The 57,150-nt window shown below is 61.1% G+C and carries 53 protein-coding genes; 21 read left to right on the top strand and 32 right to left on the bottom strand.

Features of this window, described 5'->3' with window-relative positions; all coding sequences use genetic code 11:
- Positions 1-106: 106 nt before the first annotated feature.
- Together H1S03_RS08425 and H1S03_RS08430 are read right to left on the bottom strand one after the other, a co-directional pair.
- Positions 107-496, bottom strand: a complete 390-nt coding sequence (locus H1S03_RS08425) for an HIT domain-containing protein (RefSeq protein WP_185804041.1) — start codon at positions 494-496, stop codon at positions 107-109.
- A gap of 30 nt (positions 497-526) precedes the next feature.
- The gene (locus tag H1S03_RS08430; RefSeq protein WP_185804042.1) at positions 527-2,098 is read right to left on the bottom strand and encodes a DUF5928 domain-containing protein; all 1,572 of its coding nucleotides are present in this window, start codon (positions 2,096-2,098) and stop codon (positions 527-529) included.
- Positions 2,099-2,215: 117 nt separating this feature from the next.
- Here H1S03_RS08430 and H1S03_RS08435 point away from each other — a divergent pair, with 117 nt between their 5' ends.
- From H1S03_RS08435 to H1S03_RS08450, 4 genes are all read left to right on the top strand, one after another.
- Positions 2,216-3,016 carry a sulfotransferase family protein gene (locus tag H1S03_RS08435; RefSeq protein WP_166188570.1) on the top strand — a complete coding sequence of 267 codons (801 nt, stop codon included), beginning with the start codon at positions 2,216-2,218 and terminating at the stop codon, positions 3,014-3,016.
- A gap of 7 nt (positions 3,017-3,023) precedes the next feature.
- Positions 3,024-3,992: a pyridoxal-phosphate dependent enzyme gene (locus H1S03_RS08440; protein ID WP_185804043.1), complete on the top strand. Its 969-nt coding sequence runs from the start codon at positions 3,024-3,026 to the stop codon at positions 3,990-3,992.
- Between the two features lie 353 nt (positions 3,993-4,345).
- Complete coding sequence (locus H1S03_RS08445; protein ID WP_185804044.1) at positions 4,346-5,536, top strand: efflux RND transporter periplasmic adaptor subunit; 1,191 nt, start codon at positions 4,346-4,348, stop codon at positions 5,534-5,536.
- On the top strand, positions 5,533-8,679 hold the full coding sequence (locus tag H1S03_RS08450; RefSeq protein WP_185804045.1) for an efflux RND transporter permease subunit: 3,147 nt from the start codon (positions 5,533-5,535) through the stop codon (positions 8,677-8,679). Before H1S03_RS08445 ends, H1S03_RS08450 begins: the two co-directional genes overlap by 4 nt.
- Positions 8,680-8,727: 48 nt before the next feature.
- Here the strand turns inward: H1S03_RS08450 and H1S03_RS08455 are convergent, their stop codons facing one another.
- Positions 8,728-9,717 (bottom strand): adenosine kinase, encoded by a 990-nt coding sequence (locus H1S03_RS08455; RefSeq protein WP_185804046.1) that lies wholly within the window; start codon positions 9,715-9,717, stop codon positions 8,728-8,730.
- Positions 9,701-10,369, bottom strand: a complete 669-nt coding sequence (nth, locus tag H1S03_RS08460) for an endonuclease III (RefSeq protein ID WP_249777859.1) — start codon at positions 10,367-10,369, stop codon at positions 9,701-9,703. Before nth ends, H1S03_RS08455 begins: the two co-directional genes overlap by 17 nt.
- 214 nt (positions 10,370-10,583) lie before the next feature.
- On the opposite strand from nth, the gene H1S03_RS08465 reads away from it, so the two are divergent.
- Positions 10,584-11,435, top strand: coding sequence for a methylated-DNA--[protein]-cysteine S-methyltransferase (locus tag H1S03_RS08465; protein ID WP_185804047.1), 852 nt, complete (start codon positions 10,584-10,586; stop codon positions 11,433-11,435).
- A gap of 60 nt (positions 11,436-11,495) precedes the next feature.
- The gene (gene yciA / locus H1S03_RS08470; RefSeq protein WP_185804048.1) at positions 11,496-11,888 is read left to right on the top strand and encodes an acyl-CoA thioester hydrolase YciA; all 393 of its coding nucleotides are present in this window, start codon (positions 11,496-11,498) and stop codon (positions 11,886-11,888) included.
- 3 nt (positions 11,889-11,891) lie between these two features.
- Here yciA and H1S03_RS08475 read toward each other — a convergent pair whose 3' ends face one another.
- A complete protein-coding gene (locus tag H1S03_RS08475) occupies positions 11,892-12,557 on the bottom strand; it encodes an alpha-ketoglutarate-dependent dioxygenase AlkB family protein (protein ID WP_185804049.1) in 666 nt (221 codons plus the stop codon).
- 260 nt (positions 12,558-12,817) lie between these two features.
- Here H1S03_RS08475 and dnaK point away from each other — a divergent pair, with 260 nt between their 5' ends.
- The 3 genes from dnaK (at position 12,818) to dnaJ (ending at position 17,107) form a co-directional block, all read left to right on the top strand.
- On the top strand, positions 12,818-14,740 hold the full coding sequence (dnaK, locus tag H1S03_RS08480; RefSeq protein ID WP_185804050.1) for a molecular chaperone DnaK: 1,923 nt from the start codon (positions 12,818-12,820) through the stop codon (positions 14,738-14,740).
- 71 nt (positions 14,741-14,811) lie between these two features.
- The gene (locus H1S03_RS08485; protein WP_185804051.1) at positions 14,812-15,951 is read left to right on the top strand and encodes a glycosyltransferase family 4 protein; all 1,140 of its coding nucleotides are present in this window, start codon (positions 14,812-14,814) and stop codon (positions 15,949-15,951) included.
- A gap of 1 nt (position 15,952) precedes the next feature.
- Positions 15,953-17,107: a molecular chaperone DnaJ gene (dnaJ, locus tag H1S03_RS08490; protein WP_185804052.1), complete on the top strand. Its 1,155-nt coding sequence runs from the start codon at positions 15,953-15,955 to the stop codon at positions 17,105-17,107.
- Between the two features lie 109 nt (positions 17,108-17,216).
- On the opposite strand, the gene H1S03_RS08495 is transcribed toward dnaJ, so the two are convergent.
- Positions 17,217-19,475 carry an NADP-dependent malic enzyme gene (locus tag H1S03_RS08495; RefSeq protein ID WP_185804053.1) on the bottom strand — a complete coding sequence of 753 codons (2,259 nt, stop codon included), beginning with the start codon at positions 19,473-19,475 and terminating at the stop codon, positions 17,217-17,219.
- Positions 19,476-19,593: 118 nt separating this feature from the next.
- On the opposite strand from H1S03_RS08495, the gene mutS reads away from it, so the two are divergent.
- Positions 19,594-22,236 carry a DNA mismatch repair protein MutS gene (gene mutS, locus H1S03_RS08500; RefSeq protein WP_185804054.1) on the top strand — a complete coding sequence of 881 codons (2,643 nt, stop codon included), beginning with the start codon at positions 19,594-19,596 and terminating at the stop codon, positions 22,234-22,236.
- On the opposite strand, the gene H1S03_RS08505 is transcribed toward mutS, so the two are convergent.
- Genes H1S03_RS08505 through hrcA form a run of 3 tightly spaced genes read right to left on the bottom strand, consistent with a single transcriptional unit; the run spans position 22,233 to position 24,506 of the window.
- The gene (locus H1S03_RS08505; RefSeq protein WP_185804055.1) at positions 22,233-22,841 is read right to left on the bottom strand and encodes a pyridoxamine 5'-phosphate oxidase family protein; all 609 of its coding nucleotides are present in this window, start codon (positions 22,839-22,841) and stop codon (positions 22,233-22,235) included. The genes mutS and H1S03_RS08505 overlap by 4 nt on opposite strands.
- 13 nt (positions 22,842-22,854) lie before the next feature.
- Positions 22,855-23,412: a nucleotide exchange factor GrpE gene (gene grpE, locus H1S03_RS08510; protein ID WP_185804056.1), complete on the bottom strand. Its 558-nt coding sequence runs from the start codon at positions 23,410-23,412 to the stop codon at positions 22,855-22,857.
- A gap of 23 nt (positions 23,413-23,435) precedes the next feature.
- Positions 23,436-24,506 carry a heat-inducible transcriptional repressor HrcA gene (gene hrcA / locus H1S03_RS08515; protein ID WP_166193793.1) on the bottom strand — a complete coding sequence of 357 codons (1,071 nt, stop codon included), beginning with the start codon at positions 24,504-24,506 and terminating at the stop codon, positions 23,436-23,438.
- A 138-nt stretch (positions 24,507-24,644) separates the two neighbouring features.
- Between hrcA and rph the strand changes: the two genes are divergently transcribed.
- From rph to hemW, 3 genes are read left to right on the top strand one after another with little or no spacing between them, the layout of a single operon-like run.
- The gene (gene rph, locus H1S03_RS08520) at positions 24,645-25,358 is read left to right on the top strand and encodes a ribonuclease PH (protein ID WP_185804057.1); all 714 of its coding nucleotides are present in this window, start codon (positions 24,645-24,647) and stop codon (positions 25,356-25,358) included.
- Positions 25,355-25,969, top strand: a complete 615-nt coding sequence (locus tag H1S03_RS08525) for a non-canonical purine NTP pyrophosphatase (RefSeq protein ID WP_185804058.1) — start codon at positions 25,355-25,357, stop codon at positions 25,967-25,969. Before rph ends, H1S03_RS08525 begins: the two co-directional genes overlap by 4 nt.
- Positions 25,962-27,134, top strand: a complete 1,173-nt coding sequence (gene hemW / locus H1S03_RS08530) for a radical SAM family heme chaperone HemW (protein ID WP_249777860.1) — start codon at positions 25,962-25,964, stop codon at positions 27,132-27,134. Before H1S03_RS08525 ends, hemW begins: the two co-directional genes overlap by 8 nt.
- On the opposite strand, the gene H1S03_RS08535 is transcribed toward hemW, so the two are convergent.
- The 7 genes from H1S03_RS08535 to hemJ all read right to left on the bottom strand — a co-directional run bounded on the left by H1S03_RS08535 (position 27,135) and on the right by hemJ (position 34,528).
- Positions 27,135-28,007, bottom strand: a complete 873-nt coding sequence (locus H1S03_RS08535) for a ParB/RepB/Spo0J family partition protein (protein WP_185804059.1) — start codon at positions 28,005-28,007, stop codon at positions 27,135-27,137.
- Positions 27,994-28,791 (bottom strand): ParA family protein, encoded by a 798-nt coding sequence (locus tag H1S03_RS08540; RefSeq protein ID WP_185804060.1) that lies wholly within the window; start codon positions 28,789-28,791, stop codon positions 27,994-27,996. Before H1S03_RS08540 ends, H1S03_RS08535 begins: the two co-directional genes overlap by 14 nt.
- Positions 28,792-28,803: 12 nt before the next feature.
- Positions 28,804-29,361, bottom strand: coding sequence for a 16S rRNA (guanine(527)-N(7))-methyltransferase RsmG (gene rsmG / locus H1S03_RS08545; RefSeq protein ID WP_185804211.1), 558 nt, complete (start codon positions 29,359-29,361; stop codon positions 28,804-28,806).
- 47 nt (positions 29,362-29,408) lie between these two features.
- Positions 29,409-31,274 (bottom strand): tRNA uridine-5-carboxymethylaminomethyl(34) synthesis enzyme MnmG, encoded by a 1,866-nt coding sequence (gene mnmG, locus H1S03_RS08550; RefSeq protein ID WP_185804061.1) that lies wholly within the window; start codon positions 31,272-31,274, stop codon positions 29,409-29,411.
- An 11-nt stretch (positions 31,275-31,285) separates the two neighbouring features.
- The gene (mnmE, locus tag H1S03_RS08555; RefSeq protein ID WP_185804212.1) at positions 31,286-32,578 is read right to left on the bottom strand and encodes a tRNA uridine-5-carboxymethylaminomethyl(34) synthesis GTPase MnmE; all 1,293 of its coding nucleotides are present in this window, start codon (positions 32,576-32,578) and stop codon (positions 31,286-31,288) included.
- Positions 32,579-32,624: 46 nt separating this feature from the next.
- Entirely contained in the window at positions 32,625-33,896 is a 1,272-nt protein-coding gene (gene rho, locus H1S03_RS08560; RefSeq protein WP_166188528.1) for a transcription termination factor Rho, read from the bottom strand.
- Positions 33,897-34,027: 131 nt separating this feature from the next.
- Positions 34,028-34,528 (bottom strand): protoporphyrinogen oxidase HemJ, encoded by a 501-nt coding sequence (gene hemJ, locus H1S03_RS08565; RefSeq protein WP_347339217.1) that lies wholly within the window; start codon positions 34,526-34,528, stop codon positions 34,028-34,030.
- Between the two features lie 434 nt (positions 34,529-34,962).
- Here hemJ and H1S03_RS08570 point away from each other — a divergent pair, with 434 nt between their 5' ends.
- Genes H1S03_RS08570 through dnaQ form a run of 5 tightly spaced genes read left to right on the top strand, consistent with a single transcriptional unit; the run spans position 34,963 to position 38,494 of the window.
- The gene (locus H1S03_RS08570) at positions 34,963-35,784 is read left to right on the top strand and encodes a pyruvate, water dikinase regulatory protein (RefSeq protein WP_185804063.1); all 822 of its coding nucleotides are present in this window, start codon (positions 34,963-34,965) and stop codon (positions 35,782-35,784) included.
- On the top strand, positions 35,781-36,377 hold the full coding sequence (locus H1S03_RS08575; protein WP_185804064.1) for a Maf family protein: 597 nt from the start codon (positions 35,781-35,783) through the stop codon (positions 36,375-36,377). Before H1S03_RS08570 ends, H1S03_RS08575 begins: the two co-directional genes overlap by 4 nt.
- Positions 36,374-37,210: a shikimate dehydrogenase gene (locus H1S03_RS08580; protein WP_185804065.1), complete on the top strand. Its 837-nt coding sequence runs from the start codon at positions 36,374-36,376 to the stop codon at positions 37,208-37,210. The genes H1S03_RS08575 and H1S03_RS08580 overlap by 4 nt, the downstream gene beginning before the upstream one ends.
- On the top strand, positions 37,207-37,803 hold the full coding sequence (coaE, locus tag H1S03_RS08585; RefSeq protein WP_185804066.1) for a dephospho-CoA kinase: 597 nt from the start codon (positions 37,207-37,209) through the stop codon (positions 37,801-37,803). The genes H1S03_RS08580 and coaE overlap by 4 nt, the downstream gene beginning before the upstream one ends.
- On the top strand, positions 37,796-38,494 hold the full coding sequence (dnaQ, locus tag H1S03_RS08590; RefSeq protein WP_185804067.1) for a DNA polymerase III subunit epsilon: 699 nt from the start codon (positions 37,796-37,798) through the stop codon (positions 38,492-38,494). The genes coaE and dnaQ overlap by 8 nt, the downstream gene beginning before the upstream one ends.
- Before the next feature lie 55 nt (positions 38,495-38,549).
- Here dnaQ and secB read toward each other — a convergent pair whose 3' ends face one another.
- Complete coding sequence (gene secB, locus H1S03_RS08595; protein WP_166188516.1) at positions 38,550-39,062, bottom strand: protein-export chaperone SecB; 513 nt, start codon at positions 39,060-39,062, stop codon at positions 38,550-38,552.
- Positions 39,063-39,140: 78 nt separating this feature from the next.
- Complete coding sequence (locus H1S03_RS08600; protein ID WP_166188514.1) at positions 39,141-39,626, bottom strand: FxsA family protein; 486 nt, start codon at positions 39,624-39,626, stop codon at positions 39,141-39,143.
- 130 nt (positions 39,627-39,756) lie between these two features.
- On the opposite strand from H1S03_RS08600, the gene H1S03_RS08605 reads away from it, so the two are divergent.
- The 3 genes from H1S03_RS08605 to H1S03_RS08615 are packed head-to-tail and all read left to right on the top strand — an operon-like array spanning position 39,757 to position 42,074.
- Positions 39,757-40,422 (top strand): Tim44/TimA family putative adaptor protein, encoded by a 666-nt coding sequence (locus H1S03_RS08605; protein ID WP_185804068.1) that lies wholly within the window; start codon positions 39,757-39,759, stop codon positions 40,420-40,422.
- 4 nt (positions 40,423-40,426) lie between these two features.
- A complete protein-coding gene (gene mltA / locus H1S03_RS08610; protein WP_166188510.1) occupies positions 40,427-41,467 on the top strand; it encodes a murein transglycosylase A in 1,041 nt (346 codons plus the stop codon).
- Positions 41,468-41,522: 55 nt separating this feature from the next.
- The gene (locus H1S03_RS08615; protein WP_347339218.1) at positions 41,523-42,074 is read left to right on the top strand and encodes a Smr/MutS family protein; all 552 of its coding nucleotides are present in this window, start codon (positions 41,523-41,525) and stop codon (positions 42,072-42,074) included.
- A 45-nt stretch (positions 42,075-42,119) separates the two neighbouring features.
- On the opposite strand, the gene H1S03_RS08620 is transcribed toward H1S03_RS08615, so the two are convergent.
- The 14 genes from H1S03_RS08620 to lspA all read right to left on the bottom strand — a co-directional run bounded on the left by H1S03_RS08620 (position 42,120) and on the right by lspA (position 57,044).
- Positions 42,120-43,064 (bottom strand): formylglycine-generating enzyme family protein, encoded by a 945-nt coding sequence (locus H1S03_RS08620; protein ID WP_185804070.1) that lies wholly within the window; start codon positions 43,062-43,064, stop codon positions 42,120-42,122.
- 154 nt (positions 43,065-43,218) lie between these two features.
- Positions 43,219-44,763, bottom strand: a complete 1,545-nt coding sequence (locus H1S03_RS08625; RefSeq protein WP_185804071.1) for a sulfatase family protein — start codon at positions 44,761-44,763, stop codon at positions 43,219-43,221.
- A gap of 63 nt (positions 44,764-44,826) precedes the next feature.
- Positions 44,827-45,783: an aliphatic sulfonate ABC transporter substrate-binding protein gene (locus H1S03_RS08630; RefSeq protein ID WP_185804072.1), complete on the bottom strand. Its 957-nt coding sequence runs from the start codon at positions 45,781-45,783 to the stop codon at positions 44,827-44,829.
- A 43-nt stretch (positions 45,784-45,826) separates the two neighbouring features.
- The gene (locus H1S03_RS08635) at positions 45,827-46,603 is read right to left on the bottom strand and encodes an ABC transporter ATP-binding protein (protein ID WP_185804073.1); all 777 of its coding nucleotides are present in this window, start codon (positions 46,601-46,603) and stop codon (positions 45,827-45,829) included.
- 2 nt (positions 46,604-46,605) lie between these two features.
- On the bottom strand, positions 46,606-47,400 hold the full coding sequence (locus tag H1S03_RS08640) for an ABC transporter permease (RefSeq protein ID WP_185804074.1): 795 nt from the start codon (positions 47,398-47,400) through the stop codon (positions 46,606-46,608).
- 16 nt (positions 47,401-47,416) lie between these two features.
- Positions 47,417-48,559 (bottom strand): ROK family protein, encoded by a 1,143-nt coding sequence (locus tag H1S03_RS08645; RefSeq protein ID WP_185804075.1) that lies wholly within the window; start codon positions 48,557-48,559, stop codon positions 47,417-47,419.
- 315 nt (positions 48,560-48,874) lie between these two features.
- A complete protein-coding gene (locus H1S03_RS08650) occupies positions 48,875-50,407 on the bottom strand; it encodes a catalase (protein WP_185804076.1) in 1,533 nt (510 codons plus the stop codon).
- A 91-nt stretch (positions 50,408-50,498) separates the two neighbouring features.
- Positions 50,499-51,113, bottom strand: a complete 615-nt coding sequence (locus H1S03_RS08655; protein ID WP_185804077.1) for a TetR/AcrR family transcriptional regulator — start codon at positions 51,111-51,113, stop codon at positions 50,499-50,501.
- A 3-nt stretch (positions 51,114-51,116) separates the two neighbouring features.
- Positions 51,117-52,172, bottom strand: a complete 1,056-nt coding sequence (locus tag H1S03_RS08660; RefSeq protein ID WP_185804078.1) for a flavin monoamine oxidase family protein — start codon at positions 52,170-52,172, stop codon at positions 51,117-51,119.
- Positions 52,173-52,278: 106 nt separating this feature from the next.
- Entirely contained in the window at positions 52,279-52,947 is a 669-nt protein-coding gene (locus H1S03_RS08665; protein WP_185804079.1) for a cupin domain-containing protein, read from the bottom strand.
- A gap of 273 nt (positions 52,948-53,220) precedes the next feature.
- On the bottom strand, positions 53,221-54,561 hold the full coding sequence (locus H1S03_RS08670; protein ID WP_185804080.1) for a M16 family metallopeptidase: 1,341 nt from the start codon (positions 54,559-54,561) through the stop codon (positions 53,221-53,223).
- The gene (locus H1S03_RS08675; RefSeq protein ID WP_430700896.1) at positions 54,558-55,898 is read right to left on the bottom strand and encodes a M16 family metallopeptidase; all 1,341 of its coding nucleotides are present in this window, start codon (positions 55,896-55,898) and stop codon (positions 54,558-54,560) included. Before H1S03_RS08675 ends, H1S03_RS08670 begins: the two co-directional genes overlap by 4 nt.
- Before the next feature lie 76 nt (positions 55,899-55,974).
- Positions 55,975-56,535 (bottom strand): DUF3035 domain-containing protein, encoded by a 561-nt coding sequence (locus H1S03_RS08680; protein ID WP_185804082.1) that lies wholly within the window; start codon positions 56,533-56,535, stop codon positions 55,975-55,977.
- Positions 56,536-56,567: 32 nt separating this feature from the next.
- Complete coding sequence (gene lspA / locus H1S03_RS08685) at positions 56,568-57,044, bottom strand: signal peptidase II (protein ID WP_249777862.1); 477 nt, start codon at positions 57,042-57,044, stop codon at positions 56,568-56,570.
- Positions 57,045-57,150 lie beyond the last annotated feature (106 nt).

Here is a 57,150-nt window from a genome sequence, read left to right on the forward strand (position 1 = left end):
ATGTCGCCGCATCACAACCTCCTCTGTCGGAGATACTGAATCACGCGACGAACGAATGGGGAAGCCTGATTATGGGGCCCTAGGCCGATGCCCGCCTTGCAGGCCGCTATTCCTTTGCGCTCGGGACGTTGATCATCCGGCCCAGGAACGCCCCGGCGAAGATGTGGACATGCAGGTGCGGCACCTCCTGATGGCCATCCGGTCCAGCATTGGACAGCATCCGGTATCCCGATCCCGCATCCGGCGTCACGCCCATCTGCTGCGCAACCTTGCCCAGCGTGCGGATATAGTCGGTGATTTCCGCTTCGCTCGCCTCCGCCGCGAAGTGGTCGAAGGTCACATAGGCGCCTTTGGGTATGACCAGCACATGTTGGGGGGCCTGCGGGGCGATATCCTCGAACGCGAGGCAATGCTCCGTTTCCATCACCGTCTTGTTGGGAATTTCACCGCGCAATATCTTCGCGAAGATGTTCTGGTCGTCATAGGTATAGGCCATGGTGGCTCTCCTCGTTCATGGGGTTCAGGTTCAGTCGAAGGTCAATTCGGAGATCGCGAAATCGCGCCCGTCTCCGAAGGGGATGTCCAGAAAGCGGGCTATCTGTTCCCCCGCCAGATCGGCGCTGTCCTCGGGGTTGAGCGCATATAGATGCGTCAGCCCCAGATCGCGTAGGGCGTTGCTGTCATCCTTGAATTGGCGGTCCAGGGTGCGGATCAAGGGGATCGAATCCGCCATCTGGGCCTCCTCGGGCAGCAGCCCGGCACGTTTCGCATGTCCCAAAAGGTACTCATCGTCGATATGGGTGCGCAACTCCATCACTCGCAGGCTGCACTGATCATCGCGGATATCGCGCAGCGCCTCGAAATTCGAAGGGTCGAGGCAGATCATCAAGCGATCCGTGCCATGATATTCCAGCAGCATTCGCAACACCGCCCGGCGGTGGCGACCCCGCTTGGGTTTCGAGGTCTCGATCCCGCCAAGTTGCGGCAGGACGCCGGAATCCTCGTCGAAGACATAGCCGTGAGCAGGCGGGCCGCCTGCACGGCGGGCCGCGTTCATGAACCGCTTTCCGACATGGTATTTCTTGCACACGACCACCAGCATTTCGCTGTCCCGGCCGATCTTGCCGCCGCGTTCCCAGAACCGCTCACCATATCGCCGCCCGACCCGGCCACGTTGCGTGACATAGGCATAGAGCGCCCCGGCGGTATCCGCGGTGACCATGCGGTCGAACTTCTGCGAATAAAGCGCGCGCAGATGATCGCGCAGGTTCAGCGCGTTTTCGGACACCTTCCGCGCGAACAGATGCGGCTGTGTTCGGATCAGGTCATAGTGATCGTCGTGAAACACCAGCGGCAATCCGTAATCGGAGAATGCGAGGAATGTCAGCGTCCGGTTGACCACCTGATCGCGGGGCGTCACGTGCATGACCAGCGTCTGAAAGAACGTCTCATCCGGGATCCAGGTGGTCGAGAAGAATTTCGGGATGTCCCGGCGTTGCGCGATCAGGTCCAGCACACGGTCCAGGGTCTTGCGCCGTAAGACACACCATTGCGAGCCGATATGGATCGTCAGCCCCTTCGGCGTACCACGCTGCAAGCCCAAAGCGCGTTGCAGCTTGAGAGAGCCGTAAAACAGCGCCTTTCGGGTGCGTTCGTTGAAATAGTGGCGGTAGTGCAGGCGGTCTTTCTTGATCCCGGTCTTGATCCAATCGCTTTCGAAAAAGTCGTGATGCTCGACGAAATCCTTGTCATTTTCCTCCAGAAACCGGGCGATATAGGCGCGGGATTTCGCTGGCATGCAATCGCCCGAGATGAAGTAGAAATGCGTGGCATCCGGCCAGCTCTTGCGCGCGATCCGCAAGGCGTTGAGCGTGGCGACCACCAGGCTCCATTCCCCCCAGCCGCATTTGACCCGGTCCGCGAAAACCACGTTGGGATCGCCTGCCAGCTCCTTTCGAATCGTGCTCCAGACCTCGGGGGGGGCGCTCTTGTCCACGTGAATGGCGATGCGATCTCCGAATTCGGTGAGCATACGCGCCTGCGCGATGACCCCATCGGGGTTTTTGTGGCAAAGCAGAATATAAGCAATCTGAACCATATGCCTTCAATGCGACGACACATGGCGCGGGGCAAGCTCTTTGACACCGCTTCAGCTTTCTTGACTTGAACTTCCGCCGCCTCCAATGAAGGGTGAGGACTTACCTGTGAGGCGAAAATGCCCTTCCCCGGAACATGGATGACCGAAAGCCAGTCGATGATCTACCGCGTGGTGCCGAAATGCGCCTGCTCGACCGTGGGTCAGATCATGTATTACGCCGATCACGGCGAATATTTCGACGGGGATATTCACGACGCAAAATCAGGCATCCACAAATGGGCGCTTGAGGACAGCCAACCCCTGCTGGAGGCCGCCGTTACCGGGCGGGAGCTGTACACCTTCACCGCCGTGCGCAATCCGTACAGCCGCATCCTGTCCAGCTTCTTCGACAAGATCGCAGGCATCCAGCGCAATGGCAAACGCTATCGCGGCAATCTGGTTCCGATGCTGACCAAGCGCTACGGGGTGGAGGTCGAAGGCGATTTCGATCAGATCAAGAGTTTCCGGCGGTTCCTGCTGTTCGTGCGCGACACCATCCGGTTTCGCAAACCGATGGACCCGGACATTCACTGGTCCGCCTGCTCGGGCCATGTCTCGACGCTGATCCGCAATGGCGGGCGCTACAATTACATCTTTCCCACGGAACGGTTCAACGACGGCATGAAGCATGTCCTGTCGCAGGTCGAAACCCGGCATTCCATCGACGTGGACACCATGCCCCGCTTTAACGAGAGCGCCGGGCACGGCCCCAAGCAGGCCCACCCGATTGAGGATTATTTCGACGACCTGTCGAATTTCATCATGCTTGAGATCTATCGGCGCGATTTCAACCTGTTCAAATACGCCAAGGAACCCAACCGGAACCCCCCGGTGAAGGAGATCGACATTGATGAGGTTTACGCGCGCCTCACGAAGTGAGCACCGGATGCCCGATCTCAACGAGATCGACGCGGCGGCCAAACGGCTGCGCGGGCGGATTGTGGCGACGCCGATCCTGCCGCTGACCACCGATCGCCTGTCCGATGTCCTGCCCGAGGGGGCGCAGGTCTTCATGAAGATGGAGTTGTTCCAGCAGGCCGGCAGCTTCAAATCGCGCGGCGTGCTGCTGGGCATCGACGCCATGACGGATGCGCAACGCGCGGCAGGGGTCATCGCCTCATCCGGGGGCAATCACGCGCTGGCCGTGGCATGGGCCGCGAATGCCGCCGGTATCGACGCCCTGATCATCATGCCGGAGGCCGCAGATCCGCAGACCGTCGCACGGGTGGCCGATCTGGGCGCCACGATCGAGCGAACCAGCGGCTCCGCCACCAATCTGGCCTATCTGGATGAAAAGACCTCTCAGACGGGCCGCACCAAGCTGCATCCGTTCGAGGCACCGCACATGCTGCTGGGGGCCGCGACCTGCGGTTACGAGATCGTCTGCGCCCTGCCCGATCTGGATGCGATCATCGTTCCCGTCGGCGGCGGTGGCCTGATCGCCGGGGTGTCGCGCGCGGTCAAGCTGTTCTCCCCCGCTTGTCAGGTCATCGGGGTGGAGCCTGTCGGTGCCGCGGGCATGACCCGTTCGGTGGAGGCGGGATCGCCGCAGACCCTGGACAGCGTGCAGACCGTCGCCGTCAGCCTGGCCGCATCGCGGGCGGAGCCGCTGACCTTTTCTGCCGTTCAGGCGCATGTGGACCGGATGCTTACCCTGCCAGATTCCGCGCTGATCGCGGCGATGCGCCGGTTCAATACCGACTTGTCGCTAATGGTGGAGCCCGCCTGCGCCGCCTCCTTCGCTGCGCTGACGGGGCCATTGCGCGCGGAACTGGCCGGAAAGAGGGTCGCCATCATCGCCTGCGGATCGAATATCGGGCGCGCGGGCCATGCAAGGATTCTGGACGCAAGCTGACCCTCGTTACGTCACGAAAGGTTCAACCGCGCTCACTTACATCCGGCAAGGTTAAATCCATATTGAACGTCTATGGATATCCAGACAGACCCGCGCGGAGCGTTCTCCGATCAATTCGGCTGCACCGCTCACGTCAGGGAACTGGCCGGGCATCTGCCGCGCGGCGCGGCGCGTGGCCTTAGCAACATTCTGAATTCACGATTTTTTTCCTATGACCGGGGCAACTGCCACAGGCGATCCGACCGGGGACGTACCGTTCATCTGAACCGTTTCGTTGACTTTCACGTTAACCACAACCAAGTCATACGGAACTTTACAGAACTACAGTCACTTAACGGCGGGGCCTCGGCATAATGAGCGATACGAACAAGACGACCGACGCATCCGATGCGGCGGACACGCTCGATTTTGAAACCTCGGGCGGGTCGGGTGTTTCAGGCTGGGTCGCGACTGTCCTGACGCTGGCGCTGATCGCCTGGATGGGCAGCGGCTACATCTTTCCGGCTGAGGAAGCCGCCGCGCCAGAAGCACGTGACGCGGGTCGCCGCGCCGCCACGGTCGCCGTGCGCGCCTCCGTCGCGGAGGAAGTCACGCAGTTTTTCGTGGCCGAAGGGCAGGCTCTGCCCGATCGGGAGACGATGATCCGTGCCGAAACCTCGGGCGAGATCGAGAGCCTGAGCGTGCAGAAGGGCCAGATCGTCGATGCCCGGGTCGAGATTGCCCGGATCGCCGCCGCCGAACGCTCAGCCCAGTTGACCCAGGCCAACGCCGAGATCGAGCGCGCCACGCGTGAGGTGGAAAACGCGCAGTCCCTGCTGGAACGCGGGGTCGCCACGCAGGACCGTGTGACCGATGCCCGCGCGGCCCTGGCCACGGCGCAGGCGCAACTTGCCACGGTCGAGCAGGGGCTGGACAATACCGTGATCCGCGCGCCCTTTCCCGGATTGCTGGACGATCTGACCATCGACCCAGGTGAATATGTGCAGGCCGGAACCGAGGTCGGCCGCATCATCGACACCGATCCCCTGACAATCGAGGTGCAGGTGCCCCAGCAGGCGGTGTCCGGCATCCGTGCAGACCAGTCAGCGATGGTCAGCTTCATTACCGGGGAAACCCGTGAGGGGACAGTGACCTACGTGTCGGGCAGCGCCGATGCACAGACACGCACGTTCCGGGCGGAGGTTCAGGTCGCGAACCCGGACGGGGCCATCCCCTCCGGTGTTTCGGCCCAGATCCGCGTGCCTGTGGGTGAGGCTACGGCTCATTTCATCAGCCCCGCGGTCCTCGCGCTGGGGACCGACGGAATTCTGGGTGTGAAAACCCTCGAAGAGGACAATACGGTCGGCTTCACCCCTGTGGAAATCGTGCGGGCCCAGACCGACGGGATCTGGGTGTCGGGGCTGGATGACCAGGCCACGATCATCACCATCGGTCAGGGCTTCGTCTCCGCCGGGGAGCAGGTCGATCCACGTGACGAGGCGGCGATCGCGCAGGTCAATCTGGCGGCCCCCGTATCCCCCGACGATACGGAAGACGCCCGATGAACAGCCTGATCTCCGCCGCCTTCGGGCGGGCCCGCGTGGTGGCCCTGCTGCTGATATCCATTCTGACAATCGGCGCCGTGGGCTATGTCGCGATTCCCAAGGAATCCTCCCCCGAGGTTGCGATCCCCATCATCTATGTCGTCACCACGCTGGAGGGGATCAGCCCCGAGGACAGTGAGCGTCTGCTGGTCGAACCGCTGGAAACCGAGTTGTCCTCCATCGAGGGTCTGAAGGAGATGACCGGCTCCGCGGTCGAGGGTTATGCCTCCGTCACGCTGGAATTCGACCCCGGATTCGAGTTCGAAGAAGCCCTGAGCAAGGTGCGAGAGGCGGTGGACCGCGCCAAGACGGACCTGCCCGAGGACGCCACCGAACCCAGCGTGAACGAGGTCAACACCTCGCTGTTTCCGATCCTGACCACCATCCTGTCCGGCCCCGTCCCCGAACGGACCCTGATCCGCATCGCCGAGGATTTGCAGGACGACATGGAGGCCCTGGAGGGCGTGCTGGAAGTCGATATCGGCGGCACGCGTCAGGAGCTGCTTGAGGTCCTCATCGACCCTACCGTCTTTGAAACCTACAACCTGACATTCGAGGAACTGATCGGACAGATCAGTCGCAACAACCGCCTGATCGCCGCCGGGGCCATCGACACTGGCGCGGGGCGTCTGGTGCTCAAGGTGCCCGGCCTGATCGAGGATCTGGACGACGTTCTGAACATGCCGGTCAAGGTGCGAGGCACCACCGTCGTCACCTTCGCGGACATCGCCACCGTGCGCCGCACCTACCGCGACCCCGACAGCTTTGCCCGCATCGACGGCCAGCCCGCGCTGGCGCTGGAGATCAAGAAACGCGTCGGCGCCAACATTATCGAAACCGTCGCACAGGTGAAGGACGTCATCGAGCAGTCCAGCCGCGACTGGCCCGATACCGTCCGCATCGAATACATGCAGGACGAAAGCGCGCAGGTCGAGGACATGCTGGGCGATCTGGAAAACAACGTCATCGCCGCCGTGGTGCTGGTGATGATCGTGATCGTTTTCGCCCTGGGCATCCGCACCTCGATCCTTGTCGGCCTGTCGATCCCCGGCGCGTTCCTGGCCGGTGTCGCGGTGCTGTGGATGATGGGCTACACGATGAATATCGTCGTGCTGTTTTCCCTGATCCTGGTGGTGGGGATGCTTGTTGACGGTGCCATCGTCACAACCGAACTGGCCGACAGGCGGCTGTTGGCCGGCGATACCCCGCGCCAGGCCTATTCCCATGCGGCAAAGCGCATGGCATGGCCGATCATCGCCTCGACCGCGACCACGCTCAGCGTGTTTTTCCCGCTGCTGTTCTGGGACGGCATCGTGGGTGAGTTCATGAAATTCCTGCCGATTACGGTGATAGTTACGCTTGGCGCTTCGCTGCTGATGGCGCTGATCTTCATTCCGGTGCTGGGCGGCCTGATCGGCAAGGCGCAACCGCAATCCCCCCGGCAACGTGCGCAACTCGCCGCTGCCGAAACCGGCGATCCGCGCGATATGAAGGGTCTGGCCGGCGGCTATGTCGCCGCGCTGGAATGGGCGATCCTGCGCCCGGGCCGCACGCTGATCTTCGCACTTATCGCATTGGTTGCGTCCTTCGTCGCCTATGGCCAGTTCGGCACCGGCGTGTCGTTCTTCCCCTCGGTCGAGCCTGATTTCGCGCAGGTTCAGATCCGCTCCCGCGATAACTTCTCGATCTACGAGCGGGATGAGCTGGTGCGCCAGGTCGAGGATCGCCTGCTCGACTTTGACGAGATTCAGAGCGTCTATGCCCGCTCCACCCTGGGCGGCGGGCAGACGGATGAGGACGTGATCGGCACGATCCAGCTTGAATTCACCGAATGGGACACCCGCCGCACCGCCGAACAGATCGGTGAGGATATCCGCGATGCTGTCGCGGACATTGCTGGCATAGACGTGCAATATGCCGTGCAGCAGGCCGGTCCCGGCGCGGGCAAGCCCATCGCGCTGGACGTGATATCGCGCAACGCCGCGGATCAGCAGGCCGCCGTGGTCATGATCCGCGAGGCCATGGATCGGGTCGGCGGATTTACCGATGTTACCGACGATCGACCGCTTCCCGGCGTGGAATGGCAACTGGATGTGAACCGGGCCGAGGCGGCGCGCTTCGGCGCCGACATCACTCTTCTGGGTCAGGCTGTCCAACTGCTGACCAATGGGATCGAAGTCGCTGAATACCGCCCCGACGACGCTGAGGGCGAGGTCGACATCCGGGTCCGTTTTCCCGCCAACGAACGCACGTTGGAGGAGTTGGAGAGCCTGCGCATTCCCACCGCTGCGGGCCTGATCCCCATCGGCAACTTCGTCGATTTCGTGCCTGCGCCACGTTCCGGCACGATCCACCGCAGCGATCAGCGGCGCGTCATCACGATCGAGGCCGACGTGGCCCCCGGCCTGTTGCCCAACGATCAGGTGATCGAACTGCAAGCGGCCATAGACCAACTGGATCTGCCCCCGTCCGTCGAGGCGACTTTCGGAGGTGAGGCACAGGATCAGGCCGATGCCGCCGCGTTCCTGATAACGGCATTTTTCGCCGCCCTTGCCGCGATGGTGGTCATCCTCGTTACCCAGTTCAACAGCCTGTATCAGGCGCTGGTGGTGATGAGCGCGATCGTCTTCTCGGTCGCGGGGGTCTTGCTGGGGCTGATCATCACCGGGCGCCCGTTCGGCGTTGTCATGGGCGGGATCGGTGTGATCGCGCTGGCCGGTATCGTGGTGAACAACAATATCGTGCTGATCGACACCTACAACGATCTGCGAAAGGAGGGGCAATCCGCGCGCGAAGCGCTGCTGCGCACCGGGGCACAACGTCTGCGTCCCGTGGTTCTGACCTCACTGACCACCGCGCTCGGCCTGATGCCGATGGTGATCGGGGTGAATATCGACTTCTTCAACCGCTCCATCGTGTTCGGCGCCCCCTCGACCCAATGGTGGACGGAGCTGAGCTCCGCCATCGCGGGCGGGTTGGTGTTCGCAACCGTGCTCACGCTGATCGTGACGCCTGCCATGCTGATGCTGGGCGTTCGCTTGGGCGAATGGCGGGCACGGCGGCGCATGCGGCGTCAGCCCGGCCACGCCGTGCCCGCCGAGTGATCCTGCCCCCGCCAGCGCGTCCGGCGGGGGCTTCGTCTAATCCGAAGGTCAGAGGCCAGCCTGTTCGAACAGCGGGCGAAGATCCTGTTCGGGGCGCGCGCCCATATGGCTGATCACCTCCGCCGCCGCGATGCATCCCATCCGGCCCGCGTCGAGCAGGCTGCGCCCGGTGATCAGACCGTTCAGGAAACCCGCCGCGAACTGATCGCCCGCGCCCGTTGCATCGACCGGGACGACGCGGTGCACCGGAACCTGGACCCGTTCGTCACCGCGGATGATGATCACATCGTCACCCGAGCGTGTGCACACGACCAGCGGGCAGGCGGCGGTGGCGGCCTTCAGCGTCTCCTCCAGATCCTTCGTCTCATATAACGTGTTGAATTCAGCCTCATTGCCGATGACGTAGTCCAGATCGTCGGTGAGCAGAGCCTGAAAGTCGGCGCGGTGCCGATCGACGCAGAACGGATCGCTGAGCGCGATGCCCGCCATGCCGCCCGCCGCGTGAACCGCGCGTGCAGCCTTGGTAAATGCGGCCTTTCCCTGATCCTTGTCGAACAGATACCCCTCCAGGTACAGAATCTGCGCCTCCTTCACCACGTCTTCGTCAACGTCGTCGGGGCCAACCTCGGACGAGATGCCCAGATAGGTATTCATCGAGCGTTCGCCGTCCGGGCTGACGAAGATCATCGAGCGCGATGTCGGCAGATCGCCCGATGCCACCGGGGCATTGGGAAAATCCGTGCCGCCATTCGTCATCGCCTCGGCATAGAACCGGCCCAGCGCATCGTCGCGCACGCGCCCGATAAAGGCCGTGGACCGCCCCATATTGCCCAGACCCGCCAATGTGTTCGCCACCGAACCGCCCGCCGCCTGCACCCGATCATCCATCGAGGCGTAAAGGGTTTCGCCCCGTGACCGTTCCACCAGCTGCATGATGCCCTTGGTGATGCCCATGTGTTCCAGAAAGCTGTCGTCGGACTGGGCGATCACATCGACAACGGCGTTGCCGATGCCCACGACTTCATAGCGTTTGGTCATAAATCTTGTCCTCGAAGGTACATATGTCGTTGATAAGGCAGTGCGCGCAATCAGGCTTGCGCGCCTTGCAGGTATAGCGCCCGTGCAGGATCAGCCAGTGATGGGCGTGTTGCTGGAATTGCGCCGGGACCCGGTCCTCGATCGCGCGTTCCACCGCGACCACGTCCTTGCCCATGGCCAGACCCGTGCGATTGCCGACGCGAAAGATATGGGTATCGACCGCCTGCGCGGGATGCTTGAACCACATGTTCAGCACCACGTTCGCCGTCTTGCGCCCGACACCGGGCAGCGATTCCAGTGCCGCGCGGCTGGACGGAACCTCACCGCCGAAATCCTCGACGAGGATACGGCTCAACTTGATGACGTTCTTCGCCTTGTTGCGGTAGAGGCCGATGGTGCGGATATGTTCCGTCACGCCCTCCTCCCCCAGATCGAGCATCTTTTGCGGTGTGTCCGCGATGCGGAACAGTTCCTGCGTCGCGCGGTTCACGCCCTTGTCGGTTGCCTGCGCGCTCAACGCGACGGCAACGACGAGGGTGAAGGCGTTGACGTGATCCAGTTCTCCCTTCGGCTCCGCGCAATCGTTGCGGAACCGGGTAAAGACCTCGACAATCTGGGAATATGTAAGTGGCGTGGACATGGCGACCGTCATGCCATGCCCGGCCCTTGCGATCAAAGGCAGAATCCCGCCCTGCGCCATGAATATCCGTCAACCCGAGGCGAAAACCGCCCGGCGGGCTGGGATGCCCCTGCCGAAAGACGAAACGTCACGCGGAGCCACCTGCCCCGCCGCAAGATTCGGGTCGCTGGCGTGCGGTGCTTCGTGCGAGGATCGTCCAGGAACCAGCGGTACGAGGGGGAAACCCATGTCACGAGAGAGCGGCAGCGCGCAATACGCCCTGATGGCCCGGGCCCTGAAACACATCGAGGATAATCGCCTCGACCAGCCGACATTGGGCGATGTGGCGGCGTCCGTGGGGTTGAGCGCCCCGCATTTCCAGCGGGAGTTCAGCCGCTGGGTCGGCATCAGCCCCAAACGCTATCAGCAGTATCTGACGCTGGATCACGCGCGGCATTTACTTAAGGACCGTTTTACCGTGCTCGACACAACGTTTGAGACGGGGCTGTCGGGGCCGGGCCGGTTGCACGACCTGTTCGTGCGGTGGGAGGCGATGACCCCGGGGGACTATGCCCGGGGCGGAGCCGGGCTGACCATTGATTACGGCTGGTTCGACAGCCCCTTTGGCGAGGTTCTGGCAATGGGAACCGATCGGGGTCTGTGCGGCATGGCCTTCGCGGCGGAAACCGGACGGGAGGCGGCGTTCGAGGATATGTGCGCCCGCTGGCCCGCCGCCACATTCGTCGAGGCACCCACCACCGTGGCCGGATGGGCCCGCGCCGCATTCGGGCAGGGTGGCGAAGCCCGGCTGCACCTGATCGGCGCGCCGTTCCAGATCAAGGTCTGGGAGGCGCTGCTGTCGATCCCCTCGGGCCACGTGACCAGCTATTCGCAAATTGCCCAGGCCATCGGCAACCCCGCAGCCGTGCGCGCCGTCGGCACGGCGGTGGGGCGCAATCCGATCAGTTGGCTGATCCCGTGCCACCGGGCCATGCGCAAATCCGGCGGTCTGGGCGGCTATCACTGGGGATTGCCGGTCAAACGCGCGATGCTGGCCTGGGAATCCGCGCGGGCGGATGCGCGCGATGACGCTGCATAGGGGTTACCTGAGGCCCGTATAGGGCTTGCCCCATCGCAGCGATATGCGCATTCTGCCGTCATGACGGAACAAAATCTCTGCCCCAGCGGCACGCTATCGCTTCAGACCCTCGCCATGCCGGCGGACACCAACGCAAACGGAGATATCTTCGGCGGGTGGATGATGGGACAGATGGACCTCGGCTCCTCGGTTCTGGCACGGACCCGCGCGCGCGGTCGTGTCACGACCGTCGCAGTGGAGGGGATGACCTTTCACAAGCCTGTACATGTCGGTGATCTGGTCAGCATCTACGCCGAGATGCTGCGCGAGGGCACGACCTCCATGCGCATCGGGGTGGAGGTCTGGGTGACCAGACAACCTAGCGGTGAAGTGCTCAAGGTGACGGAGGCCGTCTTTACCTTCGTGGCGGTCGATATTTCGGGCAAGAAGCGGCCCCTGCCCGCACAGGAATGACGTTCAGCCGTGATCGACCACGCGCAGCGTCAGGTTGATCCGCCCTCCGTCGCGCAACAGGGTCGAGGTGCCGGGCAGGATCCGGTCCACCCCATGATATGCCAGCCGCGCGGCACCGCCCATGACGACGATATCGCCGCTTTCCAGCCGCACGCTGCTGGTCGGATCGCCGCGCTTCACCCCGCCCATGCGAAAGGTCGCGGTATCCCCAAGTGAGATCGACAGCACGGGCCAGTCGAAATCCCCTTCGTCCCGGTCCTGATGCATCCCCATCCGGGCGGAGGTGTCGTAATAATTCACGAGGCAGCAATCGGGCGTGCGGGCAATGCCTGTCATGTGATGCCAGATATCCAGAATTTGTTCGGGGATCGGCGGCCACTCTTGTTCACTGGCCCGGTCACTGGCCTGCTCTTCGGCCTGTTCCCTGCCCCGCACACCGGGATATGTCGGGCTATAACGGTAACCTGCCCGATCGGTGATCCAGCCCAGCCGCCCCGCTGCGCTCATCCGAACGCTCATCGCCTTGCCGGAGGGGGTTACGGGCCGGATCAGGGGGGCGGCGCGAATGATATCACGCACGGCGTCGCGCAAATCCTCCTGCTGCGGGCGCGACAGCGCATTCTTGTAGATGTCGAACCCCTGCACCGTCAGCTTTGCGGGCCTGTCCATGTGCGGCCTCCGGTATCTGCCGATCCGCCACATGTTCGGATCGTTTGTTTCGCGCGGCTCAAACTACCCCGATACACGCCGCTGCGCCTGTCCCGCACTCATGTATACACAATGCGAACCAGATGGTTGCGGCGGCAAGAAGCGGCTCCTATATCACCGTTCAGTAACGGTCGGTTCCACAAGCGGGATCGGCAGGGATGGGGAGCGGGGGCCTCCGAGCAGGACCCGGACCCCAAAATCGCCAAGAAAAGGGACTCAACATGTCTAAAGTTATCGGTATTGACCTCGGAACAACCAACTCCTGCGTCGCCATCATGGATGGCAGCCAGGCGAAAGTGATTGAAAACTCGGAAGGCGCGCGCACGACGCCCTCCATGGTCGGCTTCACGGAGGATGAGCGCCTCGTGGGCCAGCCTGCGAAGCGGCAGGCCGTGACCAACCCCTCCAACACCCTGTTCGCTGTCAAGCGTCTGATCGGCCGCCAGTTCGGTGACCCGCTGGTCGAGAAGGACAAGAGCATGGTTCCCTTCAACATCGTCGAGGGGCCGAACGGCGACGCGTGGGTCGAGGCACGGGGTGAGAAATATTCCCCCAGCCAGGTCTCCGCGTTCATCCTGCAAAAGATGAAGGAAACGGCGGAGCAATATCTGGGTGAGAAGGTCGAAAAGGCCGTCATCACCGTTCCCGCCTATTTCAACGACGCCCAGCGTCAGGCCACCAAGGACGCGGGCAAGATCGCGGGCCTCGAAGTGCTGCGCATCATCAACGAGCCGACCGCGGCGGCGCTGGCCTATGGCCTCGACAAGGAAGGCTCCAAGACCATCGCGGTCTATGACCTTGGCGGCGGTACGTTCGACATCTCGATCCTGGAGATCGACGAAGGCCTGTTCGAAGTGAAATCCACCAATGGCGACACGTTCCTGGGTGGTGAAGATTTCGACATGCGCATCGTCGAATACCTCGCCGATCAGTTCAAGAAAGAGAACGGCATCGACCTGCGCGGCGACAAGCTGGCGCTGCAGCGTCTGAAGGAAGCGGCGGAGAAGGCGAAGATCGAGCTGTCCTCCACCTCGCAGACCGAAATCAACCAGCCGTTCATCTCGATGAACCCGGACACCAAGCAGCCGGTTCACCTCGTCATGAAGCTGACCCGCGCCAAGCTGGAAAGCCTGGTCTCCGACCTGATCGCCCGTTCGATCAAGCCGCTGAAGGCCGCGTTGAAGGATGCGGGCCTGACCACCTCCGATATCGACGAGGTCGTGATGGTCGGCGGCATGACCCGTATGCCCAAGGTGTACGAGGAAGTGACCAAGTTCTTCGGCAAGGAGCCGCACAAGGGTGTGAACCCCGATGAGGTTGTCGCGATGGGCGCCGCCATTCAGGCCGGTGTTCTGCAAGGCGACGTCAAGGACGTGGTCCTGCTCGACGTGACCCCGCTGAGCCTGGGCATCGAAACGCTGGGTGGCGTGTTCACCCGCCTGATCGACCGCAACACCACGATCCCGACGAAGAAGTCGCAGATCTTCTCCACCGCCGAGGACAACCAGAACGCCGTGACGATCCGGGTGTTCCAGGGTGAGCGTGAGATGGCCGCGGACAACAAGATCCTGGGCCAGTTCAACTTGGAGGACATCCCCCCGGCGCCGCGCGGTCTGCCGCAGATCGAAGTGACCTTCGACATCGACGCCAACGGCATCGTGTCCGTCTCCGCCAAGGACAAGGGGACGAACAAGGAGCACAAGATCACCATTCAGGCGAGCGGCGGTCTGTCCGATGAGGACATCGAGGCGATGGTCCGCGAGGCCGAGGAGAACGCGGAAGCCGACAAGGAACGCCGCGAACTGGTCGAGGCCCGCAACCAGGCGGAAAGCCTGATGGACTCCACCGAGAAATCGCTGGAGGAGCACAAGGACAAGGTCAGCTCCACCACGGTCGAGGCCATCGAGCTGGCCATCGCGCAGCTCAAGGACGCGCTGGAAGGCGACAATACCGGCAAGATCAAGTCGTCCATGCAGAACCTGACCGAATCCGCCATGAAGCTGGGTGAAGCCATCTACAAGGCGCAGGAGGAAGAAGGCGAGGACGACAGCGAACCGCGTGCCGCCGACGATGCAATGGGTGAGGACGATGTCGTTGACGCGGACTACACCGATGTCGATGACGACGACAAGAAGGCGTCCTGATCGCACTCCGCGGTGAATAGAGATGCGGCCCGATACGTCGGGCCGTATTTCTTGCAGGCAGGATCAGCATCATGATTGTAATTTCAGCGCAGACCTTTCCCCCAAAATCCGGTGGAATCGAAGCCCTCATGTCGGGGCTTGCATCTGAATGCGTTGCAGCTGGATACGAGGTGCTGGTTCTGGCCGACGGGCGCCGCGGTGATGATGTTCTGCAACCTTACAAGATCGAGAGGTTTCGCGGCCCGCGTCCGCTCAGACAAAGGCTCAAGGCGCTTCGTCTGCGTTACCTGGCACAATCTGGCAAGGTCGAGGCAATCTACACCTGTTCATGGAAAAGTGTCGAAGCGATTGGTCGCAAATTGCGCTGCCCGGTTGTGACTTTCGGTCATGGGAATGAATTCAAGGCGTCGAAATCGGATCGTATACATACGGCATTGCAGTGGGCATCTGCTTTGATATGCGTTTCCGATGAAACACGTAGAAGAGCTGACGGGATGATCCCGGAAGGCACAACCGTTCAGGTCATAAACCCTCCCGTGCAGGAACCTGCGCCGTCCAGTAAGGATGACCGGGATTGGGCCGAGAAGCAGTTCGGATCCTCATCCGCACGTATTCTTTCCCTGTCGCGCCTTATACCGCTGAAAGGTCATGATCAAACGATCCGGGCCATTGCAGAACTTGTCCCGGAATTTCCCGGTATCAAACTGGTAATCGCGGGGGATGGAGAGGACCACGCCAGGCTCAGCACGCTCGCCCAGGATTTGGGCGTTCGCGATCATGTCGTTTTCACTGGCCGCGTAGAGGGCGGGCGCAAAACGGCATTGTTCGAATCCGCAAATCTCTTTGCACAACCGGGCCGGCAGATCGGGCAGGAACGTGAAGGTTTCGGGATTACTTATCTCGAAGCCGCATTGCACGGCCTGGCCAGCATCACTGGTAATCAGGGTGGCGCCCCCGAGGCAGTCATTTCCGATAAAACCGGATACATCGTAGACGGCAACAGTCTTGACGAGATCGTCGAGGCCTTTCGTAAAATACTTTCCGACAACAGCAACGCACAGAAATTTTCCAACGCGGCACGCGAACATGGCAAGGCCGCGCTTTGGAAGAACAAGATCGGTGAAATTCTCGCCGTTGCAGGACTTCAAGCTCGCCGTGATGTCAGCTTGCAGGTAGGACGGAACGATCCTTTCAAGGGGAAAGACACCTGATATGTCAAAACGTGACTATTATGAGGTTCTGGGCGTGTCCAAGGGCGCGACCGAGGCTGAAATCAAGAAAGCGTTCAAGAAGAAGGTGATGGAACATCACCCCGACCGCAATCCTGACAACCCCAAATCCGAGGGGCTGTTCAAGGAGGCGAACGAAGCGCATGACGTTCTGAAGGATCCTGAGAAGCGGGCGGCCTATGACCGCTACGGCCACGCTGCCTTCGAGGGTGGCATGGGGGGCGGCGGCGGGCGGCGCGCGCAGGGCGGGGCGGACTTTTCCTCCGCGTTCTCGGACGTGTTCGACGATCTGTTCGGCGATTTCATGGGCGGTCAGCGCGGCGGTGGCCGGGGCGGGCAACGTGCCACGCGCGGCTCCGATCTGCGCTACAACATGCGCATCACGCTGGAGGAAGCCTTCGCCGGCAAGCAGGCAAGCATCACCGTTCCCGGCTCCTCCACCTGTGATGTGTGTGAGGGCACCGGCGCGGAGGGCGGCGCGGAACCCGCGACCTGCCCCACCTGTTCAGGCATGGGAAAGGTCCGCGCGCAGCAGGGTTTCTTTACGATCGAGCGGGCATGTCCGACCTGTGAAGGTCGCGGCCAGATCATCAAGAACCCTTGTCGCAATTGTGGCGGCACCGGCCGGGTCGAGAAGGAACGCACGCTGACCGTCAATATTCCCAAGGGGGTAGAGACCGGCACGCGGATCCGTCTGGCTGGTGAGGGCGAGGCAGGCCTGCGCGGTGGACCGTCGGGCGATCTTTATATCTTCATCGAAGTGGCCAGCCACCCGATTTTCGAACGCGATGGCGTCAACCTGTTCTGCCGGATTCCCGTGCCGATGGCGACTGCGGCCCTGGGCGGCGATATCGAGGCCCCCAATCTGGATGGCGGCCGCAGCCGCGTGAAGGTCCCCGCCGGTGTGCAATCGGGCAAGCAGTTGCGGCTGCGCAGCAAGGGTATGCCGCATCTGCGCGGTCAGGGCGTCGGCGATCTCTATATCGAGTTGGCAGTGGAAACGCCGGTCAATCTGACGGCCCGGCAAAAGGAATTGCTGTCCGAGTTCAAGGCGGAAAGCGTCAAGAACAGCCCGGACAGCGAGGACTTCCTGTCCAAGGTCAAGGGATTCTGGGACGGGATGCGCGGCACCGGCTGATCCGCCGCACCCTTTGCGAAATCTGAAAACGCCCGTGCATCCCGCGCGGGCGTTTTCGATTCAGGGATCGTTTGATTCAGGGGGCAGCTACAGCCCACCGCCCGGACGATCAGCCGACACGACAGGCCGCCATCAGCGCCATGTGCAGGATGTCCCTGACCGTGGCGGTGGTCGAGGTCAGTTTTACCTGACGGTCGATCCCGCTGAGGATCGGCCCGATCACCGTCGCACCCGCCAGTTCCTGCATCATCTTGACGGAGATCGACGCGGAATGGCGCGCTGGAACCACGATGATGTTCGCTGGGCCGGACAGGCGGCAAAATGGGTATTGCCGCATCACGTCGGCGTTCAGCGCGACATCGACGGTCATTTCGCCATCATATTCGAAATCGACATTTCGCGCGTCCAGCGCCTCGACCGCGTGGTGCATCTTCTCCGCCCGCTCGGACACAGGGTAGCCGAAATTGGAGAACGAGCAGAACGCCACACGTGGTTCCAGACCCAGCGACCGGGCGACCTTCGCGGCCTGCTCCGCGATATTGGCGAGGTCCTCACGTTCCGGCCATTCGTGCACCAGCGTGTCCGCGATCAGGATCAGCCGCCCGTTATGCAGGATCGCGGAGATTCCGACCGCGCCATCCGCCGCCGTCGCATCGAACACCAGGCCGATCTGCGACAGGACCTGCGCGCTTTTCCGCGTGGCCCCCGTCACCATGCCGTCCGCCATGTCATGCGCCAGCATCAGCGCCGCAAAGACATGCCTGTCCCGACTGGCGAGGCGGTAGCAATCGCGCTGGTCCAACCCCTTGCGTTGCAGCCGCGCGTACAGGTAGTCGGCCATCTGTTGCAGGTTGTCGACGGTGCCCGCGTTCACCACCTCGATCTCATCAATCGCATCGGGCTGACCGGACGCCTCCAGCATGGCGGCGATTTCATCGCGCCGTCCGACCACCAGCGCCTGGCCGAGGCCAGAGCGTCGATAGGTCAACGCCGCGCGCACCACACGTTCGTCATCCCCCTCGGCGAAGATCATGCGCGCCTGCGCCCTGCGTGCCCGGTTGAACAGGCCGTCGAGCACCGATGCCGTCGGATCCAGCCGGGATTTCAGCGCCAGTTCATAGCTGTCCATGTCGATGATCGGACGGCGCGCGACACCCGTATCCATTCCCGCCTTGGCCACGGCCGGGGGGACCACGTGGATCAGGCGCGGGTCGAAGGGTGTGGGGATGATGTAATCGCGCCCGAATTGCAGCTTGCGCCCATAGGCCATCGCCACCTCGTCCGGCACGTCCTGCCGGGCCAGATCGGCCAAGGCCTCGGCACAGGCGATCTTCATCTCATCGTTGATGGCACGGGCGTGAATATCGAGCGCACCGCGAAACAGGTAGGGAAAGCCCAGCACGTTGTTGACCTGATTGGGGTAATCCGACCGCCCGGTGGCGACGATGGCGTCCTCACGCACGGCATGCGCTTCCTCCGGCGTGATTTCCGGGTCGGGGTTGGCCATGGCGAAGATCACCGGGTTCCGCGCCATGCTGGCGATCATCTTCGCCGTTACGGCACCTTTGACCGATACGCCCAGAAAAACGTCGGCCCCGTGCATCGCGTCCTCCAACGTGCGGTCATCGGTATGGGCGGCGTGGGCGCTCTTCCATTGGTTCATCCCCTCGGTCCGACCCTGATAGATGACGCCTTTCGTGTCGCAGGCGATGCAATTGTCGTGGCGCGCACCCATCGCCTTGATCAATTCGATACAGGCGATCCCGGCGGCACCGGCGCCATTGAGCACGATCTTGCAATCCTCGATCTTCTTGCCGGAAATCCGCAGCGCGTTCATCAAACCGGCGGCACAGATCACGGCGGTGCCGTGCTGGTCATCGTGAAAGACGGGAATGTCCATCTCCTCCTTCAACCGCTGCTCGATGATGAAACATTCGGGGGCCTTGATATCCTCAAGGTTGATGCCGCCGAAGGACGGGCCCATCAGCTTGACCGCGTTGATGAAGGCCTCTGGATCCTCGGTATCCAGTTCGAGGTCGATGGAGTTCACGTCAGCGAAGCGTTTGAACAGCACCGCCTTGCCCTCCATCACCGGCTTGGACGCCAGCGCGCCCAGATTGCCCAGCCCCAGAACCGCCGTACCGTTCGAGATCACGGCGACCATGTTGCCCTTGGTGGTATAGTCATAGGCCAGCGCGGGGTCCCTCGCGATCGCCTCGCACGGGACGGCGACGCCGGGCGAATAGGCAAGGCTGAGATCGCGCTGCGTTGTCATCGCGGTAGAGGCGCGAACCTCCAGCTTACCCGGCGTGGGCGCCAGGTGATATGCCAGCGCGTCCTCATCCGTTATCCGTGTCTTCCTGGTCATCCACCTGTCCCTTGAATTTTGCTTTTCGACACGTTTAGCGGGCCATGCCGGGCGCACAAAGGCTTTTCGCCACTCCGACGGCACGTTAGGACAGTTCGACCAAGCGAAGGGGGCCGGAATGTCGAATACCGCGACGCCGATGATGGCGCAGTTTCTGGAGATCAAGGCCCAGTACCCCGATGCGCTGCTGTTCTACCGGATGGGCGATTTCTACGAGATGTTCTTTGACGATGCGGTCGCGGCCGCGGCGGCGCTCGACATCGCGCTGACCAAACGTGGCAAGCACGAAGGAAAGGACATCGCGATGTGCGGCGTGCCGCAGCACGCGGCGGAGGGGTATCTGCTGACCCTGATCCGCAAGGGGTTCCGCGTCGCCGTCTGCGATCAGATGGAAAGCCCGGCGGAGGCGAAGAAGCGCGGCTACAAGGCTGTGGTCAAGCGTGAGGTTGTCCGACTGGTCACCCCCGGCACCCTGACCGAGGATACCCTGCTGGACGCGCGGCGGCACAATTATCTGGCCGCTTATGCCCAGGTACGCGATGCCGGGGCCTATGCCTGGCTGGACCTGAGCACCGGCGAACTGCACGTCGCGCGCTGCCCGCTGGTAACGTTGGGCCCGATGCTGGCCCGCACCGGCCCGCGTGAGGTTCTGGTCGTGGAGGGCGAGGTTCCCCCCGCCCTGGATGAGGACCCGGCCGTCGTCACGCCGCTGGGTCGTGCCAGCTTCGACAGTGAGGCCGCGCGAACCCGGTTGGAAACCCTCTATGGCACCGGCTCGCTGGACGGGTTCGGGCAGTTCGACCGGGCGGAGCTTGCGGCGCTCGGCGCGCTGATCGACTATGTGGACATCACGCAAAAGGGCCGCCTGCCCCTGATCCGCCCCCCGGTGCAGGAGCATCAGGGCGCTGCGATGCAGATCGACGCCGCGACCCGCCGCAATCTGGAACTGACCCACGCGCTCAGCGGTGGGCGTGAGGGCAGCCTTCTGACCGCCATCGACCGTACGGTAACAGGCGCGGGGGCACGCTTGCTGGAAACGCGACTGTGCGCCCCCTCAACCGATCTGGAAACCATACGTGGCAGGCTGGACGCGGTGCAGGCCTTCGTCGAGGATCGCACGCTGAGCGCCGATCTGCGTGAGGCCTTGCGGCAGGCTCCCGACATGGATCGCGCGCTGACGCGGCTGGCGCTGGACCGTGGCGGGCCGCGCGACCTCGCCGCCATCCGAAACGGGTTGCGCGCAGGCGAACGAGTTGCCCACGCCCTGAGCGGCGAACTGCCCGATCAGGTGGCGCAGGCCGCGCGGGCGCTGGCCACCCTGCCCGATTGCGCCAACTTGCTGAACGCGGCGCTGGTGGCCGAACCGCCTTTGCTGAAACGCGACGGCGGTTTCGTGGCCGAGGGCGTGGATGTCGATCTGGACGAGGTGCGCACCCTGCGCGACGAGGGGCGCGGTGTCATCGCCTCGATGCAGGCGAAATATGCGGAGATCGCAAGCGTCACCGCGTTGAAGATCAAGCATAACAACGTGCTGGGCTATTTCATCGAAACGACCGCCACCCATGCGGAAAAGATGCTGTCCGCACCGCTGTCAGACACCTTCATCCACCGCCAGACCACGGCGAATGCAGTGCGGTTCACCACTGTCGAATTGTCCGAACTGGAAACGCGCATCCTCAATGCGGGCGCGCGCACGTTGGAGTTGGAGCTGGAACAGTTCACCCGCATGCGTGAGGCCGTGCTGGCGGACGGGGCCGCGATCAATGCCGCCGCGCGGGCGCTGGCGGAACTGGACGTGGCGACAGGGCTGGCGGAACTGGCCGTGGACAGCGACTGGACCCGCCCCGTGCTGGACATGTCGCGCAGCTTCGCCATCGTCGGCGGGCGTCATCCCGTGGTGGAGCGTGCCCTGCGCCGACAGGGCGGGCCGGAGTTCATTCCCAACGATTGCGATCTGAGCGCGGAGGGCGAGGATGCCGCCCGCATCGTCCTGCTGACGGGTCCGAACATGGCGGGTAAATCGACCTGGCTGCGACAAAACGCGATCATCGCGCTGCTGGCGCAGATCGGCGCGTTCGTGCCTGCCGCCTCGGCCCATATCGGCTTGGTCGATCAGCTGTTTTCGCGGGTCGGCGCGGCGGACGATCTGGCGCGGGGACGATCCACCTTCATGGTGGAGATGGTGGAAACGGCGGCAATCCTGAACCGGGCCGGTCCGCGTGCGCTGGTCATTCTGGATGAGATCGGGCGCGGAACGGCGACCTATGACGGCCTCAGCATTGCGTGGGCGGTGATGGAGCATTTGCACGACGTCAACGGCGCACGTGCCCTGTTTGCCACGCATTACCATGAGATGACCGCCCTGTCAGACAAGCTGGACGGCGTATCCAACGCCACCGTCGCCGTGCGTGAGTGGGAGGGGAACGTCGTTTTCCTGCATGAGGTACGTGAGGGCGCAGCGGATCGGTCCTATGGGGTTCAGGTCGCACGGCTGGCCGGATTGCCCGCCCCCGTGGTGGAGCGGGCGCGCAGCGTTCTGGACATCCTCGAAAAGGGCGAACGCGAACAGGGCGGCAAGACGAAAACCCTGATCGACGACTTGCCCCTGTTCTCCGTACCCGCCCCCGCGCCCCAACCTGCCAAGACGGAATCCAAGGTCGAAAGCAGGCTGGCGGACATTCTGCCCGACGGATTGAGCCCGCGCGAGGCATTGGATCTGATCTATGAACTGAAGGGTCTGATGCCGAACGAGACGCCCTAGTACAGTGCCTTGGCATAGCGGGCGAGCATCTGCTCCTCGCTCTCGGGCTGATCGTCAGTGCCGGTCTGGTCGGCAATCATCTGCCCCATCGTGGGCACCGGACGCTGCTCGCCCCATGTCTGGGGCTGCCACAGGCCGGATCGCAGCATCGACTTGGCGCAATGCAGATAGGCGCGTGTCACCTTCACCCGCAGCACGCTCAGCGCGGGTCTGCCATGCGCGGCGCAGCGGTCGCACAGGTCGGCATCGTCATGGATGTCCGCGATGCCACGCACCCGCAGCGTTTCGCGCACCCCCGGTATCATGAAGATCAGACCGATGGCCGGATCGCCCAGCAGATTGGTCAGGTTGTCCAAACGATTGTTGCCGGGCCGGTCGGGGATCAGCAGATGGGTGTCATCCTCGACGATCACGAAACCGGGGGCATCGCCGCGCGGTGTCACGTCCAGTCCGTCAGGCCCGGAAGTGGACATCACGAGGAACGGAGAGGCCGCGATGAAGGTACGGCAATGCGTATCGAGCCCGTGCAGCTCCTTGGCCACGCTGCGGGCGCTTTTCTCACCGTAAAGGGCGCGAAGGGCCGCCTCCTGAGTGATGCGACCCATCGCGGCCCCCTTATCATCCGCCCGAGGACACGCCGACCTGCGCGGGGCGCAGCAGACGGTCACCGATCATGAAGCCCTCGGCCATCACCTGCAGCACACATCCCGCGGCCACGCCGGGCATCGGGGCCTCGAACATCGCCTGATGCAGCTTGGGGTCGAACTTGTCGCCCATCTCGGGGTCGATGCGGGTGATCTTATGCTTTTCAAAGGCGTTGAGAAGCTCACGCTGCGTCAGTTCGATCCCCTCGATCACCGAGGAGGCGGCCTCACGCTGCTCCTCCGTAATGGCCTCAACCGCACGTTTCAGATTGTCGTGCACCGGCAGCAATTCACGGGCCAAGCGTGTTCCGCCATAGATCTCCGCGTCCTTGCGATCCCGCTCCAGCCGCTTGCGCAGATTTTCCATGTCCGCATAGGTCCGCAAAAGCTTGTCGCGCAGCTCTTCGTTTTCCGTGCGCAGGCTGTCGATCTCCGCATCGGGATCGGCATAGGCTTGCGAGTTTTCATCCGGTTCGCCCTCGGCCTCCGGCATGTCTTCGAACTCTTCGTTCACGTCATTTTCGTTCGACATATTCGACTTCCGTCCTCAGCGCTTCATCGACCGTCCTTCAACAGACGGCCGACCAGTTGCGCGGTGTAATCCACGATCGGAACGATGCGCCCGTAGTTCAGCCGCGTAGGGCCGATGACACCGATCGCGCCGATGATCTTCCGATCAGCGTTCATATAGGGAGATACGACCAGAGAGGAACCCGAAAGTGAAAAGAGCTTGTTCTCGGACCCGATGAAAACCCGCACACCGTCGCCCTCCTCGGTCAAACTGAGCAATTGGGCGAGATCGCGCTTGCGCTCGATATCGTCGAAAAGCTGGCGAATGCGGATCAGGTCATCCTCCGCCCCGGTCGAATCGATCAGATGCGAAGTGCCGCGCACGATCAGACGGTCGCGGTCGTCACCCGTTTGCTCGGACCACAGGGCCACGCCGGATTCGACCAGATTGCGGGCCAGCACGTCCAGCTCCTGCCGGCGGGAGACGATCTCCGCCTCGACGATGGAGCGGGCCTCGCTCACGGTGCGGCCTTCGAGGATGGAATTGAGGAAGTTCGCTGCCTCTCGCATCGCGGATGGCGGCAGACCGGGCGGTGGGGTGAACAGCCGGTTCTCGACCCGCCCGTCGGCCATGACCAGCACAACCAGCGCCCGCTCATCCGAGAGGGAGACGAATTCGATATGCCGGATCGGTGCCTCGACCTGCGGGGTCAGCACCAGAGACGCACCGCGTGTCAGGCCCGACAACACGCCCACCGCACGATCCAGCGCGCCGGTAATGTCGTCACTGTCGGTTCCGACGGCACGCTCGATCTCCTGCCGGTCGACGGAGTTCACATCGCCGCCCTCGATGAAGCCATCCACGAACATCCGCAATCCGCGCTGGGTCGGCACCCGCCCCGCGCTAACATGGGGACTGCCCAGAAGGCCCAGCATTTCGAGATCCTGCATCACGTTTCGGATCGTCGCGGCGGATACCGGCTGCGCCAATGCCCGCGACAGGGTGCGTGATCCGACAGGCTCCCCGGTATCCAGATACGTCTCGACCAGCGAGCGAAAGACCGCGCGGGCCCGCTCGTTCATGTCGTCCAAAGTGCTCGTCTTGGGTTCATTCATGTCCATAAAGAGGTAGACACGCGATGCAGTCAGGTCAACGGCACTGTCCATCTGCGCTGCGGGCCGGACGCATGGCGCATCACTGGACGGATATGACCCTCTGCTATAGGGAAAGATCGAGTTTTACAGGAGAGTATCATGCGCCCATCCGGCCGGTCCGTCGATCAACTGCGCCCCGTTTCCATCGAGACGAACGTGACCATGCACGCCGAGGGGTCGTGCATCATCCGTTGTGGCAACACGCATGTGCTGTGCACCGCTTCGCTGGAGGAACGGGTGCCGCCATGGTTGCGCAATACCGGTCTGGGTTGGGTCACTGCGGAATATGGCATGCTGCCCCGCGCCACCACCACACGTAACCGACGTGAGGCACAGGCTGGCAAGCAATCGGGCCGCACGCAGGAAATCCAGCGCCTGATAGGCCGGTCCTTGCGCGCCGGGATCGACCGCGTCGCCCTGGGTGAGCGGCAGATCACCGTCGATTGCGACGTCATTCAGGCCGATGGCGGGACGCGTTGCGCCTCCATCACCGGGGGCTGGGTCGCCCTGCGTCTGGCAATCAACAAACTGCTGAAGGCGGGCGATCTGAAAAGCGATCCGCTGACCACGCATGTCGCCGCTATCAGCTGCGGTATCTATGGCGGACAACCCGTGCTGGATCTGGATTACGCCGAAGATAGCGCCGCGGGAACCGACGCTAATTTCGTCATGACCGGTGAGGGGGGAATGATCGAGGTTCAGGGCTCGGCCGAGGGGGCGCCGTTCTCTCGCGATGAACTGACCCGGCTGCTCGATCTGGCCTCCTCCGGCGTCGATGATCTGGTCGCGGCACAAAAGGCCGCTGTCGCATGATCCGCAAGGTCTCCTCAGGCGAGCGCATGGTTCTTGCCTCTCACAACGCTGGAAAGTTGCGGGAGATTTCGGCCCTGTTGGAACCATACGGGATCGACGTCACCTCCGCCGGTGTTCTGGGCCTCAGCGAACCGGAGGAGACCGAGGATACCTTTGCCGGAAACGCCCGGTTGAAGGCGCATTTTGCTGCACGTGAAACCGGGCTGGTTGCGCTCAGCGACGATTCCGGGATTGAGGTCGATGCGCTGGACGGTGCACCCGGCGTCTATACCGCCGATTGGGCCGAAACGGGCCAGGGCCGCGATTTCATGATGGCGATGACCCGAACCTGGCGCGAGCTGGAGGAGCGTAACGCTCCGGAACCGCGTACGGGCCGCTTCGTCTGCACGTTGTGCCTGGCCTGGCCGGACGGGCACGACCAGATCTATCGCGGTGAGGCCGGGGGCCGTCTGGTCTGGCCACCGCGCGGCGAACAGGGTTTCGGCTATGATCCAATGTTCCTGCCCGACGGACAAACCCTGACCTTCGGTGAAATGCCCTATGCGCAAAAGGAGCCTCTGAGCCACCGCTCCGCCGCGTTCAAACTGTTGACGGCGCAAACTTTTGGCTGAGCTTCTGACACCAGATTGGCGCAATGGCGGGTTCGGCGTCTATGTTCACTGGCCGTTCTGTCAGGCAAAGTGCCCATATTGCGATTTCAATTCCCATGTCCGGCGCGAGGTCGATCACGCAGCATGGTGTGATGCCCTGTGTCGAGAGATCGAACATGCCGCGAGCCTCAGCGGACCGCGCCGCGTCGATACCGTGTTCTTCGGCGGAGGCACGCCTAGCCTGATGAAGCCGGAGACGATCGCGGCTGTCATCGGCAAGATCGGGCAGGTATGGAGCCTGGCCGAAGATGCGGAAATCACGCTCGAAGCCAATCCGACATCCGTCGAGGCCGGAAAGTTCCAAGGCTTTCGTGACGCGGGTATCAACCGCGTCTCCATGGGGATACAGGCCCTCAACGATGTGGATCTCAAACGTCTGGGGCGAATGCATACTGCGCGTGAAGCCATGGAGGCCTTTGAAATCGCGCGAGCGTGCTTTGACCGGGTGAGTTTCGATTTGATTTACGCCCGACAAGGGCAAGACAGAGCATCATGGAAAACTGAATTAAATCAAGCTATTAGCTTGGGTTTGGATCACCTGTCACTCTATCAGCTGACCATTGAGGCATCCACCAGATTTGGGGAACTTCACGCACGTGGGGCGCTGCGCGGCATGCCCAATGACAGCATTGCCAGTGACATGTATTTCGATACGCAGGATATCATGGAATCGGCTGGACTGCCGGCTTACGAGATCTCGAACCACGCGCGGAATGCCGCGGAATCCCGTCACAATCTGATCTATTGGCGGTATGGCGACTATGCCGGTATCGGGCCGGGTGCTCATGGTCGGATAACCGGAGCGGACGGTATCAGGCGAGCCACTGAAACGCTTCGTATGCCCGAAGCCTGGCTGCAGAATGTGCAAAGGCACGGTCACGGATACAAGCCTGCGGATGCTCTGTCCCTGTACGATCAGGCGGTCGAATGTGTTCTGATGGGGCTGCGCCTGCGTGAAGGTATCGACATGCCCCGATTGCAGGCACTGAACCCCGGTTTTTTCGACGAATCCGCCCTCGTCACACTAAAAGAGGACGGGCTGATTTCCATCCGAGATCACCGCTTGTCGATTACACGACAAGGGCGCCCGGTGACGAATGCGATCCTGCGCGAACTGATTGCCTGATCAGTTTTCCCCGGACAGCAAACCACATAGCCGGTCGAGGTCGTCCAGATCGCGATAAGTGACGCTTATCTGCCCGCCCTGCCCGTCAGATCTGTGGGTAATCGAGACTGTGAGTCCTAGAGCTGCGCTAAGATCACCTTCCAACGAACGGGTATCGGCATCCTTCTTGGCCTTCGCCGTAGGCTGGCGGGTTCCGGGAATGACCGGAGTTTTCGCCCGCTTTTCAGCCTCACGTACCGAAAGCCGCTGCTGTACGATCTGGTTCGCAAGAGGCATGGGATCGGCGAGCGGTACCAGCGCACGCGCATGGCCCGCCGAAAGCTGCCCCTCGACCAACATGTCGAGTACTGGGGTTGGGAGGGAAAGCAAGCGTAGCAAGTTTGCAATATGAGAGCGTGACTTGCCAAGTGCTTCTGCCAGTTTTTCCTGCGTGTGACCGAACTTTTCCATAAGCTGCTTGTAGCCACGCGCCTCTTCCACAGCATTCAGGTCAGATCTCTGAATGTTTTCAATGATGGCGACTTCGAGAACTTCGGTATCATTGAATTCACGGATAACGACCGGCAGTTCATGCAGTTGAGCTCGCTGCGCGGCCCGCCAACGTCGCTCACCCGCAACGATTTGGTAGGCAGAGGCACCGGTAGGATCGGGCCGAACGATCAGAGGCTGAATGATACCCTTTTCGCGGATCGAACGCGTAAGATCGTCTAGGTCGGATTCAGTGAACGTTCGCCTCGGCTGGTCTGGATTCGGACTGATTTGTTCGATTGGCAGGGTTTGAACAGTGGTCGATTCCGAACCCTGGCCCGGATCCACATCGACTAGGAGAGCGGACAAGCCGCGCCCGAGCCCCTTACGATCAGGTTTTCGCATGGGAAGTCCTCTTCTTTTCGACACGCGTGGCACGTGTGAGCAGTTCGGCCGCCAAGCGCTGATATGCCAGACTGCCTGCGCTGGTTTCATCGTATAGCAAGGCTGGCATGGCGTGCGAAGGTGCTTCAGACAGCCTGACATTCCGGGGAATCACAGTTTCAAAAACCAGATCACCCAGTGTCTGGCGCGCATCAGCAGCAACTTGATGGCACAAATTGTTGCGGCGGTCATACATTGTCAGCACAATACCTTGAATCTCAAGCGATGCATTCAACGCTGAACGAACTTCGCGTATCGTATTCATGAGTTGACTAAGTCCTTCGAGAGCGAAGAACTCACATTGTAGCGGAACGAGTACTGTTGCCGCAGCCGACAGCGCATTCAGGGTCAGTAAGTTCAGCGCAGGCGGACAATCGATCAGAACATAGTCATACTGATCCCCCGCAGTGCGCAAACTGTCCCTGAGGCGATTTGCGCGGCTCGACTCCTTCGAAAGTGTGAGATCAACGGAGCTGAGATCCGGCGTGGCTGGAGCGATAAACAGGTTCGGGACAATAGTCGGAAGAGCAACCTCAGCGATCGGTTTACGATCAACCAGTACATCATAGGTTGACTGCAGGCGGGCCGAATTCTCAATTCCCAACCCTGTAGAGGCATTGCCCTGCGGATCGAGATCAACCAGCAGCACCCTTTGCCCCACTGCGGCCAAAGCGGTGCCCAAGTTTATCGCGGTCGTGGTTTTACCTACGCCGCCCTTCTGATTTGCGAGAGCAATTATTTTCATTTCAGGACACTTTCAAATATGTTTCAGGCCCTTGATACGAAGGATGGCGCCTTCTCGGCTGGTCAAACTCTGGACTTCCTCGACATCAAAAGTCCAGTCCTTCCGCGCGACTTCAAGCTCAAGTTTTCGGTTCGCGCCCTTCATGAACAAACATTGCCCTTCCGATGAGAGGTGCGGTTTGGCCAGGGTGAAAAGTGATGGCAAGGAAGCCAATGCTCGGGCGCTTATCACATCCGCAGATTGGGGTTCCAGTGCTTCGATGCGACGATTAGTTACCTTCGCACCCAGCTTACATTCGCGAATTACTGTGCGCATGAAAAGACATTTGCGCATATCACTCTCAACTAAAACCAGATCCTTATCAGGATATATGCACGCTACGATCAGGCCGGGGAAACCTCCACCAGACCCAATATCCACCCATGTGTTCGAATCTTCTCCTAAATGTGCGATTTGTAGGGAATCGAGAACGTGTCGAGTCCAGACTTCAGGAATGGTATTCGGAGCAACGAGATTAATCTTTGGATTCCATTGAATCAGCAATTCAACGTACCTATCGAAGGCTCTCATTGTTTCACGTGAAACACTCTTCTCGACTAATTCTCGCCCTGAAAAAGTCACGCTGATTTTCGCTCAGCTCGTCGGGTCGCGGCAATGAGCAAGCCAAGTGCTGCAGGGGTCATACCCTCAATTCTCGAAGCCTGTGCAATAGAATCTGGTCGTGTTGCCAGCAACTTGGTTTTCAGCTCGGTCGAAAGGCCAGCGATAGATTGGTACGGCAAGTCCAAGGGTAGCGATTTCTCCGCATCGCGCTTCAAAGCGGCGATATCCCGGCCCTGACGTTCAATGTAGCTCGCATAGGTCGCGTCGATTGATAGCTGAGACAGAATATCAGACGAAATCGCTGAAGATTCAGGACAAAGTTCCACTATATGGGTCGGCGTAGTTTCGCTTCGCGCCATCAAATCGAACACTGAACGGCGCTGCCCATCGCGGTTTACCTTCAAACCGACCGCATTTGCCCGGTCGGGAGTGACCGTGTATGCTGAAAAGAGGGAGCGCGCATATGCCAATTTCGTGGCCTTCTCCTCATATTCCTCGGCGCGATCTTGGCTGATGCACCCAATTTCCATCCCGAGAGGCGTCAATCGCTGATCTGCATTATCGGCCCTCAGTGAAAGCCTGTATTCTGCCCTGGACGTGAACATCCGATATGGCTCCGCAACGCCTCGGGTTACGAGATCGTCTATCATTACTCCGATATATGCTTGAGATCGATCCAGAACGAACGGTTCAGCACCGGCCACAGATAATGCCGCGTTCAATCCGGCAATAAGTCCCTGAGCAGCCGCTTCTTCATATCCTGTTGTACCATTGATTTGTCCGGCCAAAAACAGACCCGGGCAGTTTATGACCCTCAATGTAGAATCCAAGCCTCTTGGATCCACATAATCATACTCAATCGCATATCCCGGCTGAACAATCTCGGCGTATTCCAATCCACGCATAGATTTTACATATTGTTCCTGAATTTCGACTGGAAGTGACGTCGAAATTCCGTTCGGATATACCAAATCCGAATTCAGACCTTCTGGTTCCAGAAAAACCTGATGAGCTGATTTATCAGCAAATCGCGTGACCTTATCTTCTATGGATGGGCAATAGCGAGGACCAGGTCCGGTAATGTTGCCACTGTACATAGCTGATTTTTCGAGGTTTTCCCGAATTAATTCGTGCGTGGCTTCGTTCGTATGGGTAATTCCACATGCTATTTGAGGAGGCAGATCACCTGAGTTCAGGAACGAAAATCTAACAGGATGCTCATCAGCCTCCTGACGTTCCAAGATTTTCCAATTAATACTCTTGCTTCTCAACCGCGGCGGAGTGCCAGTTTTCAATCGTCCAAGTGGAAGGGCCAGATTTTCAATCCGCTGAGCCAGTTTGGATGCAGACGGATCGCCCATTCTGCCACCCTGTCTGGTTACACTCCCGATATGAATCACACCTCTCAGAAAGGTTCCCGTGGTTATAACCACAGCACCAGCCGAGATTTCGCTACCATCAGCCAAGGTAACGCCTGCGATTTTACCTTTTGCGATGATTAAATCGTCAACAGCCGCCTCAATAACAGCCAAATTTGGCAAGTTATCGAATTCAGCTTGCATATGACGGCGATACAAATCCCGATCCGCTTGTGTACGTGGGCCCTGAACTGCGGGTCCTTTCCGCCTGTTCAACAACCTGAACTGTATACCTGACCGATCCGCAACACGGCCCATTACGCCATCCAATGCGTCAATCTCTCGAACCAAATGCCCCTTACCTAGACCTCCGATGGCGGGGTTACAGGACATTTCTCCAATACGATCACGGCGATGCGTAATGAGAGCTACCTGAGATCCCATACGTTGCGCGGCGAGAGCGGCTTCGCAACCCGCATGCCCACCACCTACGATAATTACATCAAACGCATTATGTTTCACGTGAAACAACCTTACTTACCTATGCAAAAACTGGAGAAGATGTCCCCAAGAACATCCTCGACCCCGATTCGACCGATCAGCTGGTCCAGAGCATGTATAGCAGATCGCAGATCCTCTGCCACGAATTCAGGTCCGCTGTAATCTTCATCAAGAGATGAAAGAGCGTTCCCCAGGTACTCCGCCCCAGCACGCATCGCGACCTGATGACGCTCTCTAATCAACAACGAAGAGCCACTGGTGAGATAATTCAGCCTGACTTCGATATCCTTTAACAAACGTTCGATACCGTACCCTGATAAGCTCGATACGCCACCTTTGCTTCCATCATCGTCTTTACCATGTATTATCAGGTCATGAGCCTCAACCTCAATAGTATCATCGGGGCCAACCTGATCCGGTTCCAACAGAAAAATACGCATATCTGCCGAATTTGCGCGCCGCTTTGCCAGATCAATACCCATACCCTCAACCACATCACTTGTCTCTCTAAGACCGGCTGTATCGAGAAAAGTTACAGCATGGCCGGATACATCAAGACGAGCCTCGATAACATCCCTGGTCGTGCCGGCATATTCCGATATCAACGCGACATCTCGCCGACTTAGACGATTGATCAAACTCGATTTTCCGGTGTTTGGACGTCCGACAATAGCCACTTCGAAGCCGCTGCGAATATCCGCCGCAGCTTTCGCCCCGCTAAGCTGCGATTTCATATGCCCCAGTACACGCCCAATCAGACTGCGCACTTCAGGGTAGACATCAACCGGAACGTCCTCGTCCGCGAAATCGATCGTCGCCTCGATTAGGGCAATCGAGCGCAGCAAATCTGCGCGCCAGGAAACAACCAGCCTGGACAGTTCACCATCCATAACCCGCAAAGCCTGTCGCCTCTGGCTTTCCGTGTCTGCATCCAGCAGGTCTGCCAAACCCTCGACCTGAGACAAATCCAGTCGTCCGTTTTCCAGACTTCGCCGGGTAAACTCACCTGCATCAGCGATTCTTAATCCGGGCTGGTCGGAGAGTACCTTTACCAACTGAGACAAAACCGCGGGCGATCCGTGGTGATGGATTTCAACCACCGGCTCACCCGTAAAACTGCCGTGCGCATCAAAGCGGAGGATCAAGGCCTGATCTATTTTCGATCCATCACGACTATCCCGTACCCAACGCAGCGCAGAAGATCTGTGATCGGGCAACGTGCCACACAACCGCTCAGCCGTTGCATGTGCCAATGGACCGGAAATCCGTATGATTCCAACGCCTGCCCTACCAGGAGAAGTTGCAGGCGCAAAGATAGTATCCAGCATGTATCACACCCATAGAGTGCAATACACGCACTCTGATAAACTACTAAGTATTCATGGAGTCAAAGAAGTCAGAATTGCTCTTTGTTTGCTTCAACTTACCCAGTAAGAATTCGATTGCATCCGTTGTTCCCATAGGATTGAGAATCCGCCGCAATACAAACATCTTGGTCAAGTCGGACTTATCAACCAGAAGTTCTTCCTTACGCGTGCCCGACTTCATGATATCGATGGCGGGGAAGACCCGTTTATCCGCAATCTTGCGATCCAGAACCAGTTCGGAGTTACCGGTTCCCTTGAACTCTTCGAAGATAACTTCATCCATACGGCTGCCCGTATCGATCAGCGCCGTCGCAATGATCGTCAGCGATCCACCTTCCTCGATGTTTCGCGCAGCACCAAAGAACCTTTTCGGTCGCTGAAGCGCGTTGGCATCGACACCGCCGGTCAGCACCTTGCCGGAGGACGGCACGACTGTATTGAAAGCCCGACCCAGACGCGTGATGGAGTCCAGCAGGATAACAACATCCCGCTTATGCTCGACCAGGCGCTTCGCCTTTTCGATGACCATTTCGGAAACGGCGACATGGCGGGTAGCCGGCTCGTCGAAGGTCGAGGATACGACCTCACCTTTGACCGATCTCTGCATGTCTGTAACTTCTTCTGGCCGCTCGTCGATCAACAGGACAATCAGATAGCATTCGGGGTGATTCTTCTCGATCGAATTCGCAATATTCTGCAAAATCATCGTCTTACCGGTACGTGGCGGCGCCACAATCAGGCAGCGTTGACCTTTCCCGATGGGTGAAACGAGGTCGATCACTCTGGCGGAACGATCCTTCACAGTCGGATCCGACACCTCCATCGACAGCCGCTCATCAGGATAGAGAGGCGTCAGGTTGTCGAAGTGAACCTTGTGATTGACCTTCTCCGGATCTTCGAAGTTGATCAGCGTGACCTTCACCAGACCGAAATAATTTTCGCCATCCTTCGGCGCGCGGATCACACCGTCTACGGTATCGCCAGTGCGCAGGCTGAATTTTCGGATCTGACTGGGGGAGACGTAGATATCGTCCGGACCCGGCAGATAGTTCGCCTCGGGCGAGCGCAGGAAACCGAAGCCGTCTTGCAGCACTTCGAGCACACCATCCCCGGAAATCTCGACTCCATCCTCGGCGGTTTCCTTGAGGATCGCGAACATCATGTCGCCCTTACGCATCGTAGAGGCGTTTTCGATTTCGAGCTCTTCCGCCATCTTCAGCAGATCGGCAGGGCTCTTCGCTTTCAACTCGGCAAGCGAGAGGCGTTCAATATCCATCAATTTCGGTCCGGTTATGTGATCGGTGCTCATACACACCAGATTACAGTAAGAGGAAGGGAAGCGCAGATCCCGCCCGCGCCTTTCGTCAGATATGGCGGTTAAGTCGAATATGTCAACAACATCATCGCTCAGAATGGTTTGACGATGACCGCAATCACGATGATCACCATCAACACAGTCGGTATTTCATTCGCGAACCGGTAGGTACGACCGGATCTGGTATTTCTGTCTTCGAGAAATTCCTTCCGCCTTCCGTTCAGCCAGGCGTGAAAACCGGTCATGATCAGTACCGCGATGAATTTTGGTAGAAACCACCATCCGAGCACGCCCGGAATCGCCGCGAGCAATATTCCAAACGTCCAGGTGGCGATCATCGCTGGCGTCATGATCACACTGTAGAGCTTCATCTCCATCATTTTGAAGGTTTCGGAGACGTCGCTCCCTGCCTCCCCACTTTCTGCGTGGTGAACGAACAGTCGCGGCAGATAGAAAATCCCTGCCATCCAGGAGATCACGGAAATCACGTGAGCGGCTTTCAGCCATGGATAGGCGATGCCGAGCAAATCCTGAATCATGTGTCGTCCTTCCTCGCTGGTTTCCTTCTTTGCCGGAGTTCCGAGTTTAATCAAGCGGGGTCTGTGACCCTCTTAATATCAAGAAAGAGTCTAAGGATGTGGTTTGTAGAAGGGCTGTGAAAGCTGGGGATTATCGACAGACGCATTTTCTTCCACATGGTTGTTAACACGAGAATCGATTCCACCGCCTGTGCAGGTGGTGAAGCTGAATACGAGAAAAATTGATAAACATTGAAATTACAGCAACTTATAAGGCAAATCTTCGACTTCGGTGTCACCGACTCAGATTGACTCTTTGAAATTCCCCACATCGGGGCGGAATGGCCCGATTTTATCCACAGCCCCGCGTTACAAACTGAAAAGCAGGTCCAGCCTGTGTAGCGTCTTGGGTGGAGCGCGTGTAAAACCCGCACGGTGCTTTTCTCCACAGCGCCGCACAGATATCCTCGACAGGTATATCCACGACTTTATCCACAGGATTGATGGCCTTGACCGAACAAAAACGGCTTACGCTGCACCTGATTTCCGATTCCACAGGCAATACGTTGGCTTCCGCCGCGCGTGCGACTGCGGTTCGATTCGAATTTGCGGACTTCACGACCGAGGAGAACGCCTTCGTTCGCACGCGTGAGCATATTTCCCATATCGTCGAGCAGATAACTCAACCGGCTCTGATCCTGCACACGCTGTCAGATGCGACATTGCAGGACCACCTGACCAACCTGGCGATGCAGCGAGGTATCGAGGCGGTCGGCGTTCTGGACACCACGGTACAGGCGATGGCGCGTCACCTCGGCGCGCCGGCGCGTTCCCAGCCCGGACAACAGCATCGTGTCGATCACAATTATAACGAGCGCATCGCCGCCTTGGATTTCGCTATGGCGCATGACGATGGCGTGGACCCTGACAGATTGCTGGCCGCGGATGTGATTGTCGTCGGTGTCAGTCGCAGCTCCAAGACGCCGACCTGTATCTACCTTGGCTATCAGGGCGTTCGGGCGGCCAACGTTCCCCTGGTGCTGGACGTTCCCGCGCCTCCCGGTCTGCTCGCCGCGATGGAGGCCGGGGTTCCGGTGATGGGTCTGGTCGTCAGTCCGGGTCGCCTCGCGCAGGTGCGCGCCCATCGTTTGGTGGCGCTGGATCGGGGTGGAACGCAGGGCTATGCCGATATCGACACCATAAGGTCCGAAGTCGCCGAGGCCAGATTGTTTTTCGAGCGTCACGATATCCCGGTGATCGACGTCAGCAGACGCTCGATCGAGGAAACCGCCGCGGCCATTCTGGTCGAGCTTAGAAAGCGTACATCATGACCCAGATCGTTCTCGCCTCAGGCTCGGTTGCGCGATCCGCGATGCTCGAACGGGCCGGCGTGGCCCACAGGATCGACGTGTCCCGCGTGGATGAGGATGCCGTGAAACGCGCCATGGCGGCCGAGGGCGCGCCCCCGCGCGACATCGCGGACAAATTGGCGGAGCTCAAGGGCCTGCGGGTTTCGGCACGCAATGGCGACGCACTGGTTCTGTCTGCGGATCAAATCCTCGTCTGCAAGGGGCAGATGTTCGACAAGCCGCGCGACACGGCAGACCTGCGTGAGCAGTTGCGGACATTGCGCGGGCAGTCCCACGAATTGCTGTCCGCAGCCGTCATCTGCGAGGGCGGACGGCCGGTCTGGCGTCATATCGGGCGGGCCCAGCTTATCATGCGTTCCTTTTCAGACACATATCTTGAGGAATATATCGCCGAGGGCGCTGCGGGATTGCTCGACACGGTGGGCGGATACAAACTTGAGGAAAAGGGCGCGCAGCTGTTCAGCCGCGTTCAGGGGGACTATTTCACCGTACTCGGTCTTCCCTTGCTCGAAGTTCTGGGGTTTTTACGCGCACGGGGAATATTGACGGAATGAAGACCACATCTCCGCCACTGGCCGGTGTCGTCGGATGGCCGATCGGCTATTCGCGCTCACCTGCCTTGCATGGCCATTGGCTGAAACGCTATGGCATTGCCGGATATTACATCCCGATGGACATCGCGCCGCAGGATTTCGAGAATGGCGTCCGCTCCCTGCCCCGCCTGGGGTTCCGGGGCATCAACGTCACCCTGCCCTACAAGCAGACGGTTCTGCCCTTGGCGGACAAGATCAGCGATCGCGCGGCCCTGATCGGTGCCGCGAACACGCTGATCTTTCGCGAGGATGGCGGCATCTACGCCGACAATACAGACGGCTACGGATTTATCGAGAACCTGCGTCAGAACGCCCCCGGCTGGTCGGCGCGCAACGGCCCCTGTCTGGTGCTGGGCGCGGGTGGGGCGGCCCGTGGTATCGTCTCCGCCCTGATAACGGAGGGGGCGCCGGAAATACGGATCGCGAACCGTACGCGCCAGCGGGCCGAAATCCTCAAGGATCAATACGGGGCGCGGATCAATGTGATCGACTGGAACCGGGCGGCGGATGCGATGGCCGGGGCGATGACGATCATCAACACCACGTCGCTTGGCATGGCGGGCCAACCGGAGCTGAACATCAGCTTCGCCGCGGCACCTGGATCGGCCATCGCGACGGATATCGTCTATAATCCACTGGTGACCCCCTTCCTGCGTGAGGCTGCATCCGCGGGGCTGGTCACGGTGGACGGGCTGGGCATGCTGTTGCACCAGGCTGTGCCGGGATTTCGCCAATGGTTCGATCATTCGCCAGAGGTTGACGCCGCCCTTCGCCAAGCCGTGTTGGCCGCATGATGGCGTATAGTATCGGGCTTACCGGCTCCATCGGTATGGGCAAATCCACGACAGCCAATCTGTTCGCGGTGGAGGGCGTGCCGACCTGGGATGCGGACGCGGTGGTTCACCGCCTTTATGCACCCGGCGGCGCGGCAGTCGCGCCGTTGCGGGCCATCGTTCCGAATGCCATTCGCGACAACGCCGTGGATCGCGAGCTGTTGCGGCAAGCGGTTCTGGCGGATCCCTCCCTGCTCAAAAAGGTGGAGGCGACGGTCCATCCGCTCGTCGCGACAGATCGCGCGAATTTTCTCGCCACCGCCACGGCAGCGATCGTGCTGTTCGACATCCCCCTTCTGTTCGAGACGGGGCAGGCCGGTCTCTATGACAGCGTGGTCGTCGCCAGCGCCCCCGCGCCGATCCAGCACGCACGTGTCCTGGAACGTCCCGGCATGACGGAGGAGGCATTTCAGGCTATCCTTGCAAAGCAGGTGCCGGATGCGGAAAAACGGGCGCGGGCCGATTACGTGATCGACACCTCGCGCGGCATCGAGGCGGCGCGCGATCAGGTGCGGGCCGTGCTGGGCGTCATAAGGGGCAAGTTGGATGCGTGAGATCGTGCTGGACACCGAAACCACCGGCCTCGACCCGCTGTCGGGTGATCGTGTGGTGGAAATCGGCGCGGTCGAATTGCTGAACCACATGCCGACCGGGCGAACCTATCACCAGTACATCAATCCTGAGCGTGACATGCCGGTCGAGGCGTTCAACGTGCACGGGTTGAGCATCGAATTCCTCAGCGACAAACCCGTGTTCAAGCAGATCGGGCAGGAATTTCTCGATTTCGTAGGCGACAGCAAGATGGTGATCCACAACGCCGCCTTCGATATGAAGTTCCTGAACGCGGAGCTGAAATGGATGGGGCTGCCGGGCCTGCCGCCGGCCCAGGCGACCGATACGCTCGCCATTGCGCGCAGCCGGTTTCCCGGAGCCCAGAATTCGCTCGATGCCCTGTGCCGCCGCTTTGGCATCGACAATTCCGCGCGAACGAAGCACGGCGCGCTGCTCGATTCCGAAATACTGGCCGAGGTATATCTGGAACTTGTCGGAGGACGGCAGCCGGACTTCACCCTGTCGGTGGTGCGGGGCGACATGTCCGACGATGGCGCGAACAGGGACTGGACCCCGCCGCCGCGTCCCACCGCCCTGCCCCCACGTATTACCGAAGCGGAGAGGCTGGCCTTCGACGGGTTCGTGCAGAAGCTGGGCGAGAACGCGTTCTGGAACGATTTCAGCACGCCCTAGGATAAAAGACGGCGCCGGTCCTACCGGCGCCGCCCCTGAATTATTCGCAAGTCGATCAGGCGGTGCCCGAATTGCCCTCGGATGCCTTTTGCGCCTGCTGGCGGCGCAGCAATTCATTGCGATACAACGCCATGAAGTCGATAGGATCGACATTGACCGGCGGGAAGCCGCCGTCGCGGGTCATGTCGCTAACGATGCGACGCGCGAACGGGAAGATCATCGTCGGGCACTGGATCAACAGGAACGGATGCATCTGGGCGGCGGGAACGTTCGAAATCTCGAACATGCCTGCATAGTCCAGCTCCATCAGGAAGACCGGCTTCTCATCCGATTCCGCATTGATCTTGAGCGTTAGGACGACCTCATAGATCTCGCTGTCTCCGACCTTCTTCGCGTCGAGGTTGACGCCAACCCGCACTTGCGGCGGGGAGGCGGGAACGACGCCCTTTTGTGCGGCGATGTTCTCGAACGAGACATCCTTGATATACTGATTGCGGATGCGGATCTGCGGCTGTGGGGCCTGCTGATCGGGTGTCGGGGCGGCTGTGCCCGTGGTCTCGTCGGTCATGACGGTCCTCGCTGGAATGTGGTCCTGTTCGGCACTGCGTTTATCAGAGCGGTCAGACCATAACAACGCCCGCAGCGATCAGTCGCCACGCTGGGTCCAGCCGGACGTACCGCGCGTCGCGTCGTCAGGGGGCAGGTCCACCTCGAACTCACCCTCGATCACATCGTCACGGGTGCGCGGTCCACGCCCGGCATCGCCGCCGCCGCGCGTCGCCGTGACCGTAACCCGTTTGGCCAACTCACGAATGACGGCATCGCGCACGAACGGAATCAGCAGGGCCAATCCGACGGCGTCGGTGAAAAATCCCGGCGTCAGCAGCACGATACCGGCGACCAGGATCAAGGCCCCATGCGCCAGCGGCCCGCGCGGATCGCCGCCGGATCGCAGGATCGTTTGAAGTCGGCGCAGCGCATCGCCCCCTTGCTGACGCAGCAGCCACGTGCCCACAAAGGCCGTGACAAGCACCGTTAGCAAGGTCGGAACCAGTCCGATCAGACCGCCGACCTGAATGAACAGGGCGATCTCGATAAGCGGCACTGCGATCAGCGCCAGAAAAATCCACATGTCTCGTCTCCTATCGGGGCGCGGCATCGTCACCGCATGGACTTGGCCCCGTTCGTTCCCTAGATATGCATTAACTTGGGTCTTGCCACCGGGTATTCAAAATGCCTGACAGAGGAAGAGAGATAAGACTATGAATTTGATGCCATTGCTCGTCCTCGCGGCCGTCGCGGTATTCCTGGTGCTCAAGCTGCGCAGCGTATTGGGCACGCGCACCGGGTTTGAGCCCAAGCCCGACAACCTGCCGCGCCCCCCGATGCGCGGCCCCGCACCCGATACCGGGTTCGAGGTGATCGAGGGCGACGGCAAGGATCGCGATATCGCAGATCACGTCGATCTGGACAGCGATGCCGGACAGGCGCTGATCCAGATGAAGCGGGTCGAGCCGGATTTCAGCGTGACGGAATTCATGTCCGGCTCCAAGCAGGCCTATGAGATGATCCTGATGGCCTATGAAAACGGCGATCTGAAAACGCTGGAGCAGTTTCTGGCCCCCGATGTCTATCGCGGCTTCGAGGAGGCGGTCGAGCAACGCGCAGAGGCCGGTTTGACAGTCGAGGCCCGCTTCGTCGGCGTGCGCGAGGTCAAGCTGAAGGACGCCCGCTTCGACGACATGGACAATGTCGCGGACATCGTCGTGCGGTTCGTGGGGGAGCTGACCTCCGTCGTGCGCAATGCCGAAGGTCAGGTGGTCGAGGGCGATCCGCAGGCGATCAAGCGTCAATCCGATGTCTGGACATTCTCGCGCGTCATGGGGTCCGAGAACCCGAACTGGCTGCTCGTCGCGACCGGAGCGTGAGGGGATGGCGTACCGCTCCCTGCTCGGTGCGCTGTCGCTGTGCGTCTTCGGTGCCATCGGCGCATATGCGCAGAGCATGATTCCGGTGTCCTATGACACCCTGTCCGGGTGGCAGGCTGACGATCACGAGGCCGCGCTGGAGACATTTCTGCGCAGTTGCCGCCGCACGTCCACCGGGGATCTGGTGCCCGATGATCACTGGGAGGCCCTGTGCCGCGCCGGAGAGGCCGCTCTGGACGCCCGCACCTTCTTTGAGGCAGCATTCCAGCCGATCGTGATCGAGGATGGCGGCGATCCGCTGTTCACCGGTTATTACGAGCCGGAATTGCAGGCGAGCGCCACCCGGACCGATCGGTTCAACTATCCCCTGTATCGCCGCCCGCCTGAGGTCGCGACCTCGCGTAACCCCTGGTTGACCCGCGAACAGATCGAGGGCGGAGCCCTGCACGGGCGCGGGTTGGAGATCGCATGGCTCGACGATCCGGTCGATGCGTTCTTCCTGCATGTGCAAGGTTCAGGCCGTCTGCTGTTGCAGGATGGTTCCATCCTGCGGTTGGGCTTCGGCGGGCGGAACAATCATCCCTATCGGTCCGTCGGCCGCTATATGGCGGATGAGGGTCTGCTGCCCCCGCACGGGGTGTCCGCACGGGGTATCAAGGCCTGGGTGCGCGAAAACGGCAGCGTGGGCCGTGCCGTCCTGAACGCAAATCCCAGTTATATCTTTTTTCGCGAGGTTCCGGGCCTGACCCGTCAGGATGGCCCGCAAGGTGCGATGGGCATTTCGCTGACCGCGATGCGCAGCGTGGCGGTGGACAATAGCTTCGTGCCGCTGGGATTGCCCGTCTGGTTGGAGACAGAGACGAGCGATGGCCCGCTGAAACGCCTGATGATCGCGCAGGATGTCGGCGCGGCGGTCAAGGGGGCGCAACGTGCGGATATCTTCTTCGGTTCCGGCAGCGCGGCCTATGCCCGGGCAGGTCAGCAGCGCGGCGATGGACGGCTGGTCGTGCTGATGCCCCGTGCCATGCTCGACGACGGGTCCTGAGGTGCCGCGGCGGCGCAGAAAACTGACACAGAACGAGCAGGAGCTGTGGGCGCGGGTGGCCGAAAGCCTGACTCCGCAAGATCGGGATCGACCGCCCTCGGACGGGAAGCCGCAAGTTCCACCGCCCCCCGATCATCTCGAACACCCCGATCCAGTCGAGCCGACATTCCGCGTTCCACGCAGCCTGCGGCCCGCCGGCCGTCCGTCCAAACCCGCCGCCCGGTTCGAGGCCGCCCCGGCACCGGGGCGCGAAGCCCTTGCCATGGACCGGCGCGCGTTCGAGCGTATGGTGCGGGGCCGGACCAGACCGCAGGCCCGCATCGACCTGCACGGGATGACAGCGGCCCATGCCCACGACGCGCTGCGCGGCTTCATCCTGCGCGCCCATGGCAACGGCACCCGGCTGGTTCTGGTCATCACGGGCAAGGGCAAGCGCGGCACCGACGATTCCATCATTCCCGAACGGCACGGCGTGCTGCGGCATCAGGTGCCGCAATGGTTGCGCCTGCCGCCGCTCAACGCGCTGGTCCTGCAAATCGCTCCGGCGCATCGCAGTCATGGCGGCGACGGGGCATATTACGTCTACCTCAGACGTGCCCGTGGGTGAGGGGCGGGAGGGTTTCCAGCCCTTCGCACAGTGTAGCGGCGCGTATCAGCGTTGCGCGGCGGCACGAACATCCAGTGCGACCCGGAAACCGGCATTGCCGGTTGAGCTGTCGGCATCGTTTCGTGTGCGCGAATGCACGTGATAGCGGTCGCAGTAACTTTCATGACAAAGATAGGATCCGCCCCGTTGGATGCGTGCGTTGCCGTCCAGGATGCTGACAGGATCGCGCAGCGGGAACGGCCCCTTGGGCGCGTGAGGGGTGTAGCTGTCGCGCGCCCACTCCCAGACATTGCCGCAGGTGTTGTACAACCCGTAGCCGTTGGGCGCGAACGCTGTCACGGGCGCAGTGCCCAGATAGCCATCTCCCTTGGTGTTTTCAGTCGGAAACCGGCCTTGCCAGATGTTCATGGCATGGCTGCCATTCGGCAACATGTCATTGCCCCACGGGAATTTCCTGTTCGCCAGACCGCCCCGTGCGGCGCATTCCCATTGCGCCTCCGTCGGCAGGTCGAGGCCGGCCCAGGTGCAATAGGCAAGCGCGTCGAACCAGGCGACATGGACGACAGGATGATCTTCGCGCTCGGCAACATCGCTGCCCGGCCCCTCGGGCGCGTACCAGCAGGCGCCATCAACCTTGCGCCACCAGGGCAGCCCCCTGGGGGATTGGGGAAACCGCGAAGCGTCGTCGAGAAGCAGGTGAAAAACGTAGGACCACCCCTCGATTTCCGCGACGGTGCGATATCCGGTGGTCTGTACGAAATGCGCGAACTCCGCATTTGTGCAGGCCGTGGCAGAGATGCGGAACGGGCTTAACCTGACCTTGCGCCGGGGGGCGTCGAAATCCTCGGAAAAGCGGGATCGACGTGCGCCCATGTCGAAAAATCCGCCATCAAGGGCGATCAGCTTGTCGCGCAGCTCCACGCGCAGCTCCTGCGGTGCGGCAGGTAAGGCCAGCGCTGCCTTCATGTAAGGCGCGGTGTCCGTCGACATTCCTGAATTTATGCTGCAACAGCCTGTCACGATAGCCCCCCGGTTTACTTCGAGCGGCTCTTCATTTCCGATCCGCGCATGTAGTGAAGTTCGGGACGATACACGTGACGCCGTTTCCGGGCCAGCAACCGCCTGAGATGGTGGAGCAGTCCTCTCATGCTGCCCCCCCGTTCAATCCGGCCAGCACGGTGGCGGTGTCATGGCGGGGTGTATCGCCGATTTCGGCCATCTTCGCATCCAGCCGGGACAGCATGTCGGCAAAGACCCCGGCATGCGCGGGATCGCGTGCCAGATTCTTCAACTCGTTCGGGTCCTCCTGGCAGTCGAACAACTCCCACTCGGGCGGGGCGTCGCCGTCGTTCGCACCTGCCTGCCCCAACCCCTCATTGTACCAGTAGATCAGCTTGTAGCGGTCCGACCGGACGCCGTAATGCGCATAGGCATTGTGGATATCGTCCATGTTCATCCAGTAGCGGTGATAGGCCACGTCCTGCCACCCGTCACCGGCCTGACCCTCAAAAAGCGGGCGCAGGCTGACGCCCTGCATATAGGTCGGGATCGGCGCGCAGCCGTAATCGAGGAAGGTCGGCGCGAAATCCACATTGGTCGCGATCTCATCCGCGACCGCACCGGCGCGGATTCCCGCCGGATAGCGTATGAGGAACGGCATCTGCAGCGATTCCTCGTACATGAAACGCTTGTCGAACCAGCCATGTTCGCCAAGAAAGAAGCCCTGATCCGAGGTGTAGATCACGATCGTGTTTTCGGTCAGGTCGTTCGTGTCGAGCCAGTCCAGCATCCGCCCGACATTGTCGTCGATGCAGGCGATGGTGCGCAGATAGCGTTTGATGTAGCGCTGGTATTTGAACAGGTCGAGCTGACGCTTGCTGTCGAAGGTATAGCGCTCGGCGGTCTTGCGGTCGATCAGCACCAGTCCCGTGTGGTCGTCGGGCACCTTGCGCATGTCGGTGCCGGGCTTTTCCCTTTCGCCAACCTCGTCACCGCCTTCGGGCAACACGAGGCCCAGATCCTCATAGGTCAGGTCCTGCCGCACGCGCATTTTGGCGGCAGCAGCGGCGGCGGCGCGGTTCGCGTAATCGTCATCATAGGTTTCGGGAACGGGCAGATCGTCGGTATAAAGTCCGTCATAGCGCGGATGCGGCACGAAGGGGCGGTGCGGCGCCTTGTGGTGGCACATCAGGAAAAACGGCTTGTCCGGGTCGCGGGCTTTCAGAAAATTCAGGCACTTGTCGGTAATGATGTCGGTGGCATAGCCTGGCTCGATTTTCGGGCCGTCCGGTCCGATCATCTCAGGGTCGAAGTAATCGCCCTGTCCGGGCAGAACCGACCATTCATCGAAGCCGGTGGGCTGATGCGTCGGTCCCTCGCCCAGATGCCACTTTCCAAACATTGCCGTCTGATAGCCCGACGATCGCAAGTGCTTGGCCACATTGGGCAGGCGGTTGTCCAGATGGGTGTCGAGTGTCGTGACCAGATTCACATGGTTATGCGTGCCGGTCAGGATCGCCGCGCGCGATGGCGTGCAGATCGAATTGGTGACGTAGCAATGATCCAGGCGCATCCCCTCCTCGGCCAGCCGGTCGATATTCGGGGTGCTGTTCAGCCCCGACCCATAGGCCGAGATCGCGTTGGCGGCGTGATCGTCGCACATGATGAACAGAATATTGGGCCGCGTCATGGGGTGCCTCGTCTCGTCTCGGGATGGTCGGGCCCGCCGCGCGGGCGGGTCCGGCCGTCTTTGTCATTCCGCGTAAAGATCGCCAAGATAGAATTCCGAAGCCGGAAGCGGATTCTCGATCTTTCCGAACTGGGCATACAGATCCGCCAGCGTTCCGAACCAGTTTGCGACCTGGCCACCACGGCTCAATTCCTCATATTCGGCACTGGTGGGCAGGCGGGCGAGCTGGCTCTCCGCCAGAAGCGGCGCTTCGGGAACGTTCAGGAATTCCGCTGTGATGGAGACAGACTGCTCCGGGTTTTCGACGCGGAAGTCGTTGGCCTCCTTGATGACGGCGATGACCTTGCGGATCACGTCTTCGTTGCCTGCCATACCATCGCTGACGATGAACGAGGACGGAAAGGCGATCTCGGGGAAGAACTCCTCGTTCGAGGACAACTCGTTCAAATCGGGAACCCGCTGCCGGGCAACATCGACGAACGGATACCAGATGCCTGCCGCGTCGATCTGACCCGAGGAGAAAGCAGTCACGACGGTTGACGGATCCATCGTCACCACGTCGATATCATCCAGGCTCATGCCCGCCTCAGCCAGCGCCAGCCGCAACAGCATGTCACCAGAGGTGCCTTCGGGCACGCCAACCGTCTTGCCCTCAAGGTCTTCGATGCTGTCGATGCCGGGCTGGGCGATCACCCGGTCGGTATAGCCGAGCGCGTTGGGCGCGATCACCTTCGCCTGCCCCGAGGCCGGCAGCCACAGCGCCCCCGGTCCGATATAGGCGAAGTCGAGCGAGCCTGCGTTCAGTGCCTGAACCTGGATCGGACCGTTGGTGAACACCTTCAGGTCGGCATCGAGTCCATGCTTTTCCCACAGGCCCTGATCGGTCGCGATCGCCGCGATCGAGGTGCCGAAATAGTCCGCGATATAGCCCATGCGGATTTCGTCCGGATCCTGTGCGAATACTGGCGCGGCAAAAGCCAGTGCGGCAAAGGCCGCGAGGGTTGTACGTCTGGTAAGCATCTTGGGTCTCCTCCTTGTTGATTTTGGCTTGTTGATATCTTGGTCAGGCCGCCTCGGTGTCGCGGTGATAGACAGCGCGCCACACGCGATTGCGGATTTCTGCGAACTCGGGCGAGAGACGAACCTCGTCGTCGCGCGGAAATGGAAGATCGACGTTGATAATTTCCTGTAGACGTCCGGGATTGGCCGCCAGAACGATGACACGGTGGGCGATATAAACCGCCTCATCCACGTCATGGGTGATGAACATGACGGTGCGCTTGTCCTTGGACCACGTCTCCAGCAGCTGGTTTTGAAGTTTCACCCGCGTCAGCGCGTCCAGCGCGCCGAAGGGTTCGTCCATCAACAGGACGGTGGGGTTCACCGCATATGCCCTCGCGATGGCGCATCGCTGCTTCATGCCGCCCGACAGGGTCTTGGGATAGGAGTCCGCGAAATCGGCCAGCCCGACCAGCCCGAGGTAATGCATGGCACGTTGGCGGCGCTCGACCTTGCCCAGCTTTTGAAGTTTCAGCCCGAACTCGACATTTTCGCGGACTGTCATCCACGGAAACAAGGCGTATTGCTGAAAGATCACGCCCCGGTCCGGGCCCGGTCGCGACACTGGTTTGCCATCCACCAGAACTTCGCCCGAGGATTGCGACATCAGGCCGGCGACCATGTTCATCGCCGTGGACTTGCCGCAGCCGGACGGGCCGACAACGGTCACGATCTCTCCGTCGTCGATGTCGAATGTCAGGTTCTGGATCGCGGTGAACGCATTCGCGCCCGCGCCGAACACCTTGGCGACGTTGCGAAAGGATATCTTTGCCTCGGCCATGGTCAGACCCTCTCCTGCCAATGTGTCAGCCGTTCTTCGACGCGCACGACGACCCGGTCCATGATCAGACCCAGGATGCCGATGGCGACGAGGCTGACGAAAATCGTGGGCAGGTCGTAGTAGAGCTGCGCCTGCTGCATGCGAAATCCCAGTCCCGACTGCGCTGCGATCAACTCCGCCGCGACCACGGTGGCCCAGGCCGAACCCAGACCGATGCGGAATCCCACCAGAATGAACGGGGTTGAGGCGGGGATGATCACGCGCGCGAAGATCGTGCCGTCGCTAGCCCCCAGCACGCGCGCCGCGTTGATGTAGGTCTTGTCCACGCTGATGACCCCCTGGTAGGTCGAGACGACAGCCGACAGAAACGCCGCCAGGAAAATCACGAAGATCTTGGGCGTTTCATCTATCCCCATGGTCACGATGGCCAGAGGGATGATCGCCAGCGGCGGGATCACGCGAAAGAACTGGATCCACGGGTCGATGAGCGCGCGCGCGATGTTGTACCAGCCCATCAGAAAGCCGACCGGCACGGCGAGGATCGACCCCAGAGCAAAGCCGATCAGCACCCGTCGCAGCGAGGCATACATGTCCAGCCACAGTTGCCCGTCGATGCCCAGTTCGATCAACCGTGTCAGAACGGACCAGGGGGTCGGCAATTCCGAGAATCCGGCCACCGTTGCCAGCCACCACAGGCCGATCCCGCCGGCAAACGACAATGCGGCCCAGAACAGGTTTCCGGGTGCCCACCGTCTGTTTCCGGGTTCGGAGACTGCTATATCGCTGACGACACTCATCTGTTTCTCCGTCCGGTCAGGTCTGCGGGGCCAGTTGGGACATGGGCTGCGCAAATGCCGGTCCCCCGCTGTAAAAGAAGGACTCAAGCGCCACACAGGCCGCGCCGCTGGCACCTGCCGGGCCGGGCAGGCTGGTGCGCCCGATCTTCAGCCGCTCGCGCTGCTGGGGCATGACCCGCGGCGCCAGATCGCGCCGCAGATCATTCAGAAACGCGTCCGGTGCGGTGTTCAAATCGCCCCCCAGAACAACCCTTTCCGGGCCGAGAAGCGTAACAGTGGTGGACAAGGCCTGAAGCAAATATTCGTAGATCGTCGGCCAGTCATCCGTCCGCATCGCAGCGGCCACCAGATCGGGCCGTGCGATATCCGGATCGCCGACAAGCTGCCGCAACGGTTGCTCGGAGAAATAGCGCTCCAGACAACCGTGCCCGCCGCAGCGGCATGACGGCCCGCCCGGATTGACGGCGACATGGCCGATTTCGACCGGTGAGCAGCGTTCGCCCGGGCCGGTCTGGGCAAACCCGGCACCCAGACCCTGTCCGAGGAACAGATGCAGGATGCTCTCGGCCTCACGCCCATCGCCATAGCGTGCCTCTGCCATCGCGATGGCGGTGGCGTTGTGCTCTATGACCACGGGCAGTCCCAACAAGGACTCGAACGCTTGCGCGAATGCCACGTTCTTCCACCCGGCGAGGACGGAATGGATGTTGATCCGCTTCGTGTCATCGACGCTGCCCGGAACGCCGACGCCGACGCCGAGGATCTTGAGGTTCGCGGAACTTGCCTCCTGCATGACCTCGTTCGACAGGCGGACCGCCACGTCGATTATGCTTTCTATCGGATCGGAAAGATCGAACCCGGCGGAGCGGACAGGACCGCCGTTCAGCATCAGGTCAAACAATGCAACCTGCGCCTGCCCGGCCCCCAGATGGATGGCCAGCACCCGATAGGCATCAGGATTGAGCGACAGTGAAACAGGCGGGCGGCCAACCGAATGCCCTTGCAGCGCATATTCCCCGACCAGACCGGCGGCATGCAGCTGTGCGGTGATCTTCGTTACACCCGCCGAGGAGATTCTGGTCTGCCGGGCCAGCTCCGCCCGTGAGAGCGGGCCGGCATCACGCAAGCGTGTCAGTATTTCACCCGTCCCGTTCCTCACGCTGCATTTCCTTCTATATATTTACTTAGTAAGGAAACTAATAAGAGCGTTCGGAATAAGTCAACCCCGTCGCGAACAGCGTCCTTGAGATCCGTTGGAATCACAGGCGATCCTGACTCCCATACGGGGAGTCTGCATGGCCGAGCGTAAAATTCAGGGGACTGGCCGCGGAGCCAGATGCTACCGGGATCGGGGGGATTTCGGGTTTTGCTGGAACGTCATGCCGATTCGGCACGTCTGTTTGCATCCCGATATGCCGTATACTCGTGTGGAGTGCAGCAGCGGAGCCATCAGGCCCCGCTGCCGCGATAGCGTTTATTCAGCGGCGTGTCTGGCGCTGATGCTTTCGGCAGATGCAAGTCCGGGTGCGTCGGACGCCCCGCCCAGCTTCTCACGAACCATTGCCTCTACCTTGTCACCGGTTTCGCGATCTACGTTCCGCCAGTATTCAAAGGCGCGCTGAAGCACCTTCTCACTGACCCCGTCGCACAAGTGACCGGCGATGTTCGAGACCAGACGGTCGCGCGCGGCGTCGTCCATCACGTTGCGGACCAGATTTCCGGCCTGGCTCCAATCGTCATCATCCTCGCGCAGGGTATAGGCCTGGCGGACCATGTCACCATCCGTATGCCACAGACCGGCCTCGGGGCCGGGTTCGGGCTGGGCCGAGGGGCCACCATATGAATTCGGCGCATAGACCGGATCGGAGGCAAGCTCGGTGCGTCCGGCCCCGTCCTTGGAATAGCTGTGAACGGGGGATTGCGGTTTGTTCACCGGAATCTGCTTGTAGTTCACACCCAACCGCGCCCGGTGCGCGTCGGCGTAGGAAAAGCCCCGCGCCAGCAACATCTTGTCCGGCGACAGGCCGACACCCGGCACCATGTTGTTCGGCTCGAATGCGAGCTGTTCGATCTGGGTATGGAAATCGGTCGGGTTGCGGTTCAGCGTCAGCTTTCCAACCTCGATCAGCGGATAATCCGCGTGTGGCCATACCTTGGTCAGATCGAACGGGTTCAGATGATAGGTCTTGGCATCCTCATAGGGCATGATCTGCCACTTGAGCGTCCAGCTGGGGTGATCTCCCTTCTGAATCGCGTTGAACAGATCGCGGCGGTGGAAATCACCATCGGCCCCCGCCAGCTTGTCAGCTTCTTCCTGGCTGAGATAGGCGTTGTCGTCGCCCTGATCGGTATGGAAATGGAACTTGACCCAGAACTTTTCCCCCTCGGCATTCACCAGGGAATAGGTGTGGCTGGAATAGCCGTTCATTTCGCGCCAGGTTTTCGGGATCCCCCGGTCGCCCATGAGATAGGTGACCTGATGGGCGCTTTCGGGCGACAATGTCCAGAAATCCCACTGCATGTCATGATCGCGCATGTTGTTGTCCGCGCGGCGTTTCTGACTGCGGATGAAGTGCTGGAACTTGAGCGGATCGCGCACGAAGAAGATGGGCGTGTTGTTTCCGACCATGTCGAAATTGCCGTCTTCGGTATACATCTTGACCGAGAAGCCGCGCGGGTCGCGCCAGGTGTCCGGGCTGCCACGCTCACCTGCTACGGTCGAGAAGCGCATCGCCACATCGCATTTCGCGCCGGGCTGGAAAATCTTGGCCTTGGTATAGCGGGAGACATCCTGCGTGGTCTCAAACGTTCCGAAACCGCCGCTGCCCTTCGCGTGCGGCTGACGCTCGGGAATGCGTTCCCGGTTGAAGTTCGCCATCTGCTCCAGAAGGTAGTGATCGTGCAGGACAATCGGGCCATCGGGTCCGATCGTAAGCGAGTGTTCATCGCTTTGGACACGGATGCCCGCATCCGTGGTGGTGTTTGGGTCATCCTTGGGATGTGTCATGTATTTCTCCGAAATTGAATTGTGTCATAATGCAGAAGGCGGCGGATCTGGCGGCTCCATCCTTATAAAACTGTGCCCATTTCACGGGTCTTCAACCGTTTTGACGGGTGGTAAGATCGCGTTGCTTCCTCATCCTGCCGGTAAGCACCGCGACAGCCTCATCAAATCTGGCGGGGTTGTTCTCCGCCCGCGCGCAAAGCTGTGCACCTTCCAGAACGGCGAGAGTGGCTGGGGCCTCCGCTTCCGGATCGGTGACGCTGGCGATGGTGCCGTCCGATTGACCCAACGCATATGTCGCCGCGATCCATGTGCGCATCATCCGGCGAAAGCCCGCGATCCGGTCTATGACATCGGCCGACAGATGTTCACGGCTGATCGAGAAGGCAACGCACAGGCAAACGCGTTCGCCCGCGCCATGCGCCTGTCGGTAGCGGTCGATCAGGGCGATCATGCGGGCGCTGCCTGTTTCGTGGCTGGCATCTATTTGCGCGCATATCTCTTCGAAATTCTCGTGATATCGCTGCATCAAAGCCGCCGAAAGGACCGCCTTTCTGGGGAAGTGATAGTGGATGCTGGCCGTGCGGATACCCACGTCCCTTGCCAGATCGGCGTAGCTGAATCCGTCAAACCCCCGGCTGCGTGCGGCATGTTCGGCGGAATCGAGCAGTTCGGCTCTGCGATCCTTTGAGGCGGATCTGTCAGTCATTCTTCAACCTCGCTTCAACCTGGCCAGTGAAATTTCCGCCGCTTCCAGGGCACCTTCGAGATAGCCACCGAACCGATCGCCGGTCTCCGTTCCGCTCAGCATCAGGCGATCATTCCAAAGACCCTTCATCGCAGGGGGTAATCCGTAATGAGGATGGACCATGGGCGGCTGTTGATCGGCTATGGTCGCGGTGTTGGGGTCGAACGCCCAATCCTTGATGTGCAGGGCGATCGGATTGGCGGCTTTCGGTCCGAAGATGCGTCCGAGCTGTGCCAGAACCGCAGCGTTCAGCTGTGCCCTGTCCCGGCGGTGCACACTGGGAATCCCTATGAAACCGAACAGGGCGAATGCGCCACCATCGCGGGGCGATGCGTCGTGTATTTCGACCATCGGGCCGTGACGGCTCATCGCATCGCCGGAATACCCCTCATGCCTCCAGAACGCGGTTTCATAGACGGCGACAGCTTTTGCCTGACCGGCCATCCATGTCGCGCAGGATGACATCGCGGTCAGGGTTACATCGGGAAGCGGCGGCACCATCGCGATTTCGGCTGCAATGCGCGGCGGAAGTGCGAGAACAACGCGTTTGGCCGACACCGGATCGCCCGTTGCAAACTGCGCCACGATTGTATCGCCCATATCGGTCAGGCGCGTCAGCTGGCTGTTCAACCGCAGACGGTGTTCAGGGAGCCGCGCGGCAAGGGCATCGGTCAGTGACGTCAGACCACCGCGCAGCCGGTACGACCCCTGCATGGAGGCATAGCCGCGTCCGCGCTGGACCTGACCGGACTCGTCCTCATAGCTCAGATCGCCCTCGAAATACTGATCGAACCGCTCAAGCCCGAGTTCCTGAACCAGCGCTGCCATGCGGGGTTGCCCCGGCCAGAACCATGCCGGCCCCATATCGAACCGCGCGCCCGCAACCTCTACGGTGGAGATTCGGCCCCCGGTCCGGTCCCGAGCCTCCACCAGCAGATAGTTCTGACCCTCAGCTTCGAGCATCCGGGCAAGCGCCAGCCCGCTGAGGCCCGCACCCACGATCAAAATGTCGGTTTCCATCCAGAGCCCTTCTCTGTCCGGTGCAGGTTCATCCCTGACGCCCAGATCTTTTTTCGGTTCGGCTGACTGCCGCTAAGTCGATTGCACCAAGCCGGATCAGTTTCCGTTATGCCGCAGGCGGTTTGGCGAAGGGCAGGTGGCCTGTTTTCATCCAGACCTTCGCCCCCTCGGGACCGGCCTCAACCTTGAGAGGGCCCCCCTCCGGCAGGCGCAGCCACGATCCCTTGCGCAACTCTTCACCGCCTTGAATCATCGTGCCGTCGATCATCAACAGCTCGATCCCGCCGGCGTCGGACACGTGCCAATGTGCTCCGGCATCCAGATGCGCGTATCTGACAGTTTCACGTGGGTCGCTGTGCAGTTCCGCCACGGCCACGCCGTCCTGCGCATCGCCCAGCTCATCCGCCATGTCCTTGCGGAACTGGTTGCGGTCATCCATGTCGAATTGCCACAGCTTGACGAAGATCGTGCAACCCTGCTCCGACCCCGGAGTATGGCTGGTCGTGGGCGGATTGCGCACATAGGTTCCGGCTGGGTAGTCACCGTGTTCGTCCTGAAAAACACCGTCCAGAACGATGAACTCCTCGCCACCCGAATGGGTATGCGCGGAAAACTGGCTGTCGGGTGCATAGCGCACGATGGTCGTGGCGCGGGCAACTTCGCCGCCGATGCGATCCAGCATCCGTCGGTCAACGCCGGGCATGGGGGAAGCCTGCCACGCCACCTCGTCGGAGTGGACAAGCACACGTTCGGAAAAATCAGCGTTCAGTTCCATGAAATGAGTCCTTTCCGGGCCATGACCCGCGATAATTTGCCTACCTTGTACTAGGTAGATTTACAGGAGCGAAGGGAAAGGGCAGCGTGAGCGCGTTCTGATCACGGAACCGTGTACGCCACGTTCCGCACAGAGCCTGCCGGGATGGAAATCGCGGATGATGGGAGATTGACGAACTCGTGAAGGACGGGCGCTACACGCGAAATCTCCCACAGGGCAGGCAAATCAGCCCCTGATCGCGGTCCGCCGGATCGGGATGGTGCCGATGCGTTTTTATCTTAAAAGCGCATCCTGCTGCGCAGGGTCGGACACGGTGTCGAGCCCTTGCGGCTGGCCCACCACGATGAAGGTCAGGTGTTCCGGTTGCAGCAAACGCTCCGCGACGCGGGCGATATCCTCGACCGTGATCGCCTCGATCATCGCGTTCCGTTCGTGGGTATAGTCGATGCCCAGCTCCGCCTCCTGCACACCGGCGAGGATATCCGCGATCTTGGCATTGGTATCGAAACGCAGCGGATAGGCGCCGGTCAGGAAGCGTTTCGCCTGCTCCAGCTCTTCCTCGCTCACACCTTCGCGCGCCATCCGGGCCCATTCGCTGCGGACCAGTTCCAATGCCTCCGCAATCGTTTCGTTCGCTGAGGCGACCGAGCCGAGGTAAAGCGGGCCATGATCCAGTGATGTCAGAAAGGTCGAAATGCCGTAGGTCAGGCCGCGTTTCTCACGCACCTCCTCCGTCAAGCGGGAGGTGAATCCCCCGCCGCCCAGAATGTGGTTCATCACATAGGCCGCCATGAAATCCGGGTCGTCGCGCTCAATCCCGGCATGACCGAACAAAGCGCGGCTTTGCCCGCCCGGCAGGTCGATCGTGTGCACGCCACCGCGAAGCTGATCGGCTGCATTTTGGGGCAGGGCCGTGTCGGATGTGGGTAGTCCGACCATCACCCGATCCACCATTTCCGAGGCCTCATCGCTGGTCACGTCACCGACGATGGCGATGAAGGCCCGGTCGCGCACGATGGCGGCCCGGTGGATGCGACGCAGATCCTCCACGCTCATCGCGGCAATGCTCTCGGGCGTGCCATCGGTGGGTCGGCTGTAGGGGTGATCGGGGAAGGCGTGTGCGAACAGGGTGTGACTGGCCAGTTCGCCCGGATCGCTCTGGTTCGAGCGGATGATGGACATCATCTGCCCCCGAACACGTTCCACCGCGTCGTCATCGAATCGCGGTTCGTGCAGGGCAATGCGCACCAGATCCACGACTTCGGCCCGCACCTCGCGCAGCATGGTGGCCGATACGGACAGCGTGTCGCGCCCCACGTCGAAACCGATACGCGCGGCGACTTCCTCACTGGCGGCGGCATAGGCGAGCGCATCCATATCCCCCGCCCCCTCGTTGAGCAGCCCGGTCATCATGGTGGCCGCGCCGGGCCTGTCGTCGGGGTCCAGTGCGGTGCCACCGCGAAACAGGATCTTCACGCTGACGATGGGGATCGAGGTTTCCTGTGATAACCAGAAAGTGATGCCAGCCGGGGTTACGACCTGCTCGATTTCCGTCTGGGCGGCGGCGCTCTGATGGATCAGCGCAAGAAGAGCGGCAAGGGCATAGCGTATCATTGGGCAGCCTCCGGTTCGGGGGTTCCGCGCAACTGTGCGGTGACGGATTGGCGCAGGTCCAGCACCTGTTGCGCCACGCGCATGATATCCTCCGCCGTGACAGTATCCAGCACGGCGGGCCAGGCATCGACATCCTCGACCGTCAGACCGGAGGTCAGCGCGGCGCCATAGGCACGGGCCAACCCCACCTGACTGTCGCGGGCGAAGATCTCGGAGGCGCGGACCTGTACCTTGATACGGTCCAGATGCGCCGCATCCGGGCCGGTCTGCATGAAATCGGCCATCGCGGCATCCAGCGCCGCCTCGGCCTGTTCCAGATCGACGCCATCCGCGGGCACCGCGTACAGGCCGAAGCTGGTCGGGTCCAAACTTGTGCCGTTATAAAACGCCCCGGCGGACACCGCGATACCCGCATCCACCACCAGCGCGCGGTAAAGCACCGAGGTCGGCCCCCCGCCCAGCAGTTCGGCCAGAATCGTCAGAGCGGCGGCATCCTGCTGCGCTCCGGCATTCCGCTCAGGCGCCAGATAGCTGCGGATGACATAGGGTTGCTGCACACGCGGATCGGCATAGACCAGCCTGCGCGGGGCCACCGCCACGGGTTCCTGGGGGCGAATACGCTCGGGTATTGCGTCCGACGGGGGCAGATCACCGAAATATTCCTCGGCCAGCGTCACCACCTCCTGCAACGTCACGTCGCCAGCGACGATCAGGATGGCGTTGTTCGGGGCGTAATACCGGGCATAGAAATCCAGCGCGTCCTGACGGGTCAGGGTGGACATCTCATGCTCCCACCCGATGATCGGTGTGCCGTAGGGATGGTTGAGGTAGAGGGCCGCATCGCGTTGTTCGGCCATGATCGCGGAGGGGTTGGATGCGACCCGGCTGCGCCGTTCCTCCAGAATCACATCCCGTTCGGGCACCCAGACGGCCTCGGAGATGATCAGATCCGTCATGCGATCCGCCTCCATCCGCATGACCAGCGGCAACCGGTCCGCGGCAATCCGCTGGTAATATCCGGTGTAGTCATAGGAGGTGAAGGCGTTGTCCTGTCCACCATTGGCGGACACGATCTGACTGAACTGCCCTTCGGGAATCTCGTCGGTTCCCTTGAACATCAAATGTTCGAGATAATGCGCGATTCCGGATTTTCCGGGCGGTTCATCCGCCGATCCGATGCGATACCACACCATGTTCGTCACGACAGGGGCGCGGTGATCGGGAATCACCACGATCTCCAGCCCATTGTCCAATCGGTGGGTTTCGACCTGCGACCACGATGTGGATGGGATCAAGGACAACAACAGGCCGATCAGGCCTGTGAGCCGGGAAGTCAGGGTCAATGTGCACGCTCCGCTGAATCATCTGCGTATCAGCGTAGCGTGCTTAGCCGTACGAGCAAGCGGGGTGTGTTTACTGCGGTGTGCTCAACGGGGCGTTTGGCGTTACCACATCGGGATATGTCCGACGCAGGCGCACCAGTTCCACAATCGGATCAAGCTGCTGTTCGCGATAGGGATTGCCGATATTCGAGAAGGCCCGTGTCAGAATACCCGGATCCCCGCCTTCGAGGGTGCGCTGATGGTCCTGCTCGATCAGGGTGCGGATATCCGCAGGCGTATCCGTCGCGCCCAGACTGGCCAGAAGCTGCCGCTCCCCACTGCCCTGAGCACCGCCCGCTGCACGCGTTCCGCCACCCAGCGCTGCCGCGACCAGGGCGTCAGGCTGCGGATCGACCCGACTGGGCGCACCGGGGCGCGGCGCAGGCAGGGAGCCAAGCTGATCCGGAATGTCCAGCGGACCACGTTCGACCACCAGAAATGGATCGGGTCCGCCCTGCTGGACCTGAACACGTTCCAGCAGGCTGCGTTGTTCATCCAGATCATCGCCGCAGGCGCTGAGCGTGAAAATCGCGCCGAGCGCGAGCCCGGTGGCGATGGCCCGGATCGGGGCGGAAGGAAATGTCGTCTTCATGGTCTCTCCCATACGCAATTCGGGTGGCTGCGTCACGCGTCGTCTTTCGTGCGGCCGCTCAACACGATGAGCATGGCCGCCCCGGCGAAGATGAAGATATCCGCCACGTTAAAGGTATATGGATTGCGAAAGCCACAGCAACTCATGTTCAGGTAATCCGCCACGGCACCGTATTGCACCCGGTCCCAGACATTGCCGAGCGCCCCCCCGACCACCAATCCTGCCCCAAGGTGAAGCCACAGTCCACGCTGCGCACGCGCCCACCAGACGATCCATACGCAGACCACGAGGGCCAGCACCGTCAGGCCCCAGCGGGTCCATTCCTCATGTCCGGCGAACAGGCCGAAGTTGACCCCCTTGTTCCAGCCCATGGCGAAGTTCAGATAGGGATCGAACACCTCGATATAGTGCAGTTCCTTCAGGTTCGCCCATTCGACGATCCAGACCTTCGACAAACGGTCGAGGCCAAAGGCCACAAGGGCGGACAGCACGATACGCATCAGCGGCATGAGGGCTCCGGAAACTGTTGAGGGCACAGGATGCGTGCCATGTGCGATGTTTTCAAGCGACTGCCCCGCCGGAAGTCCCCGGCAGGGATATTGTGATGACCCGGGA

The sequence above is a fragment of the Pontivivens nitratireducens genome, from assembly GCF_014235845.1.
Lineage (GTDB): Bacteria > Pseudomonadota > Alphaproteobacteria > Rhodobacterales > Rhodobacteraceae > Pontivivens > Pontivivens nitratireducens.

Bases quoted from the DNA above. Each gene is read 5' to 3' on its own strand.
- H1S03_RS08525 (WP_185804058.1), top strand. From the start codon at position 25,355: ATGATCCGCAAGGTCTCCTCAGGCGAGCGCATGGTTCTTGCCTCTCAC.
- rph (WP_185804057.1), top strand. From the start codon at position 24,645: ATGCGCCCATCCGGCCGGTCCGTCGATCAACTGCGCCCCGTTTCCATC.
- coaE (WP_185804066.1), top strand. From the start codon at position 37,207: ATGATGGCGTATAGTATCGGGCTTACCGGCTCCATCGGTATGGGCAAA.
- H1S03_RS08665 (WP_185804079.1), bottom strand. From the start codon at position 52,947: ATGGAACTGAACGCTGATTTTTCCGAACGTGTGCTTGTCCACTCCGAC.
- H1S03_RS08650 (WP_185804076.1), bottom strand. From the start codon at position 50,407: ATGACACATCCCAAGGATGACCCAAACACCACCACGGATGCGGGCATC.
- H1S03_RS08430 (WP_185804042.1), bottom strand. From the start codon at position 2,098: ATGGTTCAGATTGCTTATATTCTGCTTTGCCACAAAAACCCCGATGGG.
- H1S03_RS08655 (WP_185804077.1), bottom strand. From the start codon at position 51,113: ATGACTGACAGATCCGCCTCAAAGGATCGCAGAGCCGAACTGCTCGAT.
- H1S03_RS08445 (WP_185804044.1), top strand. From the start codon at position 4,346: ATGAGCGATACGAACAAGACGACCGACGCATCCGATGCGGCGGACACG.
- dnaQ (WP_185804067.1), top strand. From the start codon at position 37,796: ATGCGTGAGATCGTGCTGGACACCGAAACCACCGGCCTCGACCCGCTG.
- H1S03_RS08660 (WP_185804078.1), bottom strand. From the start codon at position 52,172: ATGGAAACCGACATTTTGATCGTGGGTGCGGGCCTCAGCGGGCTGGCG.
- hrcA (WP_166193793.1), bottom strand. From the start codon at position 24,506: ATGAATGAACCCAAGACGAGCACTTTGGACGACATGAACGAGCGGGCC.
- H1S03_RS08640 (WP_185804074.1), bottom strand. From the start codon at position 47,400: ATGAGTGTCGTCAGCGATATAGCAGTCTCCGAACCCGGAAACAGACGG.
- H1S03_RS08535 (WP_185804059.1), bottom strand. From the start codon at position 28,007: ATGCGAAAACCTGATCGTAAGGGGCTCGGGCGCGGCTTGTCCGCTCTC.
- H1S03_RS08620 (WP_185804070.1), bottom strand. From the start codon at position 43,064: ATGTCGACGGACACCGCGCCTTACATGAAGGCAGCGCTGGCCTTACCT.
- H1S03_RS08680 (WP_185804082.1), bottom strand. From the start codon at position 56,535: ATGAAGACGACATTTCCTTCCGCCCCGATCCGGGCCATCGCCACCGGG.
- H1S03_RS08485 (WP_185804051.1), top strand. From the start codon at position 14,812: ATGATTGTAATTTCAGCGCAGACCTTTCCCCCAAAATCCGGTGGAATC.
- H1S03_RS08495 (WP_185804053.1), bottom strand. From the start codon at position 19,475: ATGACCAGGAAGACACGGATAACGGATGAGGACGCGCTGGCATATCAC.
- H1S03_RS08450 (WP_185804045.1), top strand. From the start codon at position 5,533: ATGAACAGCCTGATCTCCGCCGCCTTCGGGCGGGCCCGCGTGGTGGCC.
- dnaK (WP_185804050.1), top strand. From the start codon at position 12,818: ATGTCTAAAGTTATCGGTATTGACCTCGGAACAACCAACTCCTGCGTC.
- H1S03_RS08635 (WP_185804073.1), bottom strand. From the start codon at position 46,603: ATGGCCGAGGCAAAGATATCCTTTCGCAACGTCGCCAAGGTGTTCGGC.
- H1S03_RS08505 (WP_185804055.1), bottom strand. From the start codon at position 22,841: ATGGGTCGCATCACTCAGGAGGCGGCCCTTCGCGCCCTTTACGGTGAG.
- H1S03_RS08440 (WP_185804043.1), top strand. From the start codon at position 3,024: ATGCCCGATCTCAACGAGATCGACGCGGCGGCCAAACGGCTGCGCGGG.
- H1S03_RS08625 (WP_185804071.1), bottom strand. From the start codon at position 44,763: ATGACGCGGCCCAATATTCTGTTCATCATGTGCGACGATCACGCCGCC.
- mltA (WP_166188510.1), top strand. From the start codon at position 40,427: ATGGCGTACCGCTCCCTGCTCGGTGCGCTGTCGCTGTGCGTCTTCGGT.
- H1S03_RS08670 (WP_185804080.1), bottom strand. From the start codon at position 54,561: ATGATACGCTATGCCCTTGCCGCTCTTCTTGCGCTGATCCATCAGAGC.
- nth (WP_249777859.1), bottom strand. From the start codon at position 10,369: ATGACGGTCGCCATGTCCACGCCACTTACATATTCCCAGATTGTCGAG.
- lspA (WP_249777862.1), bottom strand. From the start codon at position 57,044: ATGCCGCTGATGCGTATCGTGCTGTCCGCCCTTGTGGCCTTTGGCCTC.
- H1S03_RS08455 (WP_185804046.1), bottom strand. From the start codon at position 9,717: ATGACCAAACGCTATGAAGTCGTGGGCATCGGCAACGCCGTTGTCGAT.
- mutS (WP_185804054.1), top strand. From the start codon at position 19,594: ATGTCGAATACCGCGACGCCGATGATGGCGCAGTTTCTGGAGATCAAG.
- secB (WP_166188516.1), bottom strand. From the start codon at position 39,062: ATGACCGACGAGACCACGGGCACAGCCGCCCCGACACCCGATCAGCAG.
- grpE (WP_185804056.1), bottom strand. From the start codon at position 23,412: ATGTCGAACGAAAATGACGTGAACGAAGAGTTCGAAGACATGCCGGAG.
- H1S03_RS08580 (WP_185804065.1), top strand. From the start codon at position 36,374: ATGAAGACCACATCTCCGCCACTGGCCGGTGTCGTCGGATGGCCGATC.
- H1S03_RS08465 (WP_185804047.1), top strand. From the start codon at position 10,584: ATGTCACGAGAGAGCGGCAGCGCGCAATACGCCCTGATGGCCCGGGCC.
- dnaJ (WP_185804052.1), top strand. From the start codon at position 15,953: ATGTCAAAACGTGACTATTATGAGGTTCTGGGCGTGTCCAAGGGCGCG.
- H1S03_RS08630 (WP_185804072.1), bottom strand. From the start codon at position 45,783: ATGCTTACCAGACGTACAACCCTCGCGGCCTTTGCCGCACTGGCTTTT.
- rsmG (WP_185804211.1), bottom strand. From the start codon at position 29,361: ATGAGAGCCTTCGATAGGTACGTTGAATTGCTGATTCAATGGAATCCA.
- H1S03_RS08425 (WP_185804041.1), bottom strand. From the start codon at position 496: ATGGCCTATACCTATGACGACCAGAACATCTTCGCGAAGATATTGCGC.
- H1S03_RS08575 (WP_185804064.1), top strand. From the start codon at position 35,781: ATGACCCAGATCGTTCTCGCCTCAGGCTCGGTTGCGCGATCCGCGATG.
- rho (WP_166188528.1), bottom strand. From the start codon at position 33,896: ATGGATATTGAACGCCTCTCGCTTGCCGAGTTGAAAGCGAAGAGCCCT.
- yciA (WP_185804048.1), top strand. From the start codon at position 11,496: ATGACGGAACAAAATCTCTGCCCCAGCGGCACGCTATCGCTTCAGACC.
- H1S03_RS08600 (WP_166188514.1), bottom strand. From the start codon at position 39,626: ATGTGGATTTTTCTGGCGCTGATCGCAGTGCCGCTTATCGAGATCGCC.
- H1S03_RS08605 (WP_185804068.1), top strand. From the start codon at position 39,757: ATGAATTTGATGCCATTGCTCGTCCTCGCGGCCGTCGCGGTATTCCTG.
- H1S03_RS08540 (WP_185804060.1), bottom strand. From the start codon at position 28,791: ATGAAAATAATTGCTCTCGCAAATCAGAAGGGCGGCGTAGGTAAAACC.
- H1S03_RS08435 (WP_166188570.1), top strand. From the start codon at position 2,216: ATGCCCTTCCCCGGAACATGGATGACCGAAAGCCAGTCGATGATCTAC.
- H1S03_RS08475 (WP_185804049.1), bottom strand. From the start codon at position 12,557: ATGGACAGGCCCGCAAAGCTGACGGTGCAGGGGTTCGACATCTACAAG.